At 24.8% G+C, this 57,671-nt stretch carries 48 protein-coding genes and 8 tRNA genes (1 of these 56 only partly in view); 26 read left to right on the top strand and 30 right to left on the bottom strand.

The window, feature by feature from the left end; translation table 11 throughout:
* Positions 1-17: 17 nt before the first annotated feature.
* The 9 genes from DM817_RS00830 to ileS form a co-directional block, all read right to left on the bottom strand.
* Positions 18-90 (bottom strand) — tRNA-Trp (locus DM817_RS00830).
* 19 nt (positions 91-109) lie between these two features.
* On the bottom strand, positions 110-1,297 hold the full coding sequence (gene tuf / locus DM817_RS00825; protein WP_113738178.1) for an elongation factor Tu: 1,188 nt from the start codon (positions 1,295-1,297) through the stop codon (positions 110-112).
* Between the two features lie 52 nt (positions 1,298-1,349).
* A tRNA-Thr gene (locus DM817_RS00820) sits at positions 1,350-1,421 on the bottom strand.
* A gap of 15 nt (positions 1,422-1,436) precedes the next feature.
* Positions 1,437-1,510, bottom strand: a tRNA-Gly gene (locus DM817_RS00815).
* Positions 1,511-1,541: 31 nt separating this feature from the next.
* Positions 1,542-1,625, bottom strand: a tRNA-Tyr gene (locus DM817_RS00810).
* Positions 1,626-1,633: 8 nt separating this feature from the next.
* Positions 1,634-1,706 (bottom strand) — tRNA-Thr (locus tag DM817_RS00805).
* A 79-nt stretch (positions 1,707-1,785) separates the two neighbouring features.
* Positions 1,786-2,433 carry a lipoprotein signal peptidase gene (locus DM817_RS00800; RefSeq protein ID WP_113738177.1) on the bottom strand — a complete coding sequence of 216 codons (648 nt, stop codon included), beginning with the start codon at positions 2,431-2,433 and terminating at the stop codon, positions 1,786-1,788.
* Positions 2,434-2,445: 12 nt separating this feature from the next.
* Entirely contained in the window at positions 2,446-2,841 is a 396-nt protein-coding gene (locus DM817_RS00795; RefSeq protein ID WP_113738176.1) for a TraR/DksA family transcriptional regulator, read from the bottom strand.
* A 2-nt stretch (positions 2,842-2,843) separates the two neighbouring features.
* A complete protein-coding gene (gene ileS, locus DM817_RS00790) occupies positions 2,844-6,290 on the bottom strand; it encodes an isoleucine--tRNA ligase (RefSeq protein ID WP_113738175.1) in 3,447 nt (1,148 codons plus the stop codon).
* Positions 6,291-6,388: 98 nt separating this feature from the next.
* On the opposite strand from ileS, the gene mutS reads away from it, so the two are divergent.
* The 3 genes from mutS (at position 6,389) to DM817_RS00775 (ending at position 9,195) form a co-directional block, all read left to right on the top strand.
* Entirely contained in the window at positions 6,389-8,968 is a 2,580-nt protein-coding gene (mutS, locus tag DM817_RS00785) for a DNA mismatch repair protein MutS (protein ID WP_201260534.1), read from the top strand.
* Positions 8,969-9,025: 57 nt separating this feature from the next.
* Positions 9,026-9,098, top strand: a tRNA-Gly gene (locus DM817_RS00780).
* Between the two features lie 12 nt (positions 9,099-9,110).
* A tRNA-Leu gene (locus tag DM817_RS00775) sits at positions 9,111-9,195 on the top strand.
* Here DM817_RS00775 and guaB read toward each other — a convergent pair.
* Positions 9,177-10,670 carry an IMP dehydrogenase gene (gene guaB, locus DM817_RS00770; RefSeq protein WP_113738174.1) on the bottom strand — a complete coding sequence of 498 codons (1,494 nt, stop codon included), beginning with the start codon at positions 10,668-10,670 and terminating at the stop codon, positions 9,177-9,179. The genes DM817_RS00775 and guaB overlap by 19 nt on opposite strands.
* Before the next feature lie 223 nt (positions 10,671-10,893).
* Between guaB and DM817_RS00765 the strand changes: the two genes are divergently transcribed.
* Positions 10,894-11,175, top strand: coding sequence for a hypothetical protein (locus DM817_RS00765; RefSeq protein WP_113738173.1), 282 nt, complete (start codon positions 10,894-10,896; stop codon positions 11,173-11,175).
* A gap of 90 nt (positions 11,176-11,265) precedes the next feature.
* Here the strand turns inward: DM817_RS00765 and rplS are convergent, their stop codons facing one another.
* The 9 genes from rplS to DM817_RS00720 form a co-directional block, all read right to left on the bottom strand.
* Positions 11,266-11,604, bottom strand: coding sequence for a 50S ribosomal protein L19 (gene rplS, locus DM817_RS00760; RefSeq protein ID WP_113738172.1), 339 nt, complete (start codon positions 11,602-11,604; stop codon positions 11,266-11,268).
* A gap of 12 nt (positions 11,605-11,616) precedes the next feature.
* Positions 11,617-13,014, bottom strand: a complete 1,398-nt coding sequence (glmM, locus tag DM817_RS00755) for a phosphoglucosamine mutase (protein ID WP_113738171.1) — start codon at positions 13,012-13,014, stop codon at positions 11,617-11,619.
* Between the two features lie 38 nt (positions 13,015-13,052).
* Positions 13,053-14,318, bottom strand: a complete 1,266-nt coding sequence (locus tag DM817_RS00750; protein ID WP_113738170.1) for an ABC transporter permease — start codon at positions 14,316-14,318, stop codon at positions 13,053-13,055.
* A 25-nt stretch (positions 14,319-14,343) separates the two neighbouring features.
* Positions 14,344-15,933: a replicative DNA helicase gene (dnaB, locus tag DM817_RS00745; protein WP_113738169.1), complete on the bottom strand. Its 1,590-nt coding sequence runs from the start codon at positions 15,931-15,933 to the stop codon at positions 14,344-14,346.
* An 80-nt stretch (positions 15,934-16,013) separates the two neighbouring features.
* The gene (locus DM817_RS00740) at positions 16,014-16,970 is read right to left on the bottom strand and encodes an acetyl-CoA carboxylase carboxyltransferase subunit alpha (protein WP_113738168.1); all 957 of its coding nucleotides are present in this window, start codon (positions 16,968-16,970) and stop codon (positions 16,014-16,016) included.
* 12 nt (positions 16,971-16,982) lie between these two features.
* Positions 16,983-17,741: a succinate dehydrogenase/fumarate reductase iron-sulfur subunit gene (locus DM817_RS00735; RefSeq protein WP_113738167.1), complete on the bottom strand. Its 759-nt coding sequence runs from the start codon at positions 17,739-17,741 to the stop codon at positions 16,983-16,985.
* A 6-nt stretch (positions 17,742-17,747) separates the two neighbouring features.
* A complete protein-coding gene (locus tag DM817_RS00730; RefSeq protein ID WP_113738166.1) occupies positions 17,748-19,784 on the bottom strand; it encodes a fumarate reductase/succinate dehydrogenase flavoprotein subunit in 2,037 nt (678 codons plus the stop codon).
* Positions 19,785-19,800: 16 nt separating this feature from the next.
* Positions 19,801-20,439, bottom strand: a complete 639-nt coding sequence (locus DM817_RS00725; RefSeq protein WP_113738165.1) for a succinate dehydrogenase cytochrome b subunit — start codon at positions 20,437-20,439, stop codon at positions 19,801-19,803.
* A 46-nt stretch (positions 20,440-20,485) separates the two neighbouring features.
* Entirely contained in the window at positions 20,486-21,670 is a 1,185-nt protein-coding gene (locus DM817_RS00720) for a cysteine desulfurase family protein (protein ID WP_113738164.1), read from the bottom strand.
* 256 nt (positions 21,671-21,926) lie between these two features.
* Between DM817_RS00720 and rny the strand changes: the two genes are divergently transcribed.
* From rny to lpdA, 3 genes are all read left to right on the top strand, one after another.
* Positions 21,927-23,498 carry a ribonuclease Y gene (gene rny / locus DM817_RS00715; protein WP_113738163.1) on the top strand — a complete coding sequence of 524 codons (1,572 nt, stop codon included), beginning with the start codon at positions 21,927-21,929 and terminating at the stop codon, positions 23,496-23,498.
* A gap of 15 nt (positions 23,499-23,513) precedes the next feature.
* Positions 23,514-24,485: a deoxyhypusine synthase family protein gene (locus tag DM817_RS00710; protein WP_113738162.1), complete on the top strand. Its 972-nt coding sequence runs from the start codon at positions 23,514-23,516 to the stop codon at positions 24,483-24,485.
* A 67-nt stretch (positions 24,486-24,552) separates the two neighbouring features.
* Complete coding sequence (gene lpdA, locus DM817_RS00705) at positions 24,553-25,974, top strand: dihydrolipoyl dehydrogenase (RefSeq protein WP_113738161.1); 1,422 nt, start codon at positions 24,553-24,555, stop codon at positions 25,972-25,974.
* Between the two features lie 757 nt (positions 25,975-26,731).
* On the opposite strand, the gene DM817_RS00700 is transcribed toward lpdA, so the two are convergent.
* The 5 genes from DM817_RS00700 to DM817_RS00680 all read right to left on the bottom strand — a co-directional run bounded on the left by DM817_RS00700 (position 26,732) and on the right by DM817_RS00680 (position 29,240).
* Positions 26,732-27,043 (bottom strand): 4Fe-4S dicluster domain-containing protein, encoded by a 312-nt coding sequence (locus DM817_RS00700; protein ID WP_113738160.1) that lies wholly within the window; start codon positions 27,041-27,043, stop codon positions 26,732-26,734.
* Between the two features lie 82 nt (positions 27,044-27,125).
* Positions 27,126-28,154: a bifunctional diaminohydroxyphosphoribosylaminopyrimidine deaminase/5-amino-6-(5-phosphoribosylamino)uracil reductase RibD gene (gene ribD / locus DM817_RS00695; protein ID WP_113738159.1), complete on the bottom strand. Its 1,029-nt coding sequence runs from the start codon at positions 28,152-28,154 to the stop codon at positions 27,126-27,128.
* Positions 28,155-28,176: 22 nt separating this feature from the next.
* The gene (locus DM817_RS00690; protein ID WP_113738158.1) at positions 28,177-28,917 is read right to left on the bottom strand and encodes a shikimate dehydrogenase family protein; all 741 of its coding nucleotides are present in this window, start codon (positions 28,915-28,917) and stop codon (positions 28,177-28,179) included.
* Positions 28,918-28,921: 4 nt separating this feature from the next.
* Entirely contained in the window at positions 28,922-29,119 is a 198-nt protein-coding gene (rpsU, locus tag DM817_RS00685; protein WP_113738157.1) for a 30S ribosomal protein S21, read from the bottom strand.
* Positions 29,120-29,165: 46 nt separating this feature from the next.
* Positions 29,166-29,240: transfer RNA gene (locus tag DM817_RS00680), tRNA-Val, on the bottom strand.
* Between the two features lie 93 nt (positions 29,241-29,333).
* Here DM817_RS00680 and recG point away from each other — a divergent pair.
* The 5 genes from recG to murA are packed head-to-tail and all read left to right on the top strand — an operon-like array spanning position 29,334 to position 36,550.
* Complete coding sequence (gene recG, locus DM817_RS00675) at positions 29,334-31,424, top strand: ATP-dependent DNA helicase RecG (protein ID WP_113738156.1); 2,091 nt, start codon at positions 29,334-29,336, stop codon at positions 31,422-31,424.
* Between the two features lie 46 nt (positions 31,425-31,470).
* Entirely contained in the window at positions 31,471-33,585 is a 2,115-nt protein-coding gene (locus DM817_RS00670) for an ATP-dependent helicase (protein WP_113738155.1), read from the top strand.
* A 28-nt stretch (positions 33,586-33,613) separates the two neighbouring features.
* Entirely contained in the window at positions 33,614-34,648 is a 1,035-nt protein-coding gene (locus tag DM817_RS00665; protein ID WP_113738154.1) for a cation diffusion facilitator family transporter, read from the top strand.
* Positions 34,638-35,243, top strand: a complete 606-nt coding sequence (locus tag DM817_RS00660; RefSeq protein ID WP_113738153.1) for a DUF4290 domain-containing protein — start codon at positions 34,638-34,640, stop codon at positions 35,241-35,243. The genes DM817_RS00665 and DM817_RS00660 overlap by 11 nt, the downstream gene beginning before the upstream one ends.
* Entirely contained in the window at positions 35,243-36,550 is a 1,308-nt protein-coding gene (murA, locus tag DM817_RS00655) for a UDP-N-acetylglucosamine 1-carboxyvinyltransferase (RefSeq protein ID WP_113738152.1), read from the top strand. The genes DM817_RS00660 and murA overlap by 1 nt, the downstream gene beginning before the upstream one ends.
* Here the strand turns inward: murA and DM817_RS00650 are convergent.
* Positions 36,536-37,009 (bottom strand): thermonuclease family protein, encoded by a 474-nt coding sequence (locus tag DM817_RS00650; RefSeq protein ID WP_113738151.1) that lies wholly within the window; start codon positions 37,007-37,009, stop codon positions 36,536-36,538. The two genes, murA and DM817_RS00650, sit on opposite strands and share 15 nt — an antisense overlap.
* Positions 37,010-37,186: 177 nt before the next feature.
* On the opposite strand from DM817_RS00650, the gene greA reads away from it, so the two are divergent.
* Together greA and DM817_RS00640 are read left to right on the top strand one after the other, a co-directional pair.
* Positions 37,187-37,669, top strand: a complete 483-nt coding sequence (gene greA / locus DM817_RS00645; RefSeq protein WP_113738150.1) for a transcription elongation factor GreA — start codon at positions 37,187-37,189, stop codon at positions 37,667-37,669.
* Positions 37,662-38,072 (top strand): HIT family protein, encoded by a 411-nt coding sequence (locus tag DM817_RS00640; RefSeq protein WP_113738149.1) that lies wholly within the window; start codon positions 37,662-37,664, stop codon positions 38,070-38,072. The genes greA and DM817_RS00640 overlap by 8 nt, the downstream gene beginning before the upstream one ends.
* Before the next feature lie 12 nt (positions 38,073-38,084).
* On the opposite strand, the gene DM817_RS00635 is transcribed toward DM817_RS00640, so the two are convergent.
* Positions 38,085-38,858, bottom strand: a complete 774-nt coding sequence (locus DM817_RS00635; RefSeq protein WP_113738148.1) for a type III pantothenate kinase — start codon at positions 38,856-38,858, stop codon at positions 38,085-38,087.
* A 99-nt stretch (positions 38,859-38,957) separates the two neighbouring features.
* On the opposite strand from DM817_RS00635, the gene DM817_RS00630 reads away from it, so the two are divergent.
* Positions 38,958-39,752: an alpha/beta fold hydrolase gene (locus DM817_RS00630; RefSeq protein ID WP_113738147.1), complete on the top strand. Its 795-nt coding sequence runs from the start codon at positions 38,958-38,960 to the stop codon at positions 39,750-39,752.
* Positions 39,753-40,053: 301 nt separating this feature from the next.
* Positions 40,054-40,395 carry a 5-formyltetrahydrofolate cyclo-ligase gene (locus tag DM817_RS03035; protein WP_235610885.1) on the top strand — a complete coding sequence of 114 codons (342 nt, stop codon included), beginning with the start codon at positions 40,054-40,056 and terminating at the stop codon, positions 40,393-40,395.
* On the opposite strand, the gene rseP is transcribed toward DM817_RS03035, so the two are convergent.
* The gene (rseP, locus tag DM817_RS00620; RefSeq protein WP_113738146.1) at positions 40,342-41,679 is read right to left on the bottom strand and encodes an RIP metalloprotease RseP; all 1,338 of its coding nucleotides are present in this window, start codon (positions 41,677-41,679) and stop codon (positions 40,342-40,344) included. The two genes, DM817_RS03035 and rseP, sit on opposite strands and share 54 nt — an antisense overlap.
* A gap of 119 nt (positions 41,680-41,798) precedes the next feature.
* Between rseP and DM817_RS00615 the strand changes: the two genes are divergently transcribed.
* Both DM817_RS00615 and feoB read left to right on the top strand, forming a co-directional pair.
* The gene (locus tag DM817_RS00615; RefSeq protein WP_113738145.1) at positions 41,799-42,041 is read left to right on the top strand and encodes a FeoA family protein; all 243 of its coding nucleotides are present in this window, start codon (positions 41,799-41,801) and stop codon (positions 42,039-42,041) included.
* Positions 42,025-44,094, top strand: coding sequence for a ferrous iron transport protein B (gene feoB / locus DM817_RS00610; protein WP_235610884.1), 2,070 nt, complete (start codon positions 42,025-42,027; stop codon positions 44,092-44,094). The genes DM817_RS00615 and feoB overlap by 17 nt, the downstream gene beginning before the upstream one ends.
* A gap of 124 nt (positions 44,095-44,218) precedes the next feature.
* Here feoB and DM817_RS00605 read toward each other — a convergent pair whose 3' ends face one another.
* A complete protein-coding gene (locus DM817_RS00605; protein WP_113738143.1) occupies positions 44,219-45,208 on the bottom strand; it encodes a D-alanine--D-alanine ligase in 990 nt (329 codons plus the stop codon).
* 30 nt (positions 45,209-45,238) lie between these two features.
* Between DM817_RS00605 and DM817_RS00600 the strand changes: the two genes are divergently transcribed.
* Positions 45,239-46,117 carry a PASTA domain-containing protein gene (locus DM817_RS00600; protein ID WP_113738142.1) on the top strand — a complete coding sequence of 293 codons (879 nt, stop codon included), beginning with the start codon at positions 45,239-45,241 and terminating at the stop codon, positions 46,115-46,117.
* Positions 46,118-46,142: 25 nt separating this feature from the next.
* Complete coding sequence (locus tag DM817_RS00595) at positions 46,143-47,138, top strand: RluA family pseudouridine synthase (protein ID WP_113738141.1); 996 nt, start codon at positions 46,143-46,145, stop codon at positions 47,136-47,138.
* Here the strand turns inward: DM817_RS00595 and mgtE are convergent.
* Positions 47,133-48,491: a magnesium transporter gene (gene mgtE, locus DM817_RS00590; protein WP_113738140.1), complete on the bottom strand. Its 1,359-nt coding sequence runs from the start codon at positions 48,489-48,491 to the stop codon at positions 47,133-47,135. The two genes, DM817_RS00595 and mgtE, sit on opposite strands and share 6 nt — an antisense overlap.
* Before the next feature lie 154 nt (positions 48,492-48,645).
* Between mgtE and leuS the strand changes: the two genes are divergently transcribed.
* The 6 genes from leuS (at position 48,646) to rpoN (ending at position 57,273) form a co-directional block, all read left to right on the top strand.
* Positions 48,646-51,474, top strand: coding sequence for a leucine--tRNA ligase (leuS, locus tag DM817_RS00585; protein ID WP_113738139.1), 2,829 nt, complete (start codon positions 48,646-48,648; stop codon positions 51,472-51,474).
* Positions 51,475-51,640: 166 nt separating this feature from the next.
* Positions 51,641-53,074, top strand: coding sequence for a Glu/Leu/Phe/Val family dehydrogenase (locus DM817_RS00580; protein WP_113738539.1), 1,434 nt, complete (start codon positions 51,641-51,643; stop codon positions 53,072-53,074).
* The gene (gene pyrH / locus DM817_RS00575; RefSeq protein WP_113738138.1) at positions 53,071-53,781 is read left to right on the top strand and encodes a UMP kinase; all 711 of its coding nucleotides are present in this window, start codon (positions 53,071-53,073) and stop codon (positions 53,779-53,781) included. Before DM817_RS00580 ends, pyrH begins: the two co-directional genes overlap by 4 nt.
* A gap of 9 nt (positions 53,782-53,790) precedes the next feature.
* Positions 53,791-54,345 carry a ribosome-recycling factor gene (locus DM817_RS00570; protein WP_113738137.1) on the top strand — a complete coding sequence of 185 codons (555 nt, stop codon included), beginning with the start codon at positions 53,791-53,793 and terminating at the stop codon, positions 54,343-54,345.
* 15 nt (positions 54,346-54,360) lie between these two features.
* Positions 54,361-55,779 (top strand): asparagine--tRNA ligase, encoded by a 1,419-nt coding sequence (asnS, locus tag DM817_RS00565; RefSeq protein ID WP_113738136.1) that lies wholly within the window; start codon positions 54,361-54,363, stop codon positions 55,777-55,779.
* 3 nt (positions 55,780-55,782) lie between these two features.
* Positions 55,783-57,273 (top strand): RNA polymerase factor sigma-54, encoded by a 1,491-nt coding sequence (gene rpoN / locus DM817_RS00560; RefSeq protein WP_113738135.1) that lies wholly within the window; start codon positions 55,783-55,785, stop codon positions 57,271-57,273.
* Positions 57,274-57,275: 2 nt separating this feature from the next.
* Here the strand turns inward: rpoN and DM817_RS00555 are convergent, their stop codons facing one another.
* On the bottom strand, positions 57,276-57,671 hold the 3' end of the coding sequence (locus DM817_RS00555) for an aldehyde dehydrogenase family protein (protein ID WP_113738134.1). It continues 960 nt past the right edge of the window; the window shows 396 of its 1,356 coding nt (coding positions 961-1,356); its start codon lies off the right edge, out of view; it ends in the stop codon at positions 57,276-57,278.

Genomic DNA, 57,671 nt, shown 5'->3' with positions numbered 1-57,671 from the left:
ATATTTATACGATTCCGCACGGATGGTAAGGATCGAACTTACGACCTTCGGTTTTGGAGACCGATGCTCTACCAGCTAAGCTACATCCGTTTTATTTTATTATTGAAGATTAATCCATAAGTTTAATAACTTGCCCAGCACCAACTGTTTTACCCCCTTCACGAATAGCAAAACGTAAATTTTCACTTAAAGCAACTGGTTGATGTAAACTTACTTCCATAGAAATATTATCTCCTGGCATGACCATTTCTATCCCTCCTAATAAATGTATTTCTCCAGTTACATCAGTTGTTCTTAAATAAAATTGTGGACGATATTTATCATGAAAAGGAGTATGCCTACCTCCTTCTTCTTTTGTAAGAATATAAACTTCTGCTTTAAATTTTTGATGAGGTTTAATAGATCCTGGTTTTCCAATTACCATTCCACGTTTAATATCTTTTTTTTCTATTCCACGTAATAATAACCCTACATTATCTCCTGCTTGTCCACTATCCAATATTTTACGAAACATTTCCACTCCTGTTACTGTAGATGATAATTTTTCTTTACAAAATCCTATAATATCTACTAAATCTCCTGTATTTATAATTCCAGTTTCAATCCGACCTGTAGCTACTGTCCCTCTTCCTGTTATAGTAAATACATCTTCTATAGGCATTAAAAATGGTTTATTCATTTCACGAACTGGTTCTGGAATATACTCATCCAAAATATTCATAAGTTCTTGAATTTTTTTAATCCATTTTTCTTCTCCATTTAAAGCTCCTAAAGCTGATCCTTGTACAATAGGAATGTTTTCTCCATCATACTCATATTTGGAAAGTAATTCACGAATCTCCATTTCTACTAATTCCAATAATTCTGGATCATCTACTTGATCGACTTTGTTCATGAAGACAATAATTTTAGGGACACCAACTTGACGTGCTAATAAAATATGTTCTCTTGTTTGAGGCATAGGACCATCAGTTGCAGCAACTACTAAAATTGCCCCATCCATTTGAGCTGCCCCCGTAATCATATTTTTAACATAATCTGCATGTCCAGGACAATCTACATGAGCATAATGTCGTTTTTTTGTTTCATATTCTACATGAGAAGTATTGATAGTTATTCCTCTAGCTTTCTCTTCTGGAGCATTATCAATTGCATCAAAACTTTTTTCTTCTGCAAGTCCCATTTTTGACAATACTTTTGTAATGGCTGCTGTTAAAGTAGTTTTTCCATGATCTACGTGACCTGTAGTCCCTATATTTAAATGTGGTTTGTCACGTTTAAATTTTTCTTTTGCCATGATAAATAATAATTTCTAACAATTTTAATAATTTTCAAAAAATTCAAAAAAAAGCCAATGGCGGGATTTGAACCCGTGACCTCTTCCTTACCAAGGAAGTGCTCTCCCTCTGAGCTACATTGGCCATAATAATAATTAGAGCGGAAGACGGGATTCGAACCCGCGACATTCAACTTGGAAGGATGATGCTCTAACCATCTGAGCTACTTCCGCTTTTCATATATATGATTACTATATAAAAAAATGGGGAGAGCAGGATTCGAACCTGCGAAGGCATAGCCAACAGATTTACAGTCTGTCCTCGTTAACCGAACTTGAGTATCTCCCCAAAAAAAAAGCCGGAGGAGGGATTCGAACCCACGACACCGAGATTACAAATCACGTGCTCTACCATCTGAGCTACACCGGCTGTTTGGTTTTGTTCAAAACAATTTTCTACCAATAATGAAAATCAGGTATGTACAAATCTATGGAGATTTTTATAATTATCAAAAAATCTTTACATGTTTAATCTTTTTTTTAAAAATTAACAATAAAATAATTCCAATAGATATTATAAAATCAGAAAAATTAAAAACGGGTTTAAAAAATTGAAAATTATATCCTCCAAAAAATGGGGCCCAATCCGGAATATAAATATCAAAAATAGGAAAATAAAACATGTCTACTACGCATCCTTTCATCAAGGATGAATACCCATCACCACCATTCCAAGGAAATATTATATTTGAAATTCCAGAATAAGAAATCCATTGATGAGATTCTGGATTATAAATGGTTCCTGTATCAAATAATAATCCATATAAACAACTATCTAAAAGATTACCGATAGCTCCTGAAAGGATAAAAATAGTTGGAATAATTAAATAATTTGAATATTTCTTCTTTACATTTTTATAAAGAAAAAAAAATATGAATAAAACTACAATAAAACGAAAAAAACTTAAAAGAATTTTTCCAAAATATCCAGGAGCAATAGAAATACCATAAGCCATTCCAGGGTTTTCCACAAAAAAAATCCAAAAAAATGAAAATATAGGAACTCCTTTTCCTAGTTCAAAGTGAGTTTTGATATAAATTTTTAAAATCTGATCTATTAACAGAATAGGAAAAATACTTAAAAATATTTTTTTCAAAAAATTAAAAATTTACTTTCTTTTATCTTCTACCTGTCTCTTCCCTTCAATACTTAAAGTAGTATGTGGGACTGCCATAAGACGTGCTTTAGGTATCAGTTTTTTTGTAATACGACAAATTCCGTAATCTTTATTTTCAACTCTAATCAAAGCAGAATTTAAACTTCGTATAAATTTTTTCAAATGTTCCAAAATTTGAGCATTTTGTTCTTTACTAAGTGTTTCTGATCCTTCTTCAAAAGCTTTAAATGTAGGATAAGTATCATCTGTACCATTATTTTGATCATTATCAAAATTTTCTTTAAGAATTGATAAATCTTTTTTGACCTTTTCTAGTTTTTCAAGTATTAGTTTACGAAATTCTTTTCTTTCTTCCATCGAATATCTTTTTTTTTCTTGCTCTTTCATTTTTATGTATTTTCGACTTTTTGAATGAGTATATATATTGTATTTTTTTCAAAATCGATTTTCATTCCTTTTTTTTCTATATTTTTTTTAAAAAAAATATCTACTGCAAGAGTCTCTTTACAAAGAGCATTTTTATTTTTCTGTATAATAGCTTGTATTCTTTTAATAGAATTGATATATATAAATATTTTGTCAATAACATGGTAGTTACACTTTTTTCTTAATTCTTGTATATATCTAATTAATTCTCTTATAACACCTTCTTCCCAAAGAGAATTCGTAATATGTAAATCTAAAGCTATTGTAAGTTCATTATCAAATACGACAGACCAATTTTTAATAAATTCGGTAGTAATTTTGACATCTTTTAAAAATAATATAAATTTTTCTCCTTGAAGAAAAAAAATATATTTTTTTTTATATTCGATTTCTTTAATCTTATCCTGAGTAAATTTTTTGATTATTTCCGATATCATCGGAGTTTTATTTCCAAATCTAGAACCTATGGATTTATAGTTTGGTTGAATATGTTTAACTGATTCTAAATCTTTATAAGATTCCATAAATTCAATACTTTTTACATTTATTTCTTGTTTAAGAATTTCAGATATTTTTTTCAATTCAAAACGTATTTCTTCATTACGAATTAAAATGAGTAATTTTTTCAAAGGTTGACGAATTTTTATTCCATTTTTTTTTCTTATAGAAAAACTCATAGTAGTAATCCTTTGAACTAAAAGCATTCTTTTTTCTAATTCTTTATTTATAAATGATAAATCATAGATCGGAAAATTGGTAAAATGAATACTTTCAAAAGGTTCTTTTTTTGTGATAGAGTTTAGGTCTATATATAATTTTTCTGAAAAAAATGGGGCGATAGGAGATAATAATTTAGAAATTATAACTAAACATTTGTAAAGTAATTGATATGCCACAATTTTATTATTCGTATATTTTTCTTTCCAAAACCTTCTCCGACATAGTCTTATATACCAATTACTTAATTGGTTTAATACAAAGTATGAAATAATACGAGAAACTTTAGTAGGATTGTAATCTTGATAAGATTCATCTACTTTTTTAATCATTGTATTTAATTCAGAAAGTAACCAAAAATCTAATTCAGTGTAATTTTTTAAAGAACAGTCTTTTTCTTTATAGGAAAATCCATCTATATTAGCATATAAAACAAAAAAAGAATAAACATTATAAAGTGTTCCAAAAAATTTATTAATTCCTGTATCAATTCCTTTTATATCAAATTTTAAATTATCCCAAGGTTCAGAATTAAATATCATATACCAACGTATTGCATCAGCCCCATAATTTTCTATTAATTCAAAAGGATTGATAGAATTTCCTTTACTTTTAGACATTTTATTTCCTTTTTTATCTAATACTAAACCAGTAGATATAACATTTTTATATGCTATAGAATTAAATAATAATGAACTAATAGTATGTAATGTAAAAAACCATCCTCTTGTTTGGTCTACACCTTCCGAAATAAAATCTGCAGGAAAAAATTGATATTCATCAATATATTCTTTATTTTCAAAAGGATAATGAAATTGAGCATATGGCATAGCTCCAGAATCGAACCATACATCTATTAAATCTGATTCTCTTTTCATTGGGGCCCCTTTACGAGAAACCAATATAATTTTATCTAAAAAATGTTTATGCAAATCTATTTTTTCATAATTTTCATCTCTCATATCATCCGGAATAAAATTTTCCAATATATTGGATGACATATATTTATGTTTAATAGATTTTTGAATTTCTAAAAATAATTCTTTAATAGATCCTATAACTAATTCTTCTTTTCCATCTTTTGTTCTCCAAATTGGTAAAGGAGTACCCCAATATCTAGAACGTGATAAATTCCAATCTCTTATATTTTCCAACCAAATATCAAAACGTTTTTCTCCTATAAATTTAGGAATCCAATTAATTTTTTTATTTAAAGAAATTAATTTTTCTCTTATTTTTGTTGTTTTTATGAACCATGAATCTAAAGGATAATAAAGAATAGGTTTTTCTGTTCTCCAACAATGTGGATAAAAATGTGTATACATTTCTACTTTGAAAAGTTTTTTTTCTTTTTCAAGAAAGGAAACTATTTCTTGATCTACAGAAACTAGTTTGGGATTTGTATTAATATTAAAATCATTTTTAACATATTTTCCATTAAATCCATGAGGATAACTATTTAAAAATTTTCCTTGCATATCTACTAAAGGAATAGGAATATTTTCTTCATTCAAAATTAACATAGATGGAATGTTATTTTTTCTAGCTATTTTTAAATCATCTATTCCAAATGTAGGAGCTATATGAATAATTCCAGTACCTTCATTTTCATTAACATAACCTTCTCCATCTATTATTTGAAAAGCATTTTTTTCTTTTTGATAAGGTTTAAACCAAGGTAATAATTGTTCATATCTACTTTTAAAAAGATCTTTTCCTTTGAATTTATATGCTATAAAATAAGGAATTTTATTTTTATTTTCAATTTTTGATTGATCAAATTCATAATTATTTGATACGGAATAAAATTTATTTGGTAATAATATTTTATAAATTAATTTTTCAGCTAAAATAATGTTCTCTTTTGAAAAAGTATAAGGACAATAAGTTTTCACTAAAACATAATCTATATTCGATCCAATAGCTAATGCAGTATTAGATGGAAGAGTCCAAGGAGTAGTCGTCCAAGATATTAAATATATATCTCCTAAAAATTTTTGAATTTCTTTTGGTAAAGTTTTTTTTTTCGCTTTAAATTTCAAAGTAGGAGTTATTTGTTTTATTTTTTTATAGGTACCTGGCATATTTAATTCATGATAACTTAATCCTGTACCTGCTGCTGGAGAATAGGGTTGAATAGTATAACCTTTATAAATAATTTTTTTTTTATATAATTTTTTTATCAACCACCATACGCTTTCTATATATTTTGTTTTATATGTTATAAATGAATTTTTAAGATCTATCCAATATCCTATATTATTTGTAAATTTTATCCATTTTTTCATTGATTTTTTGACAAAATATTTACAAATATTATTATACTTTTCTATACTGATATTTTTTCCTATATCATTTTTAGTAATTCCTATTTTTTTTTCTACATTAAGTTCTATAGGTAATCCATGAGTATCCCATCCAGCTTTTTTAATTACTATCTTACCTTTAAGAGTATGATATCTGCAAAATATATCCTTTATAGTTCTAGATACTGTATGATGTATACCTGGACTTCCATTTAAAGAAGGAGGCCCTTCATATAAAATATAATAAGAAGATCTATCCTTTTGATTAAAATTTTTTCTAATTTGAAAACTTTTTTGAATAATTTTATTTTTTTCCCAATATTGAGTTATTTCTTTAGAAATAATTTTGAGATTTAATTCTTTATATTCTTTAAACTTTTTTGACATAATAAATTCATATTCAAAAAACAAGGTTTTTATTTCCTTAATTAAACTTTTTATATTATAAAAAAATACCCTACTTTATTTTTAAATCCTAATTAGGTATGAATAAAGATCAAAATACTTTAATAAAGCAAGAAAGAACTCCATTAATTAAGCAATATAATGATATAAAATCTAAATATCCAGATGCGATATTGCTATTTCAAGTAGGAGATTTCTATGAAACTTTTGGAGAAGATGCTATAAAATGTTCTAAAATATTAGATATTGTTTTAACTAATAGATCTAGTAAAAAAAAACATTCTATTCATTTAGCCGGGTTTCCTTATCACTCTTTAAATGTTTATTTACCGAAATTAATACGATCTGGATATCGTGTAGCTATTTGTGATCAATTAGAAATACCAAAAAAAGGAAAAAATATTGTAAAAAGAGGAGTTATAGAATTAGTTACACCAGGAATATCGATAGACGAAAATATATTACAAACTAAATCCAATAATTTTTTAGCTTCTATCCATATAGAAAAAAAAAAATTAGGTGTAAGTTTTTTAGATGTTTCTACAGGAGATTTTTTTATAGCGGAAGATAATAAAGAAAGTATATTACAATATTTAGAACATTTTAATCCAAGTGAAGTTATTTTTCAGAAAAAAGAAAAAAATTTTTTTGAAAAATTTCTAAAAGACAAATATTATACTTTTTTAATAGAAGATTGGATGTTCAATTATTCATTTTCATATGAAAAATTGATATCTCATTTTAAAACAAACTCTTTAAAAGGTTTTGGAATAGATAATTTAAAACTGGGTATTACTGCTTCCGGTGTTATATTAAACTATTTATACGATACTCAACATTATAAAATAAAACATATTTCTAATATAAAAAGAATAAAAAAAGAAGAACATATGTGGATTGATGATTTTACATTTAGAAATTTGGAAATATTTCGTTGTTTAGATAAAAAAGGGGTATCCTTAATTGAGATTATGGACAAAACTATAACTCCTATGGGAGGTAGATTATTAAAACATTGGATACATTTTCCTTTAACAAATATTATTCATATACAAAAACGTTATAAAATAGTAGAATTTTTTTTTTCGAATATTTCTATTCGTTCATTTATTCAAAAAAAACTTAAAGAAATTTATGATATAGAACGAATAATTTCTAAAATGACTATTGGAAAAATTTCTCCACATGAAGTAATTATATTACATCAATCTTTAACAGCTATAGTTCAAATCCAAAAAAAAATTTTTTCAAATAAAAAATATAAAACTTTTTTAGAAATTGGAAATTCATTTCAAAATTGCAATATAATATCCAAAAAAATTCTGCATACAATAGATCCGAATACACCATATCATATAGAAAAAGGAAATGTAATAGCAAAAGGAGTTTCTAAAGAATTAGATAAAATTCGTAATTTATATTTTTCCAAAAAAGAACACTTGGAAAAACTATGTAATAGTGAAAAATTAAATACAGGAATTCATAATTTAAAAATTGGATATAACAATATTTTTGGATATTTTTTAGAAGTTAAAAAAAAAAAATACAACATACCATCTCATTGGATCCGAAAACAAACATTAACTAATTCTGAAAGATACACAACTGAAGAATTAAAAAATTATGAGTTACAAATTTTAAATTCTGAACAAAAAATACTTTCTCTCGAAAAAGATATTTTTCATGATCTAATTAATCAAATTTTAAAATATATAATACCTTTACAAAAAAATGCAAAAATAATTGCAGAATTGGATGTCTTATGTTCCTTTTCACTTTCTGCATTAGAAAATCATTATGTAAAACCAGAAATAAATCATTCGTTTAGATTATGTATAAAAAAAGGAAGGCATCCAGTTATTGAAAGGCAGTTTATTTCAAAAACATCATATATCCCCAATGATGTAATTTTAAATAAGAAAGATCAACAAATTATTATAATAACGGGGCCAAATATGTCAGGAAAATCAGCCATTCTTCGTCAAACTGCTATTATTATATTAATGGCCCATATAGGTAGTTTTGTTCCTGCTCAACATGCAGAAATAGGATTAGTAGATAAAATATTTAGTAGAGTAGGAGCATCCGATAATATTTCTTTAGGAGAATCTACTTTCATGGTAGAAATGAATGAAATGGCAAATATATTAAACAATTTTTCTAAAAGAAGTTTTCTAATTTTAGATGAAATTGGACGAGGGACAAGTACTTATGATGGAATATCTATCGCTTGGTCTATTATTGAATTTTTACATGAAAGCCCTTTTAGACCTCTTACCTTATTTGCAACTCATTATCATGAATTAAATAAAATAAGTTCTTTTTTGAAAAGAATTCAAAATTATCATATATCTGTAAAAAAAATTTATGAAAATATTATTTTTATGCGAAAAATGATTGAGGGGGCAAGTGAGCACAGTTACGGTATTTACGTAGCAAAAATTTCAGGAATTCCTATAGAAATTATTCATAGAGCAAAGGAAATATTAAAAATTTTGAATAAAAAAAAATTTTTAGAAAAAAGAAAAATGAAAAATAATTTTTTATCCAAAAAAAAATCCTTTCTTAGATTAAAAAAAATAATGAATTTTTTTAAAAATTATTTTTCTATAAAAATAGGTTTTCACAAAAATAAAAAAAATGAAAAATTTATTGAATAAATAAAAATTTTGACATATATTATTACGTTTTTCCTTTTTAACATTATTTTCGAATTCGCGAGAATAGCTCAGTTGGTAGAGTACGACCTTGCCAAGGTCGGAGTCGCGGGTTCGAGTCCCGTTTCTCGCTTTTTTTTTCTACACCTGGGTGGTGGAATTGGTAGACACACAGGACTTAAAATCCTGTGATCATTGTGATCGTACGGGTTCAAATCCCGTCCCGGGTATTATTATAAACTCCACTATATTTCCAATAATTAGGGGATTCTTTCGTTATACTTACGCTATGTGGATGATTTTCTTTTAATCCAGAATTGGTTATTCTTACAAATTTACCCATTTTCATTAATTCTTTAATTGTCGATACTCCACAATAACCCATTCCAGAACGTAATCCTCCACATATTTGAAAAATAACATCTTTCATTTTTCCTTTATAGGGAACTTTTGCTTCTATTCCTTCTGGAACATACTTTTCTTCAAACTGAAAATAACGATCTCTACTCCCTTTTTTCATAGCTACTAAAGATCCCATACCTACATATGTTTTAAACTTTCTACCTTGAAAAATAATTTCCTCTCCGGGAGCTTCATCTGTACCTGCAAATAAACTACCAATCATTACAGAACTTGCTCCAGCTGCAATCGCTTTTACTACATCTCCTGAATATCTGATCCCACCATCAGATATAACATTTATATTTCTTGTTTTAGCATATTCATAGACATCATTTATAGCAGTAATTTGAGGCATACCTACACCAGCTACTACCCTTGTAGTACAAATAGAACCGGATCCTATTCCTACTTTTAAAATAGTAGATCCAGCATCTATCAAATCTTTTGCTGCTTTCATAGTAACTACATTTCCAGCTATTAATGGAATATTTGGAAAATAGGTTCGAATAGATTTTATCGTTTTCAATACACTAATAGAATGACCATGAGCAGAATCTATAGATATAAGATCTACATCAAACTTTACTAAGGATTCCACTCTTTCTAAAGTATTTTTATCTATTCCAACAGCCGCCCCTACACGTAAACGTCCTTTAGAGTCTTTACATGCATTTGGATATTCTATTAAATTATCTATATCTCTAATTGTAATTAATCCGACTAATTTTTTAAAATCATCTATAATAGGAAGTTTTTCTATTCTTTCTTTTAAAAGAATATTCTTTGCTTCTTCTAGATTTATATTTTTTTTGGAAGTAATCAAATTTTCTTTTGTCATTACATCTTCTACTAAAGAATCTAAATCTATACGATATTTGATATCTCTACTAGTTATAATACCAACTAAAGTAAAATCTTTTTCAATCACTGGTAATCCAGAAATATGATATTGATTCATGAGATTTTGTGCATCACGAAGTGTTGAATTTCTAGAAAGAGTAATTGGATCATCTATCATTCCACTTTCACTTCTTTTTACTCTATAAACCTCCTCTGATTGATTTTTTATATTCATATTTTTATGAATAATTCCTATTCCACCTTCTCGAGCTATCGATATAGCCAAAGAAGATTCTGTAACTGTATCCATAGCAGCACTTAATATAGGAATATTGAGTGTAATATCCAAGGTTAAAGTAGTCTGAAGAGATACTTGGGATGGAAGAATTGAAGAATATGATGGAACTAATAATACATCATCAAAAGTCAAAGCTTCCTTTAAGATTTTTTTATTTAAAGGCATAATTTTTTAGTTTTTTTTCAAAATATATATATTTTTACTTTATTTATAGAAATAATATAATTTCTAATATTCTTATATTCAAATAAAAAAAGAAATAATATGATGGATGTTGATATTCAATTATTCATTTTTATAAAAAAAATACAAATAATGATATATTTTTTCATTCCAAATTTTTATATAAATTTGTCCAGAATATGTTATAACTGAAATACTATTGATTATGATGAAAAAATTAAGAATTACCATTACCACAATTTTTTTAGCTATATTTTTATTTACATGTAGTTGTAATAATAAATCTAAAAACGATAATCCTTCTCCAACAACAGAAGAAGAAAAAACAGCTAATACTAACAATGAAAATCAAACAAATACGACTACAACTCCTCCTTCTACACCACCTAATGAAGAGGAGTCCTCTAAAAATGAGGAATCTACTTCAAATAACAACAATAATAAAGAAAAAGATAAGGTAAATACAGAGGAAAACGAAAAAAAATAAAATAAATAGTGATAGTGAAAAAAAAAGCGAAAGAGAATCATAAATTAAAATATAATTTATGATTCTCTTTTTTTCGCTTTTTTTTATTTACTAAACTCTAGCTTTTTTACCTCTCAAAAATCTAAAATAATAGATTTTGGATCTACGTACTTTTCCTTTTTTATTAATTTCTATTTTTTTGATACTTGGTTGATTAAAAATAAATATACGTTCAATTCCTATTTCTCCACTCATTTTACGAACAGTAAAGGTTTTCGTCAATCCTTTTCCTTGTTTTTTAATAACAACTCCTTTAAAGGATTGAATTCTTTTTTTTTCTCCTTCTTTAATTTCAAAAAAAACACTGATAGTATCTCCAGAATTAAATAAAGGTAAATCATTTTTTTTGATCCATTGATCTTCTATATTTTCTATAAAATTATTTGACATATATTATTTTAATTAATCATAATTTTTTTTGACTTCATATAGAATTTTTTTTTCTAAAAAATTCATTCTTTTTTTTGAAGGACTTTCTATATGTATTCGAATAATATTTTCAGTATTAGATTTCCTTATATGAATCCATTCGTGATTTAAAAAATGAATTTTAATTCCATCTTTTAAATCCATTTTTTCTCCTTGATATATTTTTTTTATATTTTCTAATATTTTTACAATTTTTTGATTAGGAGATAATCGAATTTTTTTTTTTGACATAAAATAATTAGAATACCTTTTTTTTAATTTTGTTAACGGGATTTTAGAAAGTTTTGCTATATAAGTTAAAAATAAAGCAATACCTACTAATGCATCTCTTCCATAACGTAAATCTGGATAAATAATTCCTCCATTCCCTTCTCCTCCAATAACGGCTTTCACTTCTTTCATTTTTTTAACAACATGTATTTCTCCAACAGAAGTAGCATAATAAGTAACTCCTTTATTTATAGATAAATCTTTTAATGCCTGTGAAGAGGAAAAAGTAGAAACTACAGATCCGATTTTATTATCTAATATGTAATCCGAAATAGATACTAAAGTATATTCCTCTCCAAAAAAATCTCCATTTTCACAAATAAATACAACTCTATCTACATCGGGATCGACAGATATTCCTAAATCTGCTTTTACTTCTGAAACTTTTTTACAAACTGATTTTAAATTTTTTTCAATAGGTTCAGGATTATGAATGAAATCTCCATGAGGAATACAATGCATTTTAATGACTTGAACTCCAAAATATTTTTCTAATAAAATAGGAACAGCTATCCCTCCTGTAGAATTAATTCCATCTACTACTATTTTAAATCTAGATTTTTTAATTATCTCTTTATCTACCAATGGTAAAGAAAGAATGATTTCTATATGTTTATGGATATAATTTTTTCTATAGAAATAATAACCTAATTGATCAAAAGATGCAAATCTAAAATATTCTTTTTCTACTATATAGAATAATTTTTCAAGATCTTTTTCAGATAAAAATTCTCCTTGAGAATTAAACATTTTTAATCCATTCCAATTTTTGGGATTATGACTTGCAGTTAACATAACTCCTCCATCTGCTTTTTCATTGATAACAGCGATACCAACAGTAGGAGTTGTAGATAATCCAATATCAATCACATTTACCCCAAGACTTTGAAAAGTAATCACTAAAAATTGTTGAAATATAGAAGAAGTAGTCCGACCATCCCTACCTAATACTATTAGGTACTTATTTTTATTCTTATATTTTTTTTTCATCCAAGCAACATATCCTGCAGAAAATTTAATAATTTCTATAGGAGAAAAGCCTTTCCCTACTTTTCCTCCCAATGTTCCTCTTATTCCAGATGAAGATTTTACGAGTATCAAAAACTAATTGAATTTTTTATTGTATAAAAATACAATATTTACTCAAATTCTATAGAATTAATAGGAGGGATTTTATGAATAATAAACCAAGAAGAAAAAAATACGGTAGAAAAACATATCAAAAAAATGGATAAATTAATAAGTAAAATATGATTTATATTCAAATAAACAGGGACGAAATCAACATAATATTGTATTTTATTTAACGATAAAAACCGAAATTTATTTTGCAAAAATAAAAAAGTAATTCCTATACTATTCCCTATTATTAATGGTGGGACTAAAATTTGTATAATGTAATATAAAAATATTTTATGTATAACTTGATTTCTAGCTCCTAAAGTCTTTAAAATTCCTATAGTTTTCATTCTTTCTATAATAAGAATTAAAAAAAATACAATCACATTGAAAAAAACAGTTATAATGACGATCATATTAATAACAAAAATATTAATATCAAAAATTTTTATCCATTCTATAATTTTTTCATAAGATTGATCATAAATAGTTTTTACTAAAAAATTATCAGAATATTTTTGATTAATTTTTTTTTTAATAGATATTATTTTATCAAAACTTATATCAGATACAAAAATTTCAACTCCTTCTAAAAAATCTTCATTTCGATTATTATTTACATTACTACTATTCTTAAAATACTGTATATGTTTGATATTTCCAATGATATAAACATCATCAAATTCTGGAATACTCGTATCATATAAACCGCAAACATAAAATTTTTTAGAAATAAAAAAAGGATTTCCATTTTTTGAAAAAAAAAAGTTTACTATCATAGATGATCCAATATTTAATCCTAAAGAAATAGATACTTTTTTTGATAAAAGAATTCCATAATCATAAAATAATTTTTTTTTTACTTTTCTCAAAGAACCTATAACCAAAAAATTTTGAAAAAAAATAGGATTATAATCTTTAGATATCCCTTTGAATATAAATTTTTCAACATTTTGATATTTATTATCACAAATAATGACATCTTTTTCAGAAAAATAATTAATACGACGAATAAATTTAAAAAGAAATAAATCTTTTTTTAAAGATTTATTTCTAATAATAGAATTCTTTGTATTTAAATTCGTAATAGTAATTTGCCCTTGAATATTTAATAATTTTTTTTTTATAACTTCTTTAAATCCAAATCCTATAGAAAAAGTGATAATGGATACAATTATACCAAAACATATTGTATTTTGTGTAACCAAAACTATGGTACGTAATATTTTACTTTTTCTACAATCTTTCCAAATTGTTTTTTTGGAAAAAAACCATTCAAAATTCAATTAATCATAAATTCTAATATACTTCTTAAAAAGAAAAATTATCTTCATCTTTTAAATAATTTTTATGATAATTCAAATAATCCTCATCTTGAGAATATTCTTCTGAAAAAAAATTATTATTTTCATTCATAGTTTCAATAAAAAAACTTTCTTTATCAAGTTTTTTATAATCTTCTTCCCAAACTAAAGAAGAAGATATCCCCTTTTCTTCAAAATCTATAAATTTTACTTGATCACTTATAAACTTCAAACGAAACTTATTCAATCCTCCATTTCTATGTTTAGCAATGATTATTTCTGCTTGACCAATACAAGAATCCTTTTCATCTGAGTCCCAAGTATTAAATCCATAATATTCAGGTCTATAAATAAACAAAACAATATCTGCATCTTGTTCAATAGCTCCTGATTCACGTAAATCAGATAATAAGGGACGTTTACTTCCACCTCTTGTTTCTACTGCCCTAGATAATTGTGATAAAGCAATAATAGGAATATCTAATTCCTTAGCTATAGATTTTAAATTCCGAGAAATTATAGATATTTCTTGTTCTCTATTTCTTAATTTAGAACCAGAATCACTAATACCCATCAATTGCATATAATCTATCATTACTAATTTGATTCCATGCTGTGATATTAAACGACGACATTTAGCTCTCAAACTGAATACGGATAAAGAAGGAGTATCATCTATAAAAAGAGGAGATTCTTTTAATTTATCAGTTTTTTGTAAAATAGATTTCCAATCTAAATTAGAGAGACAAGCTTTTTTAAGTTTTTCTGAAGAAATACCAGTTTCTGATGAAATTAATCTTGTAATTAATTGAATAGAAGACATTTCTAATGAAAAAATAACAACAGGAATTCCTTGTTTTATAACAATATTTCTAACCATAGATAACATAAAAGAAGTTTTTCCCATTCCAGGTCTAGAAGCAACTATAATTAAATCTGAATTTTGCCATCCAGAAGTAATTTGATCCATTTTATAAAAACCAGAAGAAATTCCACTTAATCCTTCTTTATTACTTTCAACTTTCTTGATTTTATCAAGAGCCTTCATTATAAGAATTTGAGTATTCTCATATGTTTTTTCTCTTAAATATTTTTGATTTATTTCAAATAATTTTGATTCTGCTTTATCCAAAAGTTCAAAAACATCTGTACTATCATCATAACAATTTTCTATGATATCTGAAGAAATTCGGATTAATCTTCTTAAAAGAAATTTTTGTTGTACAATACGACTATGATATTCTATATGTGCAGAAGAAATAACTTTTTGTGTTAATTCTATAAGATAAGATTCGTTTCCAATTAATTCAAGATTTCTATCTTCTTTAAGTTGATTAGAAACTGTATAAATATCTATTGGTTTAGAATTATGGTATAACTTTTGTATAGAACGAAATATTTCTTGATGTTCTTTTTTATAAAAAACTTCAGGAAATAGAATATCAATAATTTCATCTAAACCTTTTTTATCGATCATAATAGAACCTATTATGGCCTCTTCTAAATCCAAAGCTTGAGGAGGTATTTTTCCATTTTTAATGAAATCAGAACGAAACTTTTTATCTTCCTCTTGTATTAGAGAATTCATTTTTTTCATGATGGTAAAAAATGTTATACGATTTTCTATATAATGATTTGAAGAGAAATACAAGAAAAAAATGGACTATAAAAAATTCTTTAATCATTAAAACAACCTATAGCAATATACTTATTTTTCCTATCACTAATGAGTTTTTCTATATCAATAGAAGATAATTCTTTATAGTATTTTATTATTTTTTTTTTAACTATTTTATAGGCCTGTTCTGGATTAAAATGTGCACCTCCTAAAGGTTCTTTAATAACATCATCTATAAAATTTAATTTTTGCATATCCTCTGCCGTTAATTTTAATGCCTCTGCTGATTTTTCTTTTTCTTTCCAATCCCCCCAAAGTATTGTAGAACAACTTTCAGGAGAAATTACGGAATACCAAGAATTTTCCATCATAGATACTTTATCTCCTATTCCAATTCCTAAAGCACCACCACTCGCTCCTTCTCCTATAATTAAAATAATTATAGGAACTTTCATACACATCATTTCATAAATATTTCTTCCAATAGCTTCACCTTGACCTCTTTGTTCTGCTTCTATTCCAGGAAAAGCTCCTGGCGTATCTATAAAAATAACAATAGGTTTACGAAATTTTTCTGCTAATTTCATAAGACGTAAAGCTTTTCTATATCCTTCTGGATTAGGCATTCCAAACCTCCTATATTGTCTATCTTTAGTATTTTTTCCTTTTTGAGTTCCTATAAACATAAAAGTTATATCTTCTATCTTCCCAAATCCACCTATCATAGCTTTATCATCTCCAAAATAACGATCTCCATGTAATTCAATAAAAGACTCATTCTTTGTAATAGAAAATATATAATCCAATGTATAAGGTCTATTCGGATGTCTAGATAATTGTACTCTCTGCCAAGGAGTTAATTGACTGTATAATTTCTTAATAGTTTTTTCTAATTTAGATTGTAATTGATTACAGACTCCCTTCATATCAACACCACTTTTTTCTTCTATAAGAATACAATTAATATATTGATCCTTAATTTCTTGTATAGGTTTTTCAAAATCTAAATATTCCATATAAAATTAAAATCAAATAAAAGATTGAATATATTCCTTATTCATAAAAGAAATATATTCTGTAGAAATCCCTTTTGGACAATCAATTTCACATGCCTTAGTATTAGTACAATTTCCAAATCCTTCTTCATCCATTTTCTTAACCATATTTAATACACGTTTTTTTCTTTCTATTTTTCCTTGAGGTAATAAAGAAAATTGAGAAACTTTTGCTGAAACAAAAAGCATTGCAGATCTATTTTTACATGCTGCAACACAGGCTCCACAACCAATACATGTTCCTGCATCAAAAGCTTGATCTGCATATTCTTTTGGAATAGGAATCATATTTCCATCTATAGTTTTTCCAAACGTATTTACAGAAATGTAACCTCCTGATATAATGATTCTATCAAAAGAAGATCTATCGACAACGAGATCCTTAATTATAGGAAATGATTTTGCCCTCCAAGGCTCAATATATATAGTTTCTCCATTATGAAAATGACGCATATGAAGTTGACAAGTTGTAATCAAACTTTCTGGACCATGTGCACGTCCATTGATATACAAAGAACACATTCCACAAATACCTTCACGACAATCATGATCAAAGGAAATAGGTTCACCACCCGTTCTATTATATAAAATTTGATTATTTAATAGATCTAACATCTCTAAAAATGAACTATCAGGAGAAATATCATCAATTCTATAAGTTTCAAATTTTCCCTTTTCTTCATTATTTTTTTGTCTCCATATTTTTAATATAAAATTTAATAATTCTTTCATAATTTTTTATTTATAAGAACGTGATTGCAATTTAACAAAACTAAAAGTTAAGTTTTCTTTATACATCATTTCTTCGGAAATTGATTTATTTTCTTGATATTTCCATATAGAAACATGTTTATAATGAATATCATCACGAAGAGATTCTCCTTCTTTTGTTTGATTTTCTATACGAAAATGACTCCCACAAGACTCTTTTCTATAGAGAGCATCCATTGCTATTAATTCTCCTAATTCTAAAAAATCTGCCACACGACCCGCTTTTTCTAATTCTGAATTAAATCCATCTTCAATATTTCCAGGAACAAAAATATTTTTCCAAAATTCATCACGAAGTTCTTGTATTTTTTTTATAGCTTTAGATAAACCATTATTATCTCTACTCATTCCAACATATTTCCACATAATATTTCCTAGTTTTCTATGAAAAAAATCAACAGATAAATCTCCATTATTAGAAATTAATTGTAAAATTCTTTTTTTGACCTTTTTTTCTGATTTATCAAATTCTACATGATTTGTAGATAACTCTTTTTTATTATGTATATATGTAGATAAATAGTCAGCTATAGTATATGGTAAAATAAAATAACCATCAGCTAAACCTTGCATTAAAGCAGATGCTCCAAGGCGATTAGCTCCATGATCAGAAAAATTTGCCTCTCCTATAACATAACATCCAGGTATAGAAGACATTAAATTATAATCTACCCATAACCCCCCCATTGTATAATGAACAGCTGGATAAATTTTCATGGGATTTTTATAAGGATTTTTATCTGTTATTTTTTCATACATATGAAATAAATTTCCATATTTAGATTCTATGACTTCTTCTCCAAATCTTTTAATTTCCATTAAACTAGGATTTTTTATTCCAAGTTCATTTGCTTTTTCTATTCCATATCGTTCTATAGAAGAAGAAAAATCCAAAAAAACACCTTCTTTATTTTCATTATTTTCTATTCCAAATCCTTTATCACAACGTTCTTTAGCAGCACGAGATGCTACATCTCTTGGAACAAGATTCCCAAATGATGGATAACGTCTTTCTAGATAATAATCCCTTTTTTCTTCTAAAATATTTTCAGGATATTTTTCCCCATTTCGTATAGATATAGCATCTTCTATATTTTTAGGTACCCATATACGTCCATCATTTCTCAATGATTCGGACATTAATGTTAATTTAGATTGATAATTTGCATGTGCAGGAATACAAGTTGGATGGATTTGAGTAAAACAAGGATTTGCAAAAAAACCACCTTTTTTATGAACTTTCCATATTGCACTGGAATTAGATCCCATTGCATTAGTGGATAAAAAAAATACATTTCCATATCCTCCTGATGCAATGATCACTGCATGAGCTGCGTAACGTTCAATTTCTCCAGATACCAAATTTCTAGAAATAATACCTCTAGCTATACCATCAATTACTACTAATTCCAACATTTCATAACGGTTATACATTTTTATTCTACCTTTTCCTATTTGTCTAGACATAGCTGAATAACAAGCTAGTAAAAGTTGTTGTCCTGTTTGTCCTTTAGCATAAAAAGTTCTAGAAACTTTTGTCCCCCCAAAAGATCTATTTTCAAGATACCCAGCATAATCTCGAGCAAATGGAACTCCTTGAGCTACACATTGATCAATGATATTAGAAGATATTTCCGCTAAACGATAAACATTTGCTTCACGAGATCTATAATCTCCTCCTTTAATAGTATCATAAAAAAGTTGATAGACAGAATCATTGTCTCCTTTATAATTTTTAGCAGCATTAATACCACCTTGAGCTGCAACAGAGTGCGCTCTTCTAGGAGAATCTTGATAACAAAAAACTTTTACTTGATATCCTAATTCAGCTAAAGTAGCCGCTACAGACCCACCAGAAAGACCCGTTCCAACAACAATAATCTCTATATTAGATCGATTACTAGGTGAAACTAATTTTAAAGAAGATTTATGATTAATCCATTTATGATTTAATGGACCAATCGGAATTTTTGAATCTAATTTCAAATAATTTTTAATGATCATTGAAAATTATTAATTACTATTGAAAAAAAAACCAAATAGCTATAATAGAAAATCCAGAACAAACAAACAAAAAATAAAAAAAACCTAACTTTTTTATCCAAAAAAATTTCTTTTTTTTATAAAAACCCAATGATTGAAAAGAAGACTGAAATCCATGATTTAAATGAATACCTAAAACTAAAAATGAAAAAACATATATGAATGTATATAGTGGATTTTTAAATAAGGTAATTACTATAATATAATCCGAATTAGTACTACTATTATATTTCATGGGAATTGTAAAATTCATTAAATGCAAAATTAAAAAACATAATATGAGAAATCCAGTATAAATCATTGTTCTACTACTAAATGTAATAACAGATTTTTTTAAGGAATAATCTACTTGACCTTTTGATTTTTCATTTTTCAAATGTAATTTTATTCCAAATAAAATATGGACTATGAAACCCAATGCAAGAACATATTCTAATATTCGTACAAAAATATTTTTTCTCATAAAAAAAACGGCATTATTAAATGCCTCTTCTCCGTAAAAAAGAAAAAGGTTTACACTTAAATGAATCAAAAGAAATGACATAAGAAAGATTCCAGTAGTAGCCATCACTACTTTTTTACCAATAGAAGATTGAATAAAATTATACTGATTCACTGAAATAGGGAAAATATATGAATATTAAAACAAAGATATTTCTTTTTTACCTTTTTTTAAGAAAAAATTTTGTTTCTATATTTTTTATTTTATTGAAAGCTTCGATTAACAAATCAATATCTTTTTTTTCATTAAAAATTCCAAAAGAAATCCTGATAGGAGTCATATTTTTTAATAAATATTTATTTGAAATCGATTGAATAACATGAGATACCTTTTTTAAGGTTCTAGAACTACAAGAACTACCCTTAGAAATAGCTATTCCCATTAAATCTAAATGAAAATATAATAAATGATCTTTTTTTGGATAAAAAAAATTCAATATAGTAGGAATACTTTTATCAAAAGAATCTGATAAACCATTAAAAATAATATTAGGAATTATTTTTTTCAATTCTGAAATACAATAAGATTTTAAATTTTTAATTTTTTCTATATGATTTATAAAATTACAATAAGATAAATGTAAAGCTTCCGATAATCCAATAATTCCATAAACATTTTCTGTTCCTGAACGAATTCCATATTCTTGATTTCCCCCTGTCATTAATGATTTTATTTTTTTGATTAATTTTTCCCTAACAAAAATAAAACCTATTCCTTTTGGTCCATAAAATTTATGTGCACTAGCAGTGGCAAAATCAAAAGGTAATTGATTCATATTAATTGGAAATTTACCAATAATTTGAATTGTATCGGAATGAAAATAAGCGTTATTTTCTTTACAAAGAGTCCCCACTTTATCTATTTCTAATAAATTTCCTATTTCGTTATTAGCATACATTAAACTAACCAGAATTTTTTTAGAATGATTTTTTTTTAATAGAATTTCCAAATGATTTAAATCTATAACTCCTCTATCTTTAATTTTAACAAGTTCTACAAAAACTTTATATTTACAACATAGATCTGAAACAGTTTGTAATACGGAATGATGTTCTAATGGGGAAGTCAATATATATTGAACTTTTAAATCCATGACAGCAGATCTCAAAATGATGTTATTAGCCTCCGTCCCCCCAGAAGTAAAAATGATTTCATATGGAGAAGATTTTATATTTTTGGCTATACGAATTCTAGATTCTTCTATGATAGAACGAGCTGCTCTTCCATAACTATGTTGTGTAGAAGAGGGATTACCAAATGAATATTTTAAAGCATTAACCATAACTTGTATAACTTCGTTTCTTACAGGTGTTGTGGCTGCATTATCCAAATATGCTCGTTTCATTAATTCTTTTTCTTTTATTTATAGATAGTTAGTTACAAATATAAGATTATCAAAATATATAGTTTATAATATAGTTGATTCTATGAGAATAACTACGTAAAAATATTTAAAATAAATACTTCATTGATATATTTATGATTCATCCAAATTAAAGTATTGATTATAAGATTTTATAGATTATACTTATTATTTATTCCTTTTTGTTTTAAAAATGTTATTAAAATATCTATTTTATTTTTATTTAAATTAAGTAAATATGAAAATAAATGTTGGTTTTTCGGTTTTAATGGGGTTCATGATTGGAATTATTACATGTTTTTTTTTTGGAAAAAAAACAATATTAAAAAAATATATTCAATTATTAGAAAAAGCTAATATTAAAGCAAAAAAAATTATAAAAAATGCAGAAAAGGAAGGAAATTCTATAAAAAAAAATAAAATTATTCAAGCAAGAGAAAAATTTATAGAACTTCAATCTAAATATGAAAAAAATATTCATTTTAGAGAAAAAAAAATAATTGATATAGAAAATCAAACAAAAGAAAAAGAAAATAGACTTTCAAAAGAAATTGAAATTTATTTTAAAAGAAATAATCGTCTAGAATCCAAAATTCTTGATTATGAAAAAAAAATTCAAATTATTCAAAAAAAACAGGAAGAATTTAACAATATTCATATGAAACAAGTAGAATTACTTGAGAAAATATCCAAATATTCTTCTGAAGAAGCTAAAAATGAATTAATTGATATATTTAAAGAAGAAGCCAAAGTAAAAGCACAATCACATATACAAAACATTATAGAAGAATCACAACTAACTGCTAAAATCGAAGCAAGAAAAATTATAATTCAAGCGATCCAAAGAATTGGAACAGAACAAGCCGTTGAAAATTCTGTATCTATTTTCAATATAGAATCAGATGATGTAAAAGGACGTATTATTGGACGAGAAGGAAGAAATATAAGATCCTTAGAAAAGGCAACAGGTGTAGAAATTATTGTAGATGATACTCCAGAAGCTATTCTGTTATCTTGTTTTAATCCTATACGAAGAGAAGTAGCTAGATTAGCTCTTCATAAATTGGTAATCGATGGGCGTATCCATCCTGCCAGAATTGAAGAAATTGTATCAAAAACAGAAAAACAAATTGAAGAAGAAATCATAGAAATAGGAAAAAAAAATATAATTGATTTAGGAATTCATTCTATACATCCAGAATTAATTAGAATGATAGGAAGAATGAAATACCGTTCTTCTTATGGACAAAATCTTTTACAACATTCTCGAGAAGTTTCTCATCTATCAGGAATATTAGCTTCTGAATTAGGATTAAATGCAAAATTGGCAAAACGTGCAGGATTATTACACGATATTGGAAAAGTACCTGAAACTGAATCTGAACTTCCTCATGCGATTTTAGGAATGCAATGGGCTGAAAAGTATGGAGAAAATGTAGAAATTTGTAACGCTATAGGATCTCATCATGATGAAATAGAAATGAATACACTCATTTCTACCATTGTACAGGTATCCGATTCAATTAGTGGAGCACGTCCTGGAGTAAGAAAAAATTCTTTTGAATCTTATTCAAAAAGATTAAAAAACTTGGAAAATATCGCTTTCAGTTTTTATGGAGTTAATAAGGCTTACGCTGTACAAGCAGGTAGAGAACTACGTGTTTTAGTAGAAAGCAAAAAAATAGATGATAAAAAAGCTTTTCAATTATCTTATGATATAACAGAAAAAATAAAAAAAGAAATGACTTATCCTGGTCAAATAAAAGTAACAGTTATCCGAGAAACTAGAGCTGTACAAATAGCCAGATAAAATATAATAAAAATCATGAAAGAGACTATTACTTCATTTATTGAAAAATATTTTCTTCATTTTAATGCACTATCTTTATCAGAAGCAGCAAAAGCCTACAAATATCATATTAAAAATAATGGTAAAATGATGATAACATTAGCGGGAGCTATGAGTACGGCAGAATTAGGTAAAATTTTATCTGAAATGATACGAAAAGATAAAGTTCATATTATTTCTTGTACTGGTGCTAATTTAGAGGAAGATATAATGAATTTAATAGCTCATACATATTATAAAAAAATTTTTAATTATAGGGATTTAACTCCTGATGAAGAAAAATCTTTTTTACAAAAAGGATTTAACCGTATTACGGATACTTGTATTCCAGAAGAAAAAGCTTTTAAAATATTACAAAAACCTATTTTCAATATTTGGAAAAGAGCTCAAGAAAAGTCCGAACGCTATTTTCCCCATGAATATATTTATCAATTATTACTAGAAAATATTTTAGAACCCTATTACAATATTAATTCACAAGATAGTTGGGTTTTAGCTGCAGCGAAAAAAAATATACCTATAGTAGTTCCAGGATGGGAAGATAGTACAATAGGAAACCTTTTCTCTTCATATTGTATGAAAAAATTATTTTCTCCATTTATCGTAAAAAATGGAGTTGAATACATGATTTATTTAGCAAAATGGTATCAAAAAGAATCTATAAAAAATAAAATAGGATTTTTCCAAATAGGAGGAGGAATTTCTGGAGATTTTCCTATTTGCGTGGTCCCGATGCTATCCCAAGATATAGGATTAAAAAATACTCCTTTTTGGTCCTATTTTTGTCAAATTTCTGATTCTACAACTAGTTATGGATCCTATTCAGGAGCCATTCCTAACGAAAAAATAACTTGGGGTAAATTAGATAAAGATACTCCTAAATTTATTATTGAATCAGACGCAACTATTGTTGCTCCATTAATTTTTGCATATATATTAAATATGTAATTTATATTAACCTGTTAACTTTTTTATTTATGTAACTTAGTTAGTTACATAAATAAAAAAGTTCATAATGAATAATTACGATGTTATTGTTATAGGATCTGGACCAGGAGGTTATGTATCTGCTATTCGTTCAAGTCAACTTGGTCTTCGTACGGCTATTATAGAAAAACATCAAGAATTAGGTGGAACATGTTTAAATGTAGGTTGCATTCCTTCTAAATCTCTTTTATATTCTTCTAAATATTTTCTTTTTGCAAAAAAAGAACACTATCTACATGGAATTTCCTACGAAAAATTATCCTTAGATTTCGAAAAAATGATGAAAAGAAAAAACGATATAGTCAAAAAAACAAATGAAGGAGTTAAATATTTAATGAAAAAAAATAAAATTGATTTATATCAAGGAATAGCATCGTTTCAAACAAATCATCGTTTATCTATCATAGATAAAAAATATTTAAAAGAAATAACAAAAATAAAATTTCAATATTGTATTATAGCAACAGGATCTAAACCCACCTGTCTCCCTACATTAAATTTTGATATACAAAAAAGAATTATTTCCTCTACAGAAGCCCTTTCTCTAAAGGAAATACCAAAAAGATTAATAGTCATAGGAGGAGGTGTTATTGGATTAGAATTAGGTTCTATTTATCATAGATTAGGAAGTCGAGTGACTATTCTTGAAACTATGGATAACATTATATCAAATATGGATCATTCTTTAAGTAAAGAAATTCAAAAAATTTTGGAAAAATCTTCTATTCAAATAGAAAAATCCTTATTAATAAACAATATAGAAATATTAGAAGATACTAAAGAAATATCGGTTCATGTTAAAAAAAATAATGGAAAAGATATGAAATATATAGGAGATTATTGTCTCCTATCAATAGGAAGATCTCCCAATACTAAATATCTTCGATTAGATAATATAGGTATAAAAAAAGATAAAAATGGATTTATCCTTGTTAATGATTTTTTACAAAGCTCTATAAATAATATTTATGCTATAGGAGATGTAATAGGAGGAAAAATGTTAGCACATAAAGCAGAGGAAGAAGGATTATATGTAGCAGAACACATATCTGGACAAAAACCAAATAAAATAAACTATAATTTGGTACCTTCCGTCATTTATACTTATCCTGAAGTTTCCAGCGTTGGAAAAACAGAAAAAAAAATAAAAGAAGAAGGAATAGAATATAATATAGGAATTTTTCCAATGAAATCATTAGGAATAGCACGAGCAAGCGGGTGTACATCAGGATTTATCAAAATTTTATCCCATAAAAAAACGGATGAAATCCTAGGAGTTCATATGATCGGTGAACATGTTACAGATATGATTATGGAAGCAACTGTTGCAATGGAATTCCATTCTTCTTCAGAGGATATTTATCGAATATGTCATCCTCATCCAACTTTTAGTGAATCTATCAAAGAAGCGGCATTATTGAGTTTTGAAAATAATTCAATACATATGTAATTATCATATTTTTTTTCCTTTTTTACTCAAAAATTAATTAGCTTTTAAAAAAATTTTTGATCCAAAATAAATCCTATTTATTTTTTCATAAATTGGAGATGAATGAAAAATTTTTAAAATATAATGATTATTGGAATAATAATGAATTATAGAATCTTTTTTTTTTCATATTCCAACCATAATAAAAAAAAAATATTTAATATTTTTATTGAAAATTATACGGATTATTTGATCCGTAAATATTTACCATCCTCTATTTTTTATTTTTGATGAAATCTAGGTCCCCATCCTGTCCTGTCAATTAAAATAGAGTTAAGTAATAAATAAAATACCTCTTGTTTTTCCCAAACAATTAAAGATCCACTAAAATGGAGAAGGAAAAAATTTTCTTTAAAAAAAATTATTAACTTCTATAAAAATATTTTTTAATGAAGAAAAAAGGAAAAAAGGGGTAAGAAATACCTTTAGGAACAGAAAAAAAAGACCATATTTTTGATTTTTTTTATAAAATTTTAAAATAAAAATTATCATTTACTTATTATTTTTATCCTAAAATTTATATATATAAAATATCTCAAAATTACTGAAAAATTAACTTTATTATTTTATTTATGTAAATAAATGAATTATTGATCCTAATATATCTATTCTTACTTCTTTCAATTTTTTTTTATTCCTATATAGGAGGATAGATTATTTTAGAATAAATAGGATCAAAAATGATCAATAAATTCTACATTAGTATTTTATAGGTATTCTATCCATGTAAAAAAAATTTTTTTTTAAGAAGATCTTCTTTAGATTCTAAATGATTTTTATCTAATATACAACAATTCACTGGACAAATAATTACACATTGAGGTTCTTCATAAAAACCAACACATTCTGTACATTTTTCTGATACAATAAAATAAATATCTTTTTTTTTAGGATTTTTATATTTTGTTATTTCTTGAGATGTTCCATCTGATATTCTCCACTTTTTTCCTCCTTCGTATATTGCATGATTGGGGCATTCCAATTCGCAAGCTCCACAATTTATACATTCATCTGTTATTTTTATAGACATTTAAATTAAATAATTTTATTTATTATTTTCAAAATTTTTTTCATACATAATTTATTTTTTATAGAATAGAAATGGTATATAATTAAAATGGAATTTTAACAACTAATTTATCTTTTTCTATATACTTTTTTTGAAAAATCTTTCCACCTATTATAGGTGCTTCTAATCCATTTTTTAAAAAAACATTACAGATAAAAATTCTAGATTCATCCCAAACTTTTTCTTTTATAAAACTTTCTAAAGTCATTTTACCACCCTCTACAATTAAAGAAATAATCTTTTTTTTGTATAAATAATTCAAAATATTTTTTATGATTTTTTTATCAAAAGGGATCTGAACAAATTCCGTATTTTTACGGTTTTTTTTGTTTTTTTCTGTAAAAATAATGGTGTATTTTGTTTTATCTAAAACAAAATAAGAATCGGATATTCTTAAATTTCGATCCAGTACAATTCTAATAGGATTATTTCCAAACCATTTTCTAACATTTAATTTTGGGTTATCATTGATCACTGTTTTTCTTCCAACTAAAATACTATCCTCTTCAGATCTCCATTTATGACTCAATTGTCTAGAATAGATACCACTAATCCATGAACTTTTTTTTATTGAATTATCCATAAATCCGTCATAACTTTGTGCCCATTTCAATATCACATAAGGTCTATTTTTTTCATAAAAAGTAAAAAATCGTTTATTTAAATAACGACATTCATCTTTTAATACATTTTCTATTACCTCTATTCCATATTTCCTTAATTTTTTTATTCCTAATCCATTTACCTTATCACAAGGATCTTTTGTACCTATTATAACTCTAGGAATTCTATTTTTAATAATTAAATCAACACAAGGTGGGGTTTTTCCAAAATGAACACATGGTTCTAATGTTACATAAAGTGTAGAATCTACCAACAAGGATAAATCTTTAACAAGATTAATAGCATTTATTTCTGCATGATACATGCCTACTTTATAATGCCATCCTTCTGAAAGGATCAATCCATTTCTTTCTATAACACATCCGACCATAGGATTAGGAGATGTTGATCCTAATCCATTTTTAGCTATTTGAATAGCTCTATACATAAAGATGTTTTTATATTCCATTTATCAAAGTTGAATATGGATATCAAGAATTCCATATTTTCCAAGATTCTTCAGCTTGAATACGAAACATTTCTAATCCATTTCGAATCATTGCTCCTTTTTCTTCTCCTTTTTTTAAAAATAAAGTTTTAGGTGGATTATAAACTAAATCATAGAGATAATGATGAGAAGATAGCCATTCATAGGGTAAAGAAGGACATAAATTTATTTTTGGATAGGTTCCTAAAGGAGTACAATTAATAATAATTTTATAATTTTCTAATAAATCTTGATTGATTTCTTCATAAATCAAAAAATCCTTATCCTTTTTTCTAGAAACATATTTATGATCAATTCCTAATTTATTTAAAATAAATGAAATGGAACTGGAAACTCCACCAGTTCCTAAAATTAACGCTTTTGGATTTTTATAGGATAATTGATTCATATCCTTTTTAAAGGATAATTCAAAACCTAAAATATCTGTATTGTATCCAATACGATTTTTTTTTTTATCAATTTTTATAACATTTACAGATCCAATAATTTTTGCTTCTGGCATTAATTCAGTAATAAAAGAAATGATACTTTTTTTATATGGAATAGTAATATTGCATCCTTTTAAATAAGGATTATTAAAAATAGATAAAACTTCCTCTATATTGGGAATATCGAATATTTCATAAGTTGCCTGAATAATAGATTCCTTTTTAAATTTTTTTAGAAAAAAATTTTTTGAAAAAGAATAACTAATTTCTTTTCCAATCAATCCAAAAATTATCATATTTTTATTCTTCTCTTTTTAATCTCATTCGCTCTCTATATATAGCTCGTAATATTTCATTTCTTCTACCTTCAGAAGGTTTTATATATTGTTGTTTTTCTCTAAATTCCTTTAAAATACGAGTTTTATCAAATTTTTTTTTGCATTTTTTGAGGGCTTTATCAATAGATTCACCTTCTCTAACTGTCGTAATTAATACCATATAAAAAAATCATAAAATAAAATAATTGAAATAAAAAAAATCATAGTGGACACTATCGGATTTGAACCGACGCCCTCTACTCTGTCAAAGTAGTGCTCTAAACCAACTGAGCTAAATGTCCTTTTACAAAATTAAGTATTTTTTATTTATGTATGATGCTATGTAATAAAAAGAAAGAGAATAGATTATTTTCCTTAATTAAAAATGAAAAAAAATGTTACATAATATATTAGAAAAACCTATAGAAAATTTAAAAGGATTAAGCTTAAAAAAAGCACATTTATTCAATGTAGAATTAAATATTCATACATATGAAGATTTTCTTTTTTTTTATCCAAAAAAATATGTCAATTGTCCTATATTAGAGGATATATCTAAATTCAAATTTAAAGAAAAAATAGACGAAAGTATCATACAAATAATAGGAAAAATTACAAAAATTGAAGAAATTAACTATAAAAATAAAAAAGGAAATATATTAATAGCACGTTTAGAAAATAAAACGGGTTTTATTGAATTAGTATGGTACCATAAAATAAATTTTTTTAAAAAAAATTTAAAAAAAAATATTCCTATAATAGTTTATGGAAATATTAAATTTTTTCAAAAAAAAATTCAAATTATTCATCCAAATATTCAAAAATTTCAATTATTAACAAAAAAAATTTCCATATTACCTGTATACTCTATATCTAAAAAACTAAAACAAAATGGAATCAATAATTTTTTTATAATAAATTTATTGAAAAATATAATAGAAGAATCAAAAAATAATATAGAAGAAATTTTTTTTCAAGATTTTATGAAAAAAAAATTAATGCATAGAAGAGAAGCATTGATTCAAATCCACTTTCCAAAATCTTTAGAAAAATTATTACAAGCACAATATCGTTTAAAATTTGAAGAGTTATTTTTTTTTAAACTATCTCTACTATCTAAAAAAAATAGAAATACGAAACTTTTATATAGTTATCCTTTTTTTAAATTAGGAAAAAACTTTTACAAATTTTACAAACATTTTTTACCATTTTCTTTAACAGAAGATCAAAAAAAAGTTTTTAAGGAAATACGAAATGACTTAAAAAAATCCATTCAAATGAATCGACTATTACAAGGAGATGTAGGATGTGGAAAAACTATCATTGCTGTATTATCTATGCTTATTGCATTGGATAATGGATATCAATCTTGTTTAATGGTTCCTACTGAAGTTTTAGCTATACAACATTATTTTTCTATTCATAAAATGGTTTCTTTAATTGGAATTAGAACAGCTTTATTAACAAGTTCTATATCTATGAAAAAACGAAAATTTATATATCGTGATCTTCTTACAGGAAGAATATCTATTCTTATAGGGACACATGCTTTAATTCAAGAATCCGTTCATTTTAAAAATCTGGGATTAGCAATAATTGATGAACAACAACGTTTTGGTGTAGAACAAAGAGATAAAATTTTGGAAAAAAATAAAAAACCACCTCATATTTTGATTATGACTGCTACACCTATTCCTAGAACTTTATCAATGACCCTTTATCATGATTTAAATATTTCCATTATCAAAGAATTACCTTTAGAAAGAAAACCAATAAAAACTATTCATTTTTGGAATAAAAATAAACCTCAAGTATTTGAAATTATAAAAAATCAGATTTTAAAAGGAAGACAAATATACATCATATATCCTACTATAGAAAAATCTAAAAAAAATGAATATCAAAATTTGATAAGTGGTTATAAAATATTAAAAAAAGAATTCCAAAATTTAGAAAATAAAATAGGAATTCTACATGGTAAAATGAATTATCAAGAAAAGAATATTCAAATGGATCGATTTTTAAGTGGAAAAAATAAAATAATGGTATCCACTACTGTTATAGAAGTAGGAGTAGATGTTCCTAATGCTTCAGTTATTTTAATAGAAAATGCAGATTATTTTGGATTATCTCAATTACATCAATTAAGAGGAAGAGTTGGTAGAGGTCCATATCAAAGTTATTGTTTTCTTATGACAAATGAAAAAATTAGCATTGAAAGTCTCTTTAGAATAAAAGTAATGTGCCAGACTAATGATGGGTTAGAAATATCTAAAAAAGATCTTAAATTACGAGGAAGCGGAGATTTAATAATAGGTACAAAACAAAGTGGTAAAAGTTGTTTACGAATTGCAAATCTTATAAAAGATTATAAATTAATGAAAGAAGTTATTCCAATTGCTCAAAATTTTTTTCACAAAAAACAAAATGTTTTTTTAACTCATAGAGTGTATAAATACTATAATAAATACTTATGGAAAAAATAATTTAGTTGATTTGAAAAAAATCTAAAAATATGAATTATATATATGTATGTATAGATTGAATAGTTTGCAACGTAAAATTATCAAAACCATTAATGGCCCAATTCTTGTTATCGCTGGGGCTGGATCTGGAAAAACACGTATTCTAACACATAGAATTGTTCATATGATTAATAATATAGGAATAAATCCATCTAATATATTGGCTTTAACTTTTACTAACAAAGCGGCTAAAGAAATGAAAAATCGTATTTCAAATATGATAAATGAATCTAATTTTAGTTTAATCTCATTAGGTACTTTTCATTCTATATTTTCTGGAATTTTACGAAAAGAATCTCATTGGCTTGGTTATAAATCCAATTATACTATTTATGATCAAAGAGATTCAGAAAATGTTATCAAAAAAATATTAGACGATACAAATTTGAAAACCTCTTTTAGTCCCAAAAATATTATAAAAAAAATATCTGAATATAAAAATAATTTATTCGATAAATTAAGAAAAAAAAAAGAATTCTATTATAAGGATATAAAAAAAATTTATGAAATTTATGTTAAAAGATGCTTCAATGCAGAAGCTTTAGATTTTGATGATATATTACTACACACAAATTATTTATTTTTTCGTTTTCCAAATATACTGCATAAATACCAAGAAAAATTTCAATATATATTGATTGATGAATATCAAGATACCAATTTTTCTCAAAGTACTATCATTAAAAATCTTTCCTTTAAATATAGAAATGTTTTTGCAGTTGGAGATGATGCGCAAAGTATTTATGCTTTTCGGGGAGCAAATATTTCAAATATTTTAAATTTTCATAAAGACTACAATGAAGCAAAAATTTTTCGACTTGAACAAAATTATCGTTCCACTAATCACATAGTAGAGGCCTCTAATAAAATTATTTCTTTTAATAAAAATCAACTTTTTAAAAAAATTTGGACTAAAAACGAAAAAGGAGATGAAATAAAAATATATGGAGCTTTTTCAGAAAAAGAAGAAGCACAATATATTGCTGATTATATTCTTTTTCAGAAAAAAATTAAAAAATTTCAAAACAAAGACTTTGCTATTCTTTATAGAACAAATACTCAATCCCATATTTTAGAATATGCAATGAAAGAAAATAATATACCCTATAATAAAATAGGTGGATCTATATCTTTTTATAAACGTAAAGAAATTCAAGATTTATTATCTTATTTTAGAATTATCAATAACCCAAAAGATGAGGAATCATTATTAAGAATAATAAAAAAAAAAATAAACAATCAAAAAACTGTTAAATTATTATTAATATTTTCTAAAAAAAAAAATGAAATTATATATAATATTTTAAAAAATCTGAATATATATCATCCATACATAAAAATACATAAAAAAACAAAAAATAATTTAGAAAGTTTAATTTCTACAATAGAAAATTTTCGTTTAAAATTAAACGATAAAAATATATATGAAATAGCTAAATATATAGTAAAATTTTTATTAAAAGAAGAGAAAAAAAATAATTATAATCATGATAATTTTCAACTTATATTAGATAATATCTCTCATTATATTAATGATCAAAAAAAATTAAAAAAAAATGGAGATATAAGTTTATCTGGTTTTTTACAATATTTTTCTTTAAGAGAAGGAATAAATGAAAATGAAGGAGAAAATAAAGTTTCGTTAATGACCATTCATTTATCTAAAGGGTTAGAGTTTCCAGTTATTTTTATTACAGGATTAGAAGAAAATTTATTTCCTTCAAAATCTAGTTTAGAAGACCAATTAAAACTTGAGGAAGAACGTCGTTTATTCTATGTTGCTTTAACTAGAGCTCAAAAAAAAGCTATATTAACTTATACAAAATATCGTTTTTTATGGGGGAAAAAAATGATGAATATACCTAGTCGTTTTATTCATGAAATCAATGAAAAATTTATTGAGAAAAAAAAAATATCAATTTCTAATGATTCATATAAATTCAAAACAACTGATTATGAAAAAACATTAATAAAAAAAGGAATAAAAGTATTTCACAAAAATTTTGGAATAGGAACAATTATAGATATACAAAGACAAAATGAAATAGCCATAATTAAATTTCAACAATCAGGAGAAAAAAAAATTTTACTAAAATTAGCTAAACTCATTATTTATTCATAAACTTTTTCCTATCCATTTTTATTTTATTATGGAAGATAAAAAGATAAAAGTAAATTTTAGTCTACAAAAACTGATTTGTTTCGTAGCAGTAATTTTATTTTTAATTAAGTTAATTACTTGGTATATAACTTCTTCTATTTCTATATTTAGTGATGCTCTGGAAAGTCTCACAAATATAATTAGTGGATTTATAGGTTTATATAGTCTTTATGTTTCTTCTTTGCCCAAAGATCAAAATCATCCATATGGTCATGGAAAAATAGAATTTATATCCACTGCAATAGAAGGTTTTTTAATTTTTTTCGTAGGAATTATTATTTTTATAAAAACTTTTATACGTGTAAAAAATCATGAAACTATCTTCTTATTAAGATTAAATTATGGAGTCTATCTAATGTCTTTTACCGCAATTATTAATTACTTTTTAGGTATTTTTGCCTGTAAAATAGGAAATAAAAATGGAGCTTTAACATTAATAGCTAGTGGAAAACATCTTCAAATAGATACCTATTCTACTTTTGGTATTGTGATAGGATTAATATTATTAAATATAACTAAATGTATATGGATAGATTCTATTATTTCTGTTATTTTTTCCTCTTTAATTTTGTATACAGGATTAAAATTATTAAGATCTGCTACAGCTGGAATTATGGATGAATCTGATAAAAAACTTTTAAAAAAGTTATCTTTTTATATCAATGAAAAAAGAAATAGTCATTGGATTGATCTTCATCATTTAAAAATTATTAAATATGGAAGTGCTTTACATGTTGATTGTCATTTAACAGTACCATGGTTTTTTAATATCAAAGATGCTAATAAAGAAATACAAAAATTAACAAAACTAACAAAAGATAAATTCGGAAATAAAGTAGAATTATCTGTCCACGTAGATGCTTGCAAATCAAATCATTGTTTTACCTGTTTTAATAGGTTATGTAAAGTTAGAAAAAATTTTTTTCAAAAAAAAATTCTTTGGACGTTAGATAAAACTTCATATTACAATAATAATAAAAGAAAAGATCTTATTTTTATAAATAAAAATCAATATGGAATATAATACTAATCGTTTCAAATTGGTTATACCAGAATATGGAAGAAATATTCATAAAATGATCGATTATGCGATAAAAATAAAAAATAGAAAAGAACGTAATCGTTGTGCATGGAGTATCATTAAATTAATGACGTATTCCAATCCTAGATTTAAAATTCCTTATTTTCAGCATAAATTATGGAATCAATTATTTATTATGTCTAAATATCAATTAGATATTGATACTCCATTTCCAAAACCAAATCCAGAAAAAAGAAAAATTGATCATTGTAAAAAAGTGGTCTACCCTGACTATTTAACTAATTTTCGATATTATGGAAAAATTATAAGAAACATGATATATGTAGCAATAAATTATAAAAATAGTAAAAAAAAAGAAGGATTATTTTATGCTATAGCAAATACCATGAAGAAAAATTATTTAAGGTGGAATAAAAATATTGTAGAAGATGATGTCATATTTAAAGATTTAAAAGACCTTTCAAAAGGAAAAATCTGTTTAATGAATAAAACTAATCCATTATTACAATGTTCCTATCTTTTAAATCCAAAAAGAAAAAAAAATTATATGAGAAAAAAACATGATTATCAAAAGTAATGGCTTCTTTTAAAATAGAAGGTGGAAATTTTTTAAAAGGGGAAATACAACCACAAGGTGCAAAAAATGAAGCTTTACAAGTTTTATGCGCAGTTTTATTAACATCAGAAAAAATAAGAATAAAAAATATTCCAGAAATAGGAGATGTTAAATGTTTGATACAAATTCTTAAAAATTTAGGAGTTATAATCAAAAAAAATAATATTGGAGATTATACTTTTCAAGCAAAAGAAATTTATATTGAGTATTTAAACACAAACCAATTTTTTATTGAGTATGGAAAATCTATTAGAGGATCTATAATGATTGCAGGTCCTTTATTAGCTCGATTTGGAAAAGTATGTATGCCAATTCCTGGAGGGGATCGGATTGGTCGTAGACGCTTAGATATTCATTTAAGAGGATTTGAATCCTTAGGGAGTCATATAGTTTATAAAGAAAATCAATATTTTTATATTTCTTCCAAATATTTAACAGGAAAATTTCTTCTTTTAGAAGAAGCTTCTGTAACAGGAACAGCTAATATTATTATGGCAGCTACCTTAGCGAAAGGGAAAACAACTATTTATAACGCTGCTTGTGAACCTTATATTCAACAATTATGCAGATTATTGAATAGAATGGGATCAAAAATAAAAGGAATAGGTTCTAATTTAATTCATATTATTGGAGTTACAGAATTAAGCGGATGTACACATACTATTTTACCTGATATGGTAGAAATAGGAAGTTGGATAGGATTAGCAGCAATTACTAGTTCCGAAATAAAAATTCGAAATGTTAGTTGGAAAAATTTAGGAATTATTCCAAATACATTTAAAAAAATGGGTATAAAATTAGAAAAAAAAAATGATGATATTTATATTCCATCTCAAAAATATTATAAAATAAAAAAATTATTAAATAACGCTATATTAACAATTTCTGATTCACCATGGCCAGGATTAACTCCAGATTTATTAAGTATTTTAACAGTTGTAGCAACTCAAGCAAAAGGAAGTGTTTTGATTCATCAAAAAATGTTCGAAAGTAGATTATTTTTTGTAGATAAACTGATTGAAATGGGTGCACAAATAATATTATGTGATCCTCATAGAGCAACTATTATTGGATTAAACCATCAATCTTATTTGCGAGGTTCTATCTTAAATTCTCCAGATATACGGGCAGGAATTGCACTTTTAATAGCGGCACTTTCTGCTAAAGGAACTAGTATCATCAAAAATATAGAACAAATAGATAGAGGATATGAAAATATTGATCAACGATTACGTATTTTAGGAGCAAAAATTTCACGAATAGTATAATTTTTTACTTTTTCTCCAGTCATATGGATTAATTGGTGACTTTTCTCTCCATAATCCAATTTTATTTTTTTTCGCTATATTTTCTATTTTTTTATATTGAATATTTTTAGAAAATTTCCATACCCAAGCTAACCCTGATTTGATTATCTCTTTTCCTAAATCTTTATTTTTTTCATATAATACTAATCCAACAAAACGATTATATCTATCTATTTTGATATTTTTAATAATCACTATTTTATTCAGAATTTTTTTTATTAAAAAATTTTTTGCTATTATTCCATAAGCTTGATTTTTTTCTGGACAATCTATATCCAAAATTCTTATTTTGTAATCTTTCATTTTTTTTTCAGAAATAATTTTAAAAGTATCTCCATCATAAATTTGAATTACTTTTCCTGTAATTTGCGATATTATCGATAATGAAATAATGAAAAATAACTGAATAAAAAAAGCCATATTTTATTATTTTTTAAAAAAAATATTTTTCAAATTTTTATCTATAAATCAATAATTGAATAAAAAATAATTTTTTATACATTTTATACAATTTATTATTATTCACAAAATCAATTAACTTTATATTAGATAATATAAATAAATGAAAAAAATTAAATACAATAATAATGAAAAATTATGGAAAAATTCGAATATATAACTAAAGAAGGATTAAAAAAATTACAACAAGAAATAGAAAGACTAGAAAACATAGAACGTCCAAAAATATCCATGCAAATAGCTGAAGCAAGAGATAAAGGAGATATTTCAGAAAATGCAGAATATGATGCAATCAAAGAAGCACAAGGATTCTTAGAAATGAATATAGCTAAGTTTAAAAAAAAATTATCCAATGCAAGGATTATAGATGAATCACAAATAAATAGAACTAGGGTCTCTATTCTATCTACAGTAAGAGTTAAAAATATAACCTATGGTGGAGAACAAATATATACCTTAGTTCCAGAAGGAGAAGCCGATTTAAAATCAGGAAAAATTTCTATAAATACTCCTATATCTACAGGATTACTTGGAAAAAAAGTAGGAGAAATGGCCCATATTAATTTACCTAATAAGATGATACTTGATTATGAAATTTTAGAAATAGGATTTAGTGAATAAAAATATTTTTACAAAAATAATTAAAAATGAAATTTCCGCTTATAAAATAGCAGAAACTTACAATCATTTAGCTTTTTTAGATATTTATCCATTAAAAATAGGACATACTTTAGTGATCCCAAAAAAAGAAAATATAGAAAAAATATTTTCTCTTACAGAAAAAGAATTTATCTCTATTATGTCTTTTACTCGAAAAGTAGCTATAGGTATTGAGAAAATAATACCTTGTAATCGTATAGGAATATTTGTTCTGGGATTTGAAATTCCTCATGCTCATATCCACTTAATTCCTATGGATGAAGAAAGTGATGGAGATTTTTCTAAAAAAAGAATAGATCTATCGGAAAAATTTTTTAAAAATTTATCAAAAAAAATCAGAAAATCTATTGAAATTGAAAAATAATAATCATTGATTTTATTTATTCCAATGAAATAGAATTTTTAATCCTTTTATTGTATGTAACTTATCTTTCAAGTGAATCTCTTTAGTTAAAGGCGTATATATATGCGAAAGACCTCCAGTAGCAATTACAAAACAATTTTTTTTTAATTCTTTATTAATACGATTAATAAGCCCTTCCACCATACTTAAATATCCATAAATCATTCCACTTTGTATACATGTTTCAGTATATTCTCCTAATATATGGGGTGGCTTTTTTAATTCTATTTTTGAAAGTTGAGCAGTATTACCAATCAATGTGGATAATGAACTATTAACTCCTGGTGCAATAATAACTCCTTTAATATTCCCATATTTATCTATACAGGTAAAACTTAATGCAGTTCCAAAATCTATTATTAAAATATTTTCTTTATTGTATAATGTATATGCAGCTATAGCATTAGCATACAAATCTGTTCCTAATTGATGAGAATAGTGTCTTATTGGAGAAGAAGAATATCTATCTACTATTATAGGTTTTATTTTATGTATTTCATATAAAGATTGTTCTACAATATTCGTAAGGGGGGGAACTACAGATCCAATAACAATATTTTTTATTAATTTTGAAAAAATTCCATATTGTTGATATATATTCCTAAACAATAAAATATATTCATCTAATGATCTTTTTGGATTGCTATTAATAATCCATGAATAATTACATTTAAAATTATATTTATTCTTATTAATAAATAGTCCAAAACGAATACTGGAATTTCCAATGTTTATAGTTAATAACATTATTAAATTCATTTTTGAATCATAAAAAATGTCATTAAATTTGAATAAAATTTCATAGTATAATACTGTTTGTCAATTATTTGTTATTAATATAAAAATATGTTTATATATTTTCATAATCAAAAAAAAATTTATTACAAAATAAAAGGAAGTGGTAAATCTATTGTTTTTTTGCATGGATTTATGGAAAGTTCAGAAATTTGGAATTTTTTTTATGATATATTTTATGAAAAATATAAAATTATTTTAATTGACTTTCCTGGTCATGGAAAAAGTTCTTCCTATGAAGAAAAAACTATTTTTACTATGGAAGAGGGAGCTGATATAGTAAAAATTATTTTAGAAAAAGAAAATATAGAAAAATCTATTTTTGTTGGTCATTCTATGGGGGGATATATTGCTCTTGCACTTGCAGAAAAATATCCAGAAATATTTTTAGGTTTGTGTTTACTTAATTCTACCGCAGAATCAGATACAAAAGAAAGAAAGAAAAATAGAATTCGTTCTATCCAATTTGCAATAAATAATTATCCTTTATTTGTTTCTCATAGTATACAGAAACTGTTCAATCCTAAAAAATTAGATCTATTGCAAAAAGAAATTCATTTTTTAAAAAAAATAACTTTATCGATTTCCGTTAAAAGTGCAATTTCTTTTTTAAGAGGGATGTTAATTCGAAAAGATAGAACATTTTTATTAAAAAAAACCAAATTTCCAAAATTGTATATAATTGGGTTACATGATTTAATTATTAATGAAAAAAAAATACGTGAAGAAGCAAAATTTGGATATAATTGCCATTTCATGGAGATACATACAGGTCATATGGGCCCTATAGAAAAACCTAAAGAAATAAGTAAAATATTAGAAAAATTTATGAATATCATAAAATAATAAATAATTACTATTTATATAAAATGAATAAAAATAAATTACGAAAAAAATATCTATTTTACAGAAAATCTTTTTCAAAAAATGAAGTACTCAAAAAAAGTTATGAAATATTTTTTCAAGTCAAAAAACTATTCATATGGAATAAAAAATATTATCATATTTTTTTACCCATAGAGAAAAATAATGAAATAAATACGTTTTTCATTATTAATTTTCTTTTTAAAAAAAAAAATATATAACAATTCCTTATTCAAATTTTCATAAATTATCTATAGATAATTGTTTTTTTGATAGAAAAACATTGATAAAAATAAATAAATATGGAATTCCGGAACCTATAAATAAAAATATTATTCCACCTTATTTTATTGAAGTTATATTTATTCCATTATTAGTTTTCGATTTAAAAGGATATCGTATTGGTTACGGTCAAGGTTTTTATGATAGATTTCTTACACTATGTAAAAAAAATATTCTAAAAATAGGATTAAGTTTATTTGATCCCATCAATTGTATTAAACCAATACATAAATACGATCTTACAATAGATATAGGAATCACTATGAATCATACTTTTTTCTTTCAAAATTCAAGAAAAAAATACTTTAAAAATATCCCAAATAATGACCATAACCATAATTAAACTAATAGTTAGAAATCCAATGATCGTAAAACGTTCAAAAATTCTCTCGTTTATCTTTTTTTTAGTTATCATTTCTATGATAATAAATAATACATAACCTCCATCTAATGATGGAATAGGGAATAAATTCAAAAAGGCTAACCATATAGATAAAGTAGCTGTTAATGTCCAAAATATTTCCCAATTCCATTGATCAGGAAACTCCTTAGCCATAGAAAAAAAACTTCCTATATGTTTGTAAGCTCTAGTCTCTAGATGAAAAACATTTTTTAAAAAAAATATTTGATTTTTTAAAACTTCCCAAGATTTTTTTACACCATAAGGTAAACTTTCAATTATAGAATAATTTTTTTTTTCGAATGAAAAAATTTGATCCATATCTATAAAATTCTTCAAATATATTCCTAATATACCTTTTTGATTTAAAAAAATTTCCTTTTGAAAAAGTTTTCCATTTCTATTGATAGAAACTAATATAATTTGGTTTTTATATTTAGATAAAATATCTTTTAATTGATCGGAAAATAAAATAAATTCCGAATTAATTGCTAAAATTTCATCATTATTTTTCAATCCAGATTTATATGCCCCCGAATTTTTCATTACGTAATTTATAATAGGAGGAATACGAGGTTTAATAAAAAAATTAAATTCTTTTCTATCAAAAAAATATCTTTTTTTATCGTCATTTAATGATAAATGAATAATTTTTCCCATACGATCTATAGTAATGGAATTTCCTAAAATAATAGATTTAGGAATATCATTAAAATAGGGTATAAATTTTCCATTTACAAATAAAATTTTATCTCCGTTTTGTAATCCAATTTTTTCCCCTAAAGAATCTACTTCAATTCCGTATTTTACATTTTTTGTAGGAAGGAAAATATCTCCATATTGAAATAACAAAAAAGAAAAAATAATAATAGATAACAATACATTGGAAATAATTCCTCCTAAAACAATTAATAATTGTTTTACTGAAGATTTTGAACGAAATTTACACTCTTTTATACTTTTTTTTTCTGTAGAAGAACTTTTATTTTCTTCTGTCATCATTCCAGATATTTTGACATATCCTCCTAAAGGAATCCACCCTATTCCATAAATAGTCTTTCCTATTTTTTTTTTGAATATAGAAAACCAAGGATCAAAAAATAAAAAAAATCTTTCTACATGTACTTTAAATGCTTTAGCTAACAAAAAGTGTCCTAATTCATGAATTACTATCAATATAGAAACACTAAACAATAACTGTATGGATCTAACGAGAATAGAAGTCATAAATTATAACATATTTATTTCAAAAATTAGATAAATTTAAACCTTTATTTTCTTTTTTTACAATACATATCTACTTAGAAGTATATTTAATTATTTAATTTTTTTAAATACACATAAATTTGAACTTATCTAATCTTAAAAAAGGAGAAAAAGGAATTATTAAGGGATATAAAAATGAAGATTTTCCTATAAAATTATTAGAATTAGGTCTTTTACCTGGTGTTAAATTTGAAATACTTTTCGTTTCTATTTTTTATGATCCACTTTGTATTAGTTATGATCAATCTTGTGTAACATTACGAAAAAAAGAGGCAGAAAATATTCTAATAGAACCTATTTTAAATAATGAAAAAAACAATTAAATTGGCTCTTATTGGAAATCCAAATGTTGGAAAAACTTCTTTATTTAACAAATTAACTGGACTTAATCAAAAAGTAGGAAATTACTTAGGTGTAACAATTGATAAAAAAATAGGATATTTTTTTTACAAAAAAATATATTATCAAATCATGGATCTTCCTGGGATTTATAGCATATATCCATCATCTGAAGATGAAGAGATAGTTTGTAGATTATTAAATGATAAAAAAAACGTAAATGATTATCCAGATAAAATTATTGTTGTAGCGGATTCCTCTAATATAAAAAAAAGTATTTTTTTACTTAGACAAATACAAGATTTAGGGTTCCCTGTTCTATTCATATTAAATATGATTGATGAAGCAAAAAATAAGGGAATTTTTATTAATATAAAAAAATTAAAAAAATTTCTGATAACAGAAATTGTATCAATTAATGCAAGAAAAGGAATAGGAATAGAAAAAGTTAAAAATAAAATAAATAAAATAAACTATCAAAAAAAAAATAATTCCTTTTTTTTTAATCCAAAATTGGATTATATCATTGCTATTAAAAATGTAAAAAGTTATTATTCAGTTAATTCTTATAGAGCTTGGTATTATTTAGCTAATAATAGAATTTTTTTTCAAAAAAAAGATAAAATTTTAAATCAAATTAAAAAAAAACATAATATTATTTCTAAAAAATTACAAATTCAAGAAATACTGTATAGATATAAGGAAATAAGTTTCATTTTTTCTAAAACGGTTTTTGAGTTTATTTCGGATAAAGAAAAAAATTATTTGAATTTTCAAAAAAAAATAGATAAATATTTATTGGTCCATCCTTTATGGGGTTATTTAATTTTCTTTTTTTTATTATTCATTATATTTCAAAGTGTTTTTTTTTTATCAGAAAATCCTAAAGGATTTATAGAATTTTTTTTTTATATTTTTCAAAAAAAACTGGTAACATTTTATCCAGGGCCTTTAAATCATTTTTTTATACAAGGTATTTTACCTGGAATTAGTACTATTATTACTTTTATTCCACAAATTTTTATTTTATTATTTTTTATTCTTCTTATGGAAGAAAGTGGTTATATGAGTAGAGTAATATTTTTAATGGATAGGATGATGCGTCCATTTGGATTAAATGGAAAAAGTGTCGTTCCTCTTATTTCTAGCTTTTCTTGTTCTATTCCAGCAATAATGGCTTCTAGACATATAGAAAATTCTAGAGATCGATTAATCACTATTTTAGTAACTCCTTTTATGACATGTTCAGCTAGATTACCTATTTACACATTAATCATTTCTTTAATTATTCCGGATAAAAAATGGTATTTTATCCAATTAAGAGGATTAGTACTCATGGCAATGTACCTTGTAGGTTTTTTTTCTGCTTTAAGTATTTCCATGATTATTCATTATTTTATTCTCAAAAAAGATTATAAAAGTTATCTTATTATGGAAATGCCTACTTATAAATATCCTATATTCATCAATATATGGATTCCACTATGGATAAATATAAAATCTTTTATTTTTAATACAGGAAAAATGATTTTGTTAGTAAATGTATTAATATGGGTATTAGGATCTTTTGGTCCTTCAAAAGAATTATCAAATAAAAATTCTATTTTTTTGGAAAAAATAATAAAAAAAAAAGAACTTCCTAATTCTTATTTAGGTTTAATAGGAAAAAAAATAGAACCATTTATTCAACCATTAGGATATAATTGGGAAATAGGAATTGGTTTGATATCTTCTCTTATAGCAAGAGAAGTTTTTGTTAGTACAATGGGATCAGTCTATAAGATAGAAAAAGGAAATTTTTTATTAAAAGAAAAAATGAAAAAAGAACAATTTTATGATACAAAAAAACCTGTTTACAATATAGCAACAGGATTTTCTTTACTCTTTTTTTACGCATTTTCTATGCAATGTATGAGTACCTTATATACAGTAAAAAAAGAAACAAAATCTTGGAAATGGCCTATTATACAATTCTTTTTTATGACAACATTAGCTTATTTTTCTTCTTTTTTCATTTATCAAATATTAAAAAAATAACAAAATGTGGCAATATATTATGATTGGTCTATTTTTTTCGTATTCTATTCTTTTTTTACTCAAAAAATTTTTGAATTTTTTTTCAAAAAAAAGGAATTTTTGTAAAAAAAAATGTAATTGTAAATTATAAATTTTTTGAATTTTCAATAGAATAATTTATTAATTGTTTAAATAAATTAGAGAGAGAAATCCCAGCAATACTTAATTGTTTTGGAAAAATGCTTTTTTTAGAAAGACCAGGAACCGTATTAATTTCTAAAAAAAATGGGGACCCATTTACAAGAATAAATTCCGATCTAGATATTCCAGATAAATTTAAAATTTTACATATCTTTTTTGCTAATTTTTGAATTTTATTTTCAATATTTGGAAGTAATCGAGCTGGTGTAATTTCTTGAGATTTTTCGTTATATTTTGATTCAAAATCGAAAAAATCATTTTTACTAATTATTTCTGTAATTGGTAATACTGTAATTTCATGATTAAACGAAATAACTCCTACTGAAATTTCAATTCCTTTTAGAAAAGATTCAATAATTATTTCGTTATCTTCTTTAAAAGACTTTTTTATAGCAGGCAATAATTCTTCTTTTTTATACACTTTTGATATACCTAAACTAGATCCGGATCTATTAGGTTTTACAAAACATGGTAATCCGATTTTTTTTATAATTTTTTTTTCGAAAATAGGTTGATTTTGATTCAAAAAAAAGGAAACTGCTGTATTAATTCCAAATTCCTTTAATAAGGTTAAACAATACTTTTTATTAAAAGTAACATTTGCCTGATTAAAATTACATCCTGTATAGGGAATTTTCAATAAATGAAAATAAGCTGGTAAAATTCCATCTTCTCCTGGAGTTCCATGAATAGCATTAAATACACAATCAAATTTTAAAATTTTATTACTTGTAAGATTAATTGTAAAATCTTGTTTATTAATAGAATATTCTTTTTTTTCCCCCCCTATTAAAACCCATTTATCTCTGAATATATAAATTTGATAAGGATCAAATTCTTCTCTATTTAAATTTTCGTAAACTACTTTTCCACTTTTTAATGAAATGATAGATTCTTCTGTATACCCTCCCATAATAATAGCAATCTTTTTCATTATTCTTTATTTATTTTATATTTATTCAGTATGAGATATTTGAAATACTGTTTAATTTTAATTTTAAATTTGTTAATATCTATATTTATTTTATATAAAATAATTAATTTTTCATTAAAATGGGTTGATTTTTATACAAAACATGGTTCTTATGTAAGAGTTCCTGATCTTCATTATTTATCTTTAAATCAATCCTTATCTATTTTAAATAAATTAGGACTAAAATACGATGTAGATACATCTTTTTATGATCCCTATTTTAATCCTTTTCAAGTTATTTCCTTTTTTCCAGAAGCTGGAGATTATGTTAAAAAAGGGAGATCTATATATATAAAAGCTAATCCAAAAAATTTTCAATCCACTGTATTACCAAATATAATAAATAAGCATAAACATATAGCAATGAAATTGATTCATGCTAATCATCTACTAGTAAAAAATATAAAATATATGAATAATCTATCTAAGGATATTGTTCTAAAAGTTTTTTATAAAGGAAAATCCATTCCATCTGGATATATTTTACCAAATAAAGATAAAATTACCTTAATAGTTGGAAAAGGATATGAAAAAAATGATTTTATAGTTCCAAATGTTATTGGAATGTCTTTATCTTCTGCTACTTATACTTTGAAAAAAAAATTATTTAACATTATTAATTTTTATGATGACCAATCATTGGATGATGATTCTATAAATAATGCAAAAGTTTACCGTCAAGAACCTTATCCTGGAAAAATAAAGGATAAAAATATACCGATATATCTTTGGTTAAGATCGAATAATTCAAAAGAATTATTCGATAATTTAATCCCAAAATATGAATCTAAGCCTTCGAAAAATATAAACAAAAAAGAGGATAAAATTCAAGAAAAAGTTATACAAAAAATAGATACATATCAAGAATAAAAAAAATAGGAATAGAAAAAAATAAATGCACATTAAAAAATTTAGTTTTTTATTAAAAAAAAATCAAAAATCTATTCGAATTGATAAATTTTTAATAAAATCAATCCAAAATATTAGTAGAAATCAAATCCAAAAGGCTGCAAATTTAGGAAAAATTTTAGTAAATAAACGTTTTATAAAAAAAAATTACCAAATAAAACCTTTTGATTTTATAGAAATAGAAATTTCTTATCCACCCATTCTAGATTTAGAATATAAAAATATTATTGCAGAAAAAATACCTCTTGATATTATTCATGAAGATGAGGATATTATTGTAGTTAACAAACAACCAGGTATGGTAGTCCATCCAGGAATTGGAAATGAAAATGGGACTTTAATTCATGGAATTAAATATCATTTAAAAAATAATAATAAATTATTATATAGGTTAGGTTTAGTTCACAGAATAGATAAAGATACTTCAGGTTTACTTGTTTTAGCTAAAAATGAATATGCACAAAAATTTTTATTTCAACAATTTATTTCTAAAACTATTAAAAGAAAATATATAGCTTTAGTATGGGGAAATTTGAAAAATGAAGAAGGCACTATAACTGGATTTATAGGAAGAGACCCTAAAAATAGAAAAAGAATGACTCTTTTGAAAAAAGATTTTGATAGAGGAAAATATTCAATAACTCATTACAAAGTTTTAGAAAGATTTAAATATATAACATATATTTCTTGTAATTTAGAAACCGGAAAAACACATCAAATAAGAGCTCATTTTAAATATTTAGGGCATCCATTATTTAATGATTTTATTTATGGTGGAAATAAAATTTTAAAAAGTTTTTCAAAAAAAAATTTTAAATTTTTAAAAATATGTTTAAATATTTTAAAAAGACAAGCATTACATGCCATTTCTCTTTCCTTAATTCATCCAAAAAATGGAAAATGTCATTTTACTAGTCCAATTCCTGAAGATTGGAAAAAAGTTATTCAAAAATTTAGAGAAAGATTTTCATTTTTATTATAATAAAGTACCATGAAGAATAATATAAGACATAGAAAAATATATTATTAATCCAATAACATCTACTAATGTAGCTACAAAAGGAGCAGAAGAGCTAGCTGGATCGCCTCTAAATTTTTTAATTAAAAATGGTAACATAGATCCACTAAAGGTCCCCCATAAAACAACGAAAATCAAAGATAAAAAAACTGTTAATCCAACTAATATAAAATGAGGTCCATAATTGAAAAAATTTATATTATGCCAGGCTAAAACACGGATAAATCCAGTTAATCCTAAGATACTCCCTAAAAAAAAACCACATATTATTTCTCTTCGCATTACTATCCACCAATCTTTTATTTTAACTTCTCCTAAAGCCATTGCTTGAATAATCAAGCTGGATGCTTGAGATCCACTATTTCCACCACTTGAAACCACTAATGGAATAAATAAAGCCAAAACTACGGCTTTTTCTATAACACTTGAAAAATTCTGCATAACAGTTGTCGTTAACATTTCACCTATAAATAATAAGATTAACCATCCAGCTCTTTTCTTAATTAATTTAGATAAAGGAATATTTAGATAAGATTGATTCAAAGCTTCCATCCCACCTATTTTTTGAATATCTTCTCTATAATTTTCATTTAAAACCCATAATATATCATCTATAGTTACTATTCCAAGAAAATTTTTTTTATCATCTATTACTGGAAGTGAAACTCTATTATTCATAGAAAATATTTTATTTGCTTCTTCTTCTGTATCGGTAACATTTAAAGCAGCAGTATATTTTCTATCCATTAATTCTTCGACTTTAGTATCTATATCTACTAATAAAAATTCTCTTATTTTAATGTCATCAACTAATTTCCCTTTTTTATTTACTATATAGATAATTTCTATTATATCACTATTTTTACCTTCTTTTCGTATATATTCTAATACTTTCTTAACACTCCAAGTCTCTTGTACAGCAAGATAATATGGTATCATCAGACGGCCTACACTATTTTCAGGATATCCTAAAGAAATTAAAGTTCTACGTTTTTCTTCCGGATTTAAATATTTAATCAAATCTTTTAATGAATCTTTTGGAAGATCCTCCAAAAATGATACACGATCATCCACAGATAATTGATTCATCAATTCCATCATTTTAATAGATGGAAGACCTTCAATAATTTTTTTTTTTATAGGAAAATCTAAAAATTTAAAAACGGAAGTAGCTTTACTTATTTTTAATAAATAAAATATTTCTATAGAATTATCCGGATCATCTTGAATGAATGTTACCAAATAACTAATAGTTTGATTATTTAAAAATTTTTTGTTAAAATTATTTTTTAAACAATCTTGATGGTTATTAAACATTTATTTTCTTTTTTAGAAAAACTTTTTTTATTATCATCAAATAATTATGGATAATTATATTTTGAAATTAAATAATGTTTTTCACAGAAACCACTCACTAAAATTACGTAACAAAATTATTGAATTTTTATATAGAATTTAAAATAAAATAAACATGGAATATAATTTTCGAAAATTAGAAAAACGTTGGCAAATATATTGGAAAAAAAACAATATTTTTCATATAAAAGAAAACGAAACTAAAAAAAAATACTATATTTTAAATATGTTTCCATATCCTTCCGGATCTGGTCTTCATATAGGACATTGTTTAGGATATATAGCTTCCGATATTTATGCTAGATATAAACGTGCAGAAGGGTACAACGTATTAAATCCAATAGGATTTGATTCCTTTGGACTACCTGCAGAACAATATGCCATTCAAACTGGACAGCATCCTTACGAAACTACTAGAAAAAATATAAAAAAATATCAAAAACAGATGGATAAAATAGGTCTATCTTTTGATTGGAGTCGAAAATTATATACCAGTAACCCTGATTATTATCGATGGACTCAATGGATGTTTATCCAAATTTTTAATTCTTGGTACGATAAGGATAGTGAAAAAGCTAAGCCTATCCACTTTTTAATTCAAGAATTTAATAAAAACGGAAATTTATCTGTTAATGCTAGTACTTCCTTTAATAATCAATTTGATTCAAAAAAATGGAAAGAATTTAGTTCTTTAAAAAAAGATTCGATTCTTTTAAATTACCGATTAGCATTTTTATGTAAAAATACAGTTAATTGGTGTCCAGATCTAGGAACCGTTTTAGCAAATGATGAAATACAAAATGGAAAAAGCCAAAGAGGTGGATATCCAATTTATAAGAAAAAAATGCTTCAATGGCATATAAGAATTACCGCTTATGTAGAAAGACTTTTAAAAGGTCTAGATTTTATTGAATGTTCTAATTCTCTTAAAAGACTTCAATATAATTGGATAGGAAAAAAAACAGGAACTTCCATATTTTTAGAACTTTTTTTTTCTAAAAAAAAAGATAAAAAAATAGAATCTTTTATTTTTCGTCCAGAAATGGTATTTGGAATAACTTTTATTATTATATCTACAGATCATCCATTATTAAAAACAATTACTATTCCTAATCATAAAAAAAATCTTCTTGCATATTTGCATATGCAAGAAGATTCTGTAGAAAAATCAGAAAAAGAAAAAACTATTTCGGGATTTTTTACCGGAAACTATGTTCGACATCCATTTATTAATGGGAAAAAAATTCCTATTTATGTTAGTAATTATTTTTCTGTAGATCATCAAGTAAAATCTATAGTTGGTATACCTAGTCACGAAAAATATAGCCTAAAATTTGCAAAAAAATTTGGATTAGAAATTTTACCAGTTTTTTTTGAAAAAAATAAAAATAATAAAAATGAACCTTATGAAGGAAAAAATGGAATTTGTATTAATTCTGATTTTTTAAATGGACTAAATGCAACAGAAGCCAGGGAAAGAATCATCCAAATTTTGAAAAATAAAAACATTGGAATAAAAAAAAACAGTTATCGGTTACGAGATGCTGTTTTTTCCAGACAAAGATACTGGGGTGAACCCATTCCAATTTATTTTAAAAATAAAATTCCTAAAACTATTCCGATAGAAAAACTTCCTCTTCTTTTACCAAGAATAGAAAATTATCATCCAAAAAACGGAAAATCTCCATTAATGAGAGTGAAAAATTGGGCTTGGGACGAAAAAAATATGAAAATAGTTTCAAATACTCTTATTGATAATCTATATGTATTTCCAATAGAAACTAGTACAATGCCCTGTTGGGCTGGATCTAGTTGGTATTTTCTTCGTTATATGGATGTACATAATCAAAATTTTTTTCTGGACAATAAAAAAGAAAATTATTGGAAGAATATAGATCTATATATCGGTGGATCTGAGCATTCTACAGGTCACTTAATTTATGCAAGATTTTGGAATAAATTTCTGAAAGATAGAGGATGGATAAAAACAGAAGAACCTTTTAATAAAATATTAAATCAAGGAATGATACTTATTCACTCTGCTATGATATTAAAAATTATTGGAAAAAATATATTTGTTTCCTATGGATTATTAAAAAATAAAAATAATATATCATTTCAAGAAATATATATAGATATTTCTCTAATAAATCATAATAACGAATTAAATATAAATAAATTAAAAAAATGGAATCCTGAATTTTCCAATTCCAAATTCCTTTTAGAAAAAGGAATTTTCTTTTGTAAAAGAAAATTAGAAAAAATGTCCAAATCTAAATATAATATTATCAATCCAGATCATATTTCTGATAAATATGGATCAGATATTTTTCGTATTTATGAAATGTTTTTAGGTCCAATTACATTATCTAAACCTTGGAATGATCAAAAAATCATTGGAATAAAAAAATTTATGAATAAATTTTGGCGTTTATTCCATCAAAATGGAGTATTTCAAATTAGTGATTTATCTCCAACATTTAAGGAATTGAAAATTTTACATTACACAATTCAAAAATTAAAAGAAAGAATAGAATCTTTCTCTTTTAATACATCTATTAGTTATTTAATGATGATGGTTAATAAATTAACTATTTTAAAATGTAATAAAAGAAAAATATTGGAACCTTTAGTGAAATTAATGGCTCCATTTTCTCCTCATATATCTGAAGAAATTTGGAAAAAATTAGGAGGTAAAAAATCTATTTTATTTTCACCTATACCCATTTTCAATCCAAAATATCTTATAGAAAAAAAAATTACATATCCAATTATGTTTAATGGAAAATTAAAATTTAAAGAAATTTTTGATTCAAATCTAACAATAGAAAAAATAAAACACAAAATTTTAAATCATCCTAAAACTATATTTTTTTTAAAAGAGAAAGTATTACAAAGAGTAATTATTATTCAATACAAAATAATAAATATTTTGTTTATTTAATTAAATATCAGTTTTTTAATTAAAAATTAAAATAATCTCTATTCAAATAGATATTTTGTATATTTAAAAAATATTTTAACATAAAACGTAGATTTGTATTCAATAAATACAGCATTTTTTTTTGAATTTTTTCATTTTAGATTTAAAAATGTGTAAAAATTTTTTTATGTCAAAAAAAAATAAAAATAAAGCTTGGACATATAATAGTTTTTTTAGTTTTATAGAAAAAAATTTTGATAAAGCAGCAAGATTTATTTCTATTGAAAAAGGACTTTTAGAACAAATTAAATATTGTAATGCTGTATATCGTATGCACTTTCCTGTAAAAATAGGAAAAAAAATAAAAGTTATTGAAGCCTATAGAGTACAACACTCTCATCATAAACTACCCTGTAAAGGAGGGATCAGATATAGTATAAAAGTAAATCAAGATGAAATTATGACTTTAGCTGCACTTATGACATATAAATGTGCTATAGTAGATGTACCTTTTGGTGGATCTAAGGGTGGAATTAAAATAGATCCACAAACTATTTCTGTCGAAAATCTAGAAAAGATTACACGTCGTTATACTTCTGAATTAATTAAAAAAAATTTTATAGGTCCAGGAATTGATGTTCCAGCTCCTGATTATGGAACTGGAGAAAGAGAAATGAGCTGGATTTTTGACACTTTTTTATCTATACTTCCTGGAGAAGTAGATGCCTTAGCCTGTGTAACTGGAAAACCTATTTCTCAAGGAGGTGTTAGAGGTAGAAAAGAAGCAACTGGATTAGGAGTTTTTTACGGAATTAGAGAATTATGTTGTATGAAAGAATATATGTTCTCTATTGGTCTTGATTTAGGATTAGATGGTAAAAAAATTATAATACAAGGTCTAGGAAATGTAGGTTATCATGCCGCTCATTTTTTTCATGAATCCGGTGCTATTATTGTTGCTTTAGCAGAAAGAGAGGGTGCTATTTACAATAAAAATGGATTGAATGTATCTCAAGTGATACTACATTTAAAAAATACTGGATCCATATTAAATTTCCCAGAATCAAAAAATATTGAAAATACTGAAAAAGCATTAGAATTAGAATGTGATATCCTAATACCTGCTGCATTAGAAAATGTTATACATAAGAATAATGCTAATCGTATTAAAGCTAAAATTATTGGAGAAGCTGCAAATGGACCGGTAACTCCTGAAGCTGATGAAATATTAGGAAAAATGGGGGTCATTATAGTTCCAGATATTTATTTAAATGCTGGTGGGGTGACAGTTTCTTATTTTGAATGGTTAAAAAACTTAAGTCATGTACGTTATGGTCGGATGGAAAAACGATTTAATGAAAATATGAATTCTGACCTTTTACAGGTTATTGAAACTATTACTCATAAAAAAATTCCAAAAGAAGAAAAAAAAAATATTTTAAGAGGACCAAGAGAAATAGATTTAGTACGTAGTGGTTTAGAAGATACAATGATTAGTGGATTTCATAAAATTCATGATCTAAAAAAAACATTAAAAATAGAAACTATGCGGACATCTGCTTTTGTTCTTTCCATAAATAAAATCATAGATTCTTATGAGAAGTTAGGAATTTTTCCATGAAGTACAAAAGATCATTATTGAAATTAAGTGGAGAATCTCTTATGGGAAAAAACAATTTTGGAATTCATTCTACTCGTCTTCAACAACATGCTGAAGAAGTAAAAAAGGTTGTAGATATGGGGGCTCAAGTAGCTATAGTTATTGGTGGAGGAAATATATTTAGAGGTTATTCTAGGTTAAATAATACAATAGATCGTATAGGTGGAGATTATATGGGAATGCTAGCTACTGTTATAAACGGAATTGCACTACAATCTTACTTAGAAAATATAGGAATATGTACCTCAATACAAACAGCTATTAGAATGGATCAAATAGCGGAACCATTTGTCAAGGATAAAGCTATTCATCATTTAGAAAAAGGAAGAGTAGTTATATTTGTAGCAGGATTAGGAAATCCTTATTTTACTACAGATACAGCAGCTGTATTACGTGCTATAGAAATAAAGGCCGATGTTTTATTGAAAGGAACTAGAGTTGATGGGATCTATACTAAAGATCCAGAAAAAGATAAATATGCTAAAAAATTAAAAAAAATATCCTTCGATATGGCTTATCAAATGGGAATAAAAGTGATGGATCAAACCGCTTTTATTTTAGGGAATGAAAATAATTTACCCATTATTATTTTTGATATCAATAGAAAAGGTAATTTTAAAAAAGTAATTTCCGGAGAAGAAATAGGGACCTTAGTTTCTAAAAAATAATAAAAAATTATGGATGAATTAAATAAAATTTTTTCTTCTTGTAAAAAAGACATGAAAATAATTTTAAAAAAATTACAAGAGGAAATTTATCATATTCGTTTAGGAAGTAAATCCATTCTTTCCTTTTTAGAAAAAATAAAAATAAAGTGTTATGGTACTTTTTTACCTTTAATAGAAGTAGCTAGTATTACTATTATAGATAATATGACTCTCACAGTTCAACCTTGGGATCGTTCTCTTATTTCACATATAGATAAAGCCATTATAGATACTAATTTAGGAATTATGCCTACTAATAAAGGAGAATATATTCAAATTAATCTTCCTATTATTACAGAAGAAGGAAGAAAAAATTTGATGAAAAAAATAAAAAAACAAATAGAAAAGGCAAAAATATCCGTGAGAATAATACGAAAAAAAAATAATCAATCCATAAAAAAATTAAAATTGTCCCAAGATTTATCTCAATCAGGAGAAATTCGTATACAAAAAATAACGATTGAATATATTCAAAATATTGATAATCTTTTTCTTTATAAAGAAAAAGAAATTTTAAAAATATAAAAATATGGAGATTTCATGATAAAAAAATATTCGATTAAAGAATTGTTAAATAATAGTGATTTTTTTTTAGAAAAAAAAGTTTTAGTTGAAGGATGGATACGTTTTTTTCGTAATTCTATTTTTATTGCATTAAACGATGGATCTACAATTCAAAATATTCAAATCGTTTTATCTAAAAATATAGATAAAAAATTAATCAAAAAAATTACCATTGGAACATCTATTAAAGTTATAGGAATCATAAAAAAAAGTATAGGGAAAAAACAATCTATAGAAATTAAATCTTTATATATAAGTATATATGGAGAAGTAGATATAGAAAATTTTCAAAAATCTATTTTACAACCGAAAAAACATAGTTTAGAAAAACTTCGTAAACAAACACATTTACGTTTCCGTACAAGTATTTTTAGTAGTATTATACGTATACGTCATCATATAGCTTTTTCTATACATAAATATTTTCATGAACATGGATTTTTTTATATTAATACTCCAATTATTACTACTTTAAATGCTGAAGGAGCTGGAAATATGTTTCAGGTTACGACTATGGATTTAAAAAATATTCCATGTATAAAAAAAGGGGATATAATAGATTATAAAAAAGATTTTTTTCAATGTAAAACCTATCTTAGTGTATCTGGACAATTAGAAGCAGAAACTGCTTCTTTATCTTTAGGAAAAGTATATACTTTTGGACCTGCTTTTCGTGCAGAAAATTCCAATACTTCACGACATTTATCCGAATTTTGGATGATAGAACCAGAAATTGCCTTTTATCATTTAGAAGAAAATATGAATTTAGCAGAAAATTTTTTAAAATTTATCATACGATACATTATTGAAAATTGTGTGGAAGATTTATATTTTTTAAAAGAAAATATAAAAAAATGGAATCAAGAGGATAATTTTTCCATTTTAGATAGACTAGAACTTATATTAAAATTTCCGTTTCAAAGGATTAGTTATACTGAAGCTATAAAGATTCTTGAAAAAAAAAATAAAAAATTTTTTAATCCAATCATTTGGGGGATGGATTTACAATCAGAACATGAACAATATTTAGTGAATGAACATTTTCAACATCCTGTAATTGTTTTTGATTATCCTTCCTGTATTAAAGCTTTTTACATGCGTATAAATAATGATGGAAAAACAGTGAGGGCTATGGATATTTTGTTCCCAAAAATAGGAGAGATCATCGGAGGATCTCAAAGAGAAGAACGTTATGATCTTTTATTGAAGCGAATGAAAGATACAAAAATAGATGATAGAAAACTTTGGTGGTATTTAGATACACGTCGTTTTGGTTCTGTTCCTCATAGTGGATTTGGTTTAGGATTTGATCGTTTAGTTCAATTTATTACAGGAATGAAAAATATTCGTGATGTTATTCCTTTTCCAAGAACACCAAATAATGCAGAATTCTAAAAAATGTTAAAACAAAAATTATTACAAAAAGGTAAACAAAAACTTTCTCCCCAGCAAATAAAACTCATGAAATTGGTGCAATTATCTACTTTGGATTTTGAACAAAGAGTTAAACAGGAATTGGAAGAAAATCCAGCATTGGAAATGGAAGAAGATATATTGAATTCTATCAATATTAGTGAAGAAGATGAAAATTCAGATATATCAGAAAACATGATGGATTTTTCAGAAGATCAAAATCCATCTATAGATAGTGATGAAATAAATATTGATGAATATTTAAGTGATGATGAAATTTTAGATTTCAAAAATAATCTACCCAATCAAAATCATAGTGAAAAAAAATATATACCAATAATTTCTGGAATTTCTTTTCAAGAATATTTAAAAAATCAATTGCATACTTTTCGTTTTTTAAATAAGGAAGATTTATTGATATCAGATTTTATAATAGGGAATATAGATGAAGATGGATATATAAGAAGACCAATTCCTTCTATAGTAGATGACATATTTTTGATACTTGGAATATCTGTTACTGAAGAAAAAATTGAAAAATTACTTTCAAATTATATACAAAAACTAGATCCTATAGGAATAGGAGCTAGAAATTTACAAGAATGTATTCTTCTACAATTAGAAAATAAAAAAAAATCAACAGAGGTTTATCTTGCCAAAAAGATTATACAAAATAATTTTAAATTTTTTACAAAAAAACATTATCAAAAGCTGCAAAATAAATTAGGAATAACAAGAAAAAATTTACGAAAAGCTATTTATCAAATAGAAAAATTGAATCCAAAACCAGGAAAAATATATTCTGAAAATACTAGAAATTTAGATCATTTAATTCCAGATTTTACTATTTGTATAGTAGAAGGTAATCTAGAACTATCTCTAAATCATAGAAATACACCAGAACTAAAAATATCTTCTATATATTTAGATATGTTAAAATCTTATAAGTATTCAAAAAAAAATATGAAAAAAAATGATAATAATACTATTTTTTTTATAAAACAAAAAATAGATTCTGCTAAATGGTTTGTCGAATCGATAAAACAACGTCAAAATACATTAATGTTAACAATGAACGCTATTATGGATTATCAAAAAGAATATTTTTTAACTGGCGATCCATATAAAATAAAACCTATGATTTTAAAAAATATATCCCAAAAAATTGGAGTAGGGATATCCACTGTTTCTCGTGTTGCTAATAGTAAATATGTAAATACTCCATATGGAACATTCTTGATAAAAAGTTTTTTTTCTGAAAAAATGATTAATGAAGAAGGAAAAGAAATTTCTTCCATTGAAATCAAAAAATTATTAGGAGAATCTATTGAAAAAGAAAATAAAAAAAAACCACTTACTGATGAAAAATTATCAAAAATTTTAAACAAAAAAGGATATATAGTGGCTAGAAGAACTGTAGCTAAATACAGAAATCAAATGAAAATATCTGTATCAAGAATGCGAAAAATTTTATGATCTTATTTTTTTATAATAATAGTTTTCCAATTAGAAAATTCTTTTATAGATAGAGCAGAAAGTTCTCTTCCATATCCAGATTTTTTTACTCCTCCAAAAGGGAAACGAGGATCTGATTTTACAATTTCATTAACAAATACCATTCCAGTATTTATTTTTTTGGATAATATTTCTGCTTTTTTTAAATCTTTAGTCCATATAGATGCTCCTAATCCATAACAAGTAGCATTAACAATAGAAGGAATTTCTTTTTCATGATAAAAAGTATAAACTAACCCTATTGGACCAAATATTTCCTCTGAAAAAAATAAATTATTATCTTCTATTCTTAATAAAGAAGGAGAAAAAAAATTTCCATTTTTTGTAGTTTTTAAGCATATTTTACATTTATTAGAAAT

It is taken from the genome of Blattabacterium clevelandi (assembly GCF_003268615.1).
In the GTDB taxonomy this organism is placed as follows: domain Bacteria; phylum Bacteroidota; class Bacteroidia; order Flavobacteriales; family Blattabacteriaceae; genus Blattabacterium; species Blattabacterium clevelandi.
The sequence above is the reverse complement of the archived record's forward strand: the minus strand, read 5'-3'. Positions and strand labels throughout refer to the sequence as shown.

What these genes read in the sequence shown, in the direction of transcription:
- tuf (WP_113738178.1), bottom strand. Translation starts at nt 1,297, where the DNA reads ATGGCAAAAGAAAAATTTAAACGTGACAAACCACATTTAAATATAGGG.
- DM817_RS00795 (WP_113738176.1), bottom strand. Translation starts at nt 2,841, where the DNA reads ATGAAAGAGCAAGAAAAAAAAAGATATTCGATGGAAGAAAGAAAAGAA.
- ileS (WP_113738175.1), bottom strand. Translation starts at nt 6,290, where the DNA reads ATGTCAAAAAAGTTTAAAGAATATAAAGAATTAAATCTCAAAATTATT.
- mutS (WP_201260534.1), top strand. Translation starts at nt 6,389, where the DNA reads ATGAATAAAGATCAAAATACTTTAATAAAGCAAGAAAGAACTCCATTA.
- guaB (WP_113738174.1), bottom strand. Translation starts at nt 10,670, where the DNA reads ATGCCTTTAAATAAAAAAATCTTAAAGGAAGCTTTGACTTTTGATGAT.
- DM817_RS00765 (WP_113738173.1), top strand. Translation starts at nt 10,894, where the DNA reads ATGATGAAAAAATTAAGAATTACCATTACCACAATTTTTTTAGCTATA.
- rplS (WP_113738172.1), bottom strand. Translation starts at nt 11,604, where the DNA reads ATGTCAAATAATTTTATAGAAAATATAGAAGATCAATGGATCAAAAAA.
- dnaB (WP_113738169.1), bottom strand. Translation starts at nt 15,933, where the DNA reads ATGAAAAAAATGAATTCTCTAATACAAGAGGAAGATAAAAAGTTTCGT.
- DM817_RS00740 (WP_113738168.1), bottom strand. Translation starts at nt 16,970, where the DNA reads ATGGAATATTTAGATTTTGAAAAACCTATACAAGAAATTAAGGATCAA.
- DM817_RS00735 (WP_113738167.1), bottom strand. Translation starts at nt 17,741, where the DNA reads ATGAAAGAATTATTAAATTTTATATTAAAAATATGGAGACAAAAAAAT.
- DM817_RS00730 (WP_113738166.1), bottom strand. Translation starts at nt 19,784, where the DNA reads ATGATCATTAAAAATTATTTGAAATTAGATTCAAAAATTCCGATTGGT.
- DM817_RS00720 (WP_113738164.1), bottom strand. Translation starts at nt 21,670, where the DNA reads ATGAAACGAGCATATTTGGATAATGCAGCCACAACACCTGTAAGAAAC.
- rny (WP_113738163.1), top strand. Translation starts at nt 21,927, where the DNA reads ATGAAAATAAATGTTGGTTTTTCGGTTTTAATGGGGTTCATGATTGGA.
- DM817_RS00710 (WP_113738162.1), top strand. Translation starts at nt 23,514, where the DNA reads ATGAAAGAGACTATTACTTCATTTATTGAAAAATATTTTCTTCATTTT.
- lpdA (WP_113738161.1), top strand. Translation starts at nt 24,553, where the DNA reads ATGAATAATTACGATGTTATTGTTATAGGATCTGGACCAGGAGGTTAT.
- DM817_RS00700 (WP_113738160.1), bottom strand. Translation starts at nt 27,043, where the DNA reads ATGTCTATAAAAATAACAGATGAATGTATAAATTGTGGAGCTTGCGAA.
- ribD (WP_113738159.1), bottom strand. Translation starts at nt 28,154, where the DNA reads ATGGAATATAAAAACATCTTTATGTATAGAGCTATTCAAATAGCTAAA.
- DM817_RS00690 (WP_113738158.1), bottom strand. Translation starts at nt 28,917, where the DNA reads ATGATAATTTTTGGATTGATTGGAAAAGAAATTAGTTATTCTTTTTCA.
- rpsU (WP_113738157.1), bottom strand. Translation starts at nt 29,119, where the DNA reads ATGGTATTAATTACGACAGTTAGAGAAGGTGAATCTATTGATAAAGCC.
- recG (WP_113738156.1), top strand. Translation starts at nt 29,334, where the DNA reads ATGTTACATAATATATTAGAAAAACCTATAGAAAATTTAAAAGGATTA.
- DM817_RS00670 (WP_113738155.1), top strand. Translation starts at nt 31,471, where the DNA reads ATGTATAGATTGAATAGTTTGCAACGTAAAATTATCAAAACCATTAAT.
- DM817_RS00665 (WP_113738154.1), top strand. Translation starts at nt 33,614, where the DNA reads ATGGAAGATAAAAAGATAAAAGTAAATTTTAGTCTACAAAAACTGATT.
- DM817_RS00660 (WP_113738153.1), top strand. Translation starts at nt 34,638, where the DNA reads ATGGAATATAATACTAATCGTTTCAAATTGGTTATACCAGAATATGGA.
- murA (WP_113738152.1), top strand. Translation starts at nt 35,243, where the DNA reads ATGGCTTCTTTTAAAATAGAAGGTGGAAATTTTTTAAAAGGGGAAATA.
- DM817_RS00650 (WP_113738151.1), bottom strand. Translation starts at nt 37,009, where the DNA reads ATGGCTTTTTTTATTCAGTTATTTTTCATTATTTCATTATCGATAATA.
- greA (WP_113738150.1), top strand. Translation starts at nt 37,187, where the DNA reads ATGGAAAAATTCGAATATATAACTAAAGAAGGATTAAAAAAATTACAA.
- DM817_RS00635 (WP_113738148.1), bottom strand. Translation starts at nt 38,858, where the DNA reads ATGTTATTAACTATAAACATTGGAAATTCCAGTATTCGTTTTGGACTA.
- DM817_RS00630 (WP_113738147.1), top strand. Translation starts at nt 38,958, where the DNA reads ATGTTTATATATTTTCATAATCAAAAAAAAATTTATTACAAAATAAAA.
- rseP (WP_113738146.1), bottom strand. Translation starts at nt 41,679, where the DNA reads ATGACTTCTATTCTCGTTAGATCCATACAGTTATTGTTTAGTGTTTCT.
- feoB (WP_235610884.1), top strand. Translation starts at nt 42,025, where the DNA reads ATGAAAAAAACAATTAAATTGGCTCTTATTGGAAATCCAAATGTTGGA.
- DM817_RS00605 (WP_113738143.1), bottom strand. Translation starts at nt 45,208, where the DNA reads ATGAAAAAGATTGCTATTATTATGGGAGGGTATACAGAAGAATCTATC.
- DM817_RS00600 (WP_113738142.1), top strand. Translation starts at nt 45,239, where the DNA reads ATGAGATATTTGAAATACTGTTTAATTTTAATTTTAAATTTGTTAATA.
- DM817_RS00595 (WP_113738141.1), top strand. Translation starts at nt 46,143, where the DNA reads ATGCACATTAAAAAATTTAGTTTTTTATTAAAAAAAAATCAAAAATCT.
- mgtE (WP_113738140.1), bottom strand. Translation starts at nt 48,491, where the DNA reads ATGTTTAATAACCATCAAGATTGTTTAAAAAATAATTTTAACAAAAAA.
- leuS (WP_113738139.1), top strand. Translation starts at nt 48,646, where the DNA reads ATGGAATATAATTTTCGAAAATTAGAAAAACGTTGGCAAATATATTGG.
- DM817_RS00580 (WP_113738539.1), top strand. Translation starts at nt 51,641, where the DNA reads ATGTCAAAAAAAAATAAAAATAAAGCTTGGACATATAATAGTTTTTTT.
- pyrH (WP_113738138.1), top strand. Translation starts at nt 53,071, where the DNA reads ATGAAGTACAAAAGATCATTATTGAAATTAAGTGGAGAATCTCTTATG.
- DM817_RS00570 (WP_113738137.1), top strand. Translation starts at nt 53,791, where the DNA reads ATGGATGAATTAAATAAAATTTTTTCTTCTTGTAAAAAAGACATGAAA.
- asnS (WP_113738136.1), top strand. Translation starts at nt 54,361, where the DNA reads ATGATAAAAAAATATTCGATTAAAGAATTGTTAAATAATAGTGATTTT.
- rpoN (WP_113738135.1), top strand. Translation starts at nt 55,783, where the DNA reads ATGTTAAAACAAAAATTATTACAAAAAGGTAAACAAAAACTTTCTCCC.